The organism is Candidatus Rokuibacteriota bacterium, assembly GCA_030647435.1.
Classification (GTDB): Bacteria; Methylomirabilota; Methylomirabilia; order Rokubacteriales; family CSP1-6; genus AR37.
Map to the genome: position 1 here is coordinate 1 of JAUSJX010000155.1, position 56,161 is coordinate 56,161.

The 56,161-nt window shown below is 68.8% G+C and carries 59 protein-coding genes (1 of these 59 cut by a window edge); 36 read left to right on the forward strand and 23 right to left on the reverse strand.

All coding sequences use genetic code 11. The features are described from left to right. From Q7W02_26665 to alaC, 12 genes are all read right to left on the reverse strand, one after another. Positions 1–182 (reverse strand): hypothetical protein (locus tag Q7W02_26665; protein ID MDO8479714.1); only part of this gene is annotated, 182 nt, incomplete at its 3' end. A gap of 62 nt (positions 183–244) precedes the next feature. Then, positions 245–751, reverse strand: a complete 507-nt coding sequence (locus Q7W02_26670; GenBank protein ID MDO8479715.1) for a zinc-binding dehydrogenase — start codon at positions 749–751, stop codon at positions 245–247. Further along, positions 667–1,299, reverse strand: a complete 633-nt coding sequence (locus tag Q7W02_26675; GenBank protein ID MDO8479716.1) for an alcohol dehydrogenase catalytic domain-containing protein — start codon at positions 1,297–1,299, stop codon at positions 667–669. The genes Q7W02_26670 and Q7W02_26675 overlap by 85 nt, the downstream gene beginning before the upstream one ends. 72 nt (positions 1,300–1,371) lie before the next feature. Continuing rightward, on the reverse strand, positions 1,372–2,601 hold the full coding sequence (locus Q7W02_26680) for an aspartate kinase (GenBank protein MDO8479717.1): 1,230 nt from the start codon (positions 2,599–2,601) through the stop codon (positions 1,372–1,374). Between the two features lie 172 nt (positions 2,602–2,773). Further along, positions 2,774–3,466 (reverse strand): DUF3106 domain-containing protein, encoded by a 693-nt coding sequence (locus tag Q7W02_26685; protein ID MDO8479718.1) that lies wholly within the window; start codon positions 3,464–3,466, stop codon positions 2,774–2,776. Between the two features lies 1 nt (position 3,467). Beyond that, positions 3,468–3,788, reverse strand: a complete 321-nt coding sequence (locus tag Q7W02_26690; GenBank protein ID MDO8479719.1) for a hypothetical protein — start codon at positions 3,786–3,788, stop codon at positions 3,468–3,470. Between the two features lie 9 nt (positions 3,789–3,797). Then, positions 3,798–4,232: a hypothetical protein gene (locus tag Q7W02_26695; protein MDO8479720.1), complete on the reverse strand. Its 435-nt coding sequence runs from the start codon at positions 4,230–4,232 to the stop codon at positions 3,798–3,800. Then, positions 4,229–4,813: a sigma-70 family RNA polymerase sigma factor gene (locus Q7W02_26700; GenBank protein MDO8479721.1), complete on the reverse strand. Its 585-nt coding sequence runs from the start codon at positions 4,811–4,813 to the stop codon at positions 4,229–4,231. The genes Q7W02_26695 and Q7W02_26700 overlap by 4 nt, the downstream gene beginning before the upstream one ends. 291 nt (positions 4,814–5,104) lie before the next feature. Next, on the reverse strand, positions 5,105–6,103 hold the full coding sequence (locus tag Q7W02_26705; GenBank protein MDO8479722.1) for a lysylphosphatidylglycerol synthase transmembrane domain-containing protein: 999 nt from the start codon (positions 6,101–6,103) through the stop codon (positions 5,105–5,107). A gap of 6 nt (positions 6,104–6,109) precedes the next feature. Further along, the gene (thrC, locus tag Q7W02_26710) at positions 6,110–7,168 is read right to left on the reverse strand and encodes a threonine synthase (GenBank protein ID MDO8479723.1); all 1,059 of its coding nucleotides are present in this window, start codon (positions 7,166–7,168) and stop codon (positions 6,110–6,112) included. Further along, entirely contained in the window at positions 7,165–8,466 is a 1,302-nt protein-coding gene (locus Q7W02_26715; protein ID MDO8479724.1) for a homoserine dehydrogenase, read from the reverse strand. Before Q7W02_26715 ends, thrC begins: the two co-directional genes overlap by 4 nt. Before the next feature lie 40 nt (positions 8,467–8,506). Further along, complete coding sequence (gene alaC / locus Q7W02_26720; protein ID MDO8479725.1) at positions 8,507–9,679, reverse strand: alanine transaminase; 1,173 nt, start codon at positions 9,677–9,679, stop codon at positions 8,507–8,509. Between the two features lie 285 nt (positions 9,680–9,964). Here alaC and Q7W02_26725 point away from each other — a divergent pair, with 285 nt between their 5' ends. From Q7W02_26725 to Q7W02_26740, 4 genes are read left to right on the forward strand one after another with little or no spacing between them, the layout of a single operon-like run. Further along, positions 9,965–10,435: a polymer-forming cytoskeletal protein gene (locus tag Q7W02_26725; GenBank protein MDO8479726.1), complete on the forward strand. Its 471-nt coding sequence runs from the start codon at positions 9,965–9,967 to the stop codon at positions 10,433–10,435. A gap of 30 nt (positions 10,436–10,465) precedes the next feature. Next, complete coding sequence (locus tag Q7W02_26730; GenBank protein ID MDO8479727.1) at positions 10,466–10,876, forward strand: polymer-forming cytoskeletal protein; 411 nt, start codon at positions 10,466–10,468, stop codon at positions 10,874–10,876. Positions 10,877–10,881: 5 nt separating this feature from the next. Next, positions 10,882–11,769, forward strand: coding sequence for a M23 family metallopeptidase (locus Q7W02_26735; protein ID MDO8479728.1), 888 nt, complete (start codon positions 10,882–10,884; stop codon positions 11,767–11,769). Beyond that, positions 11,766–12,179 carry a hypothetical protein gene (locus Q7W02_26740; GenBank protein MDO8479729.1) on the forward strand — a complete coding sequence of 138 codons (414 nt, stop codon included), beginning with the start codon at positions 11,766–11,768 and terminating at the stop codon, positions 12,177–12,179. The genes Q7W02_26735 and Q7W02_26740 overlap by 4 nt, the downstream gene beginning before the upstream one ends. 220 nt (positions 12,180–12,399) lie before the next feature. On the opposite strand, the gene Q7W02_26745 is transcribed toward Q7W02_26740, so the two are convergent. From Q7W02_26745 to Q7W02_26770, 6 genes are all read right to left on the reverse strand, one after another. Beyond that, positions 12,400–13,179 carry an alpha/beta fold hydrolase gene (locus Q7W02_26745; protein ID MDO8479730.1) on the reverse strand — a complete coding sequence of 260 codons (780 nt, stop codon included), beginning with the start codon at positions 13,177–13,179 and terminating at the stop codon, positions 12,400–12,402. Positions 13,180–13,212: 33 nt separating this feature from the next. Next, positions 13,213–14,109, reverse strand: coding sequence for a dihydrodipicolinate synthase family protein (locus Q7W02_26750; GenBank protein MDO8479731.1), 897 nt, complete (start codon positions 14,107–14,109; stop codon positions 13,213–13,215). A gap of 268 nt (positions 14,110–14,377) precedes the next feature. Continuing rightward, positions 14,378–15,352 (reverse strand): dipeptide ABC transporter ATP-binding protein, encoded by a 975-nt coding sequence (locus Q7W02_26755; GenBank protein ID MDO8479732.1) that lies wholly within the window; start codon positions 15,350–15,352, stop codon positions 14,378–14,380. Positions 15,353–15,361: 9 nt separating this feature from the next. Continuing rightward, entirely contained in the window at positions 15,362–16,339 is a 978-nt protein-coding gene (locus tag Q7W02_26760; GenBank protein ID MDO8479733.1) for an ABC transporter ATP-binding protein, read from the reverse strand. Positions 16,340–16,355: 16 nt separating this feature from the next. After that, entirely contained in the window at positions 16,356–17,393 is a 1,038-nt protein-coding gene (gene ltaE, locus Q7W02_26765) for a low-specificity L-threonine aldolase (protein ID MDO8479734.1), read from the reverse strand. Positions 17,394–17,395: 2 nt separating this feature from the next. After that, the gene (locus tag Q7W02_26770) at positions 17,396–18,187 is read right to left on the reverse strand and encodes an outer membrane protein assembly factor BamD (protein ID MDO8479735.1); all 792 of its coding nucleotides are present in this window, start codon (positions 18,185–18,187) and stop codon (positions 17,396–17,398) included. Positions 18,188–18,313: 126 nt separating this feature from the next. Between Q7W02_26770 and Q7W02_26775 the strand changes: the two genes are divergently transcribed. From Q7W02_26775 to Q7W02_26830, 12 genes are all read left to right on the forward strand, one after another. Further along, positions 18,314–19,549 (forward strand): [Fe-S]-binding protein, encoded by a 1,236-nt coding sequence (locus tag Q7W02_26775; protein ID MDO8479736.1) that lies wholly within the window; start codon positions 18,314–18,316, stop codon positions 19,547–19,549. A 28-nt stretch (positions 19,550–19,577) separates the two neighbouring features. Then, a complete protein-coding gene (locus Q7W02_26780) occupies positions 19,578–20,558 on the forward strand; it encodes a TAXI family TRAP transporter solute-binding subunit (GenBank protein ID MDO8479737.1) in 981 nt (326 codons plus the stop codon). Positions 20,559–20,566: 8 nt separating this feature from the next. Then, positions 20,567–22,456: a TRAP transporter permease gene (locus Q7W02_26785; protein MDO8479738.1), complete on the forward strand. Its 1,890-nt coding sequence runs from the start codon at positions 20,567–20,569 to the stop codon at positions 22,454–22,456. Positions 22,457–22,652: 196 nt separating this feature from the next. Next, complete coding sequence (locus tag Q7W02_26790) at positions 22,653–23,930, forward strand: extracellular solute-binding protein (protein MDO8479739.1); 1,278 nt, start codon at positions 22,653–22,655, stop codon at positions 23,928–23,930. 83 nt (positions 23,931–24,013) lie between these two features. Further along, positions 24,014–24,958, forward strand: a complete 945-nt coding sequence (locus tag Q7W02_26795; GenBank protein MDO8479740.1) for a sugar ABC transporter permease — start codon at positions 24,014–24,016, stop codon at positions 24,956–24,958. Further along, a complete protein-coding gene (locus Q7W02_26800; GenBank protein ID MDO8479741.1) occupies positions 24,958–25,803 on the forward strand; it encodes a carbohydrate ABC transporter permease in 846 nt (281 codons plus the stop codon). The genes Q7W02_26795 and Q7W02_26800 overlap by 1 nt, the downstream gene beginning before the upstream one ends. Before the next feature lie 882 nt (positions 25,804–26,685). Then, positions 26,686–26,832, forward strand: a complete 147-nt coding sequence (locus tag Q7W02_26805; protein ID MDO8479742.1) for a hypothetical protein — start codon at positions 26,686–26,688, stop codon at positions 26,830–26,832. Positions 26,833–26,950: 118 nt separating this feature from the next. Then, positions 26,951–27,682, forward strand: coding sequence for a hypothetical protein (locus Q7W02_26810; GenBank protein MDO8479743.1), 732 nt, complete (start codon positions 26,951–26,953; stop codon positions 27,680–27,682). 19 nt (positions 27,683–27,701) lie between these two features. Then, positions 27,702–27,905 (forward strand): TRAP transporter large permease subunit, encoded by a 204-nt coding sequence (locus Q7W02_26815; protein ID MDO8479744.1) that lies wholly within the window; start codon positions 27,702–27,704, stop codon positions 27,903–27,905. A 189-nt stretch (positions 27,906–28,094) separates the two neighbouring features. Continuing rightward, positions 28,095–29,114: a DctP family TRAP transporter solute-binding subunit gene (locus tag Q7W02_26820; protein MDO8479745.1), complete on the forward strand. Its 1,020-nt coding sequence runs from the start codon at positions 28,095–28,097 to the stop codon at positions 29,112–29,114. Next, entirely contained in the window at positions 29,114–29,575 is a 462-nt protein-coding gene (locus Q7W02_26825) for a TRAP transporter small permease (GenBank protein MDO8479746.1), read from the forward strand. The genes Q7W02_26820 and Q7W02_26825 overlap by 1 nt, the downstream gene beginning before the upstream one ends. Beyond that, complete coding sequence (locus tag Q7W02_26830; protein ID MDO8479747.1) at positions 29,575–30,864, forward strand: TRAP transporter large permease; 1,290 nt, start codon at positions 29,575–29,577, stop codon at positions 30,862–30,864. Before Q7W02_26825 ends, Q7W02_26830 begins: the two co-directional genes overlap by 1 nt. A 123-nt stretch (positions 30,865–30,987) precedes the next feature. Here the strand turns inward: Q7W02_26830 and Q7W02_26835 are convergent, their stop codons facing one another. Then, positions 30,988–34,056, reverse strand: coding sequence for a cation-transporting P-type ATPase (locus Q7W02_26835; protein MDO8479748.1), 3,069 nt, complete (start codon positions 34,054–34,056; stop codon positions 30,988–30,990). 21 nt (positions 34,057–34,077) lie between these two features. Beyond that, on the reverse strand, positions 34,078–34,527 hold the full coding sequence (locus tag Q7W02_26840; protein MDO8479749.1) for a universal stress protein: 450 nt from the start codon (positions 34,525–34,527) through the stop codon (positions 34,078–34,080). A gap of 570 nt (positions 34,528–35,097) precedes the next feature. On the opposite strand from Q7W02_26840, the gene pruA reads away from it, so the two are divergent. Further along, positions 35,098–36,732, forward strand: coding sequence for an L-glutamate gamma-semialdehyde dehydrogenase (gene pruA / locus Q7W02_26845; protein ID MDO8479750.1), 1,635 nt, complete (start codon positions 35,098–35,100; stop codon positions 36,730–36,732). A gap of 142 nt (positions 36,733–36,874) precedes the next feature. On the opposite strand, the gene Q7W02_26850 is transcribed toward pruA, so the two are convergent. Further along, a complete protein-coding gene (locus tag Q7W02_26850) occupies positions 36,875–37,372 on the reverse strand; it encodes an arsinothricin resistance N-acetyltransferase ArsN1 (GenBank protein ID MDO8479751.1) in 498 nt (165 codons plus the stop codon). After that, complete coding sequence (locus Q7W02_26855) at positions 37,369–37,722, reverse strand: NAD-dependent epimerase/dehydratase family protein (protein MDO8479752.1); 354 nt, start codon at positions 37,720–37,722, stop codon at positions 37,369–37,371. Before Q7W02_26855 ends, Q7W02_26850 begins: the two co-directional genes overlap by 4 nt. Positions 37,723–37,797: 75 nt before the next feature. On the opposite strand from Q7W02_26855, the gene Q7W02_26860 reads away from it, so the two are divergent. From Q7W02_26860 to Q7W02_26930, 15 genes are all read left to right on the forward strand, one after another. Then, on the forward strand, positions 37,798–38,523 hold the full coding sequence (locus tag Q7W02_26860; protein ID MDO8479753.1) for a class I SAM-dependent methyltransferase: 726 nt from the start codon (positions 37,798–37,800) through the stop codon (positions 38,521–38,523). A 27-nt stretch (positions 38,524–38,550) separates the two neighbouring features. Beyond that, a complete protein-coding gene (locus tag Q7W02_26865; GenBank protein ID MDO8479754.1) occupies positions 38,551–39,531 on the forward strand; it encodes a hydroxyacid dehydrogenase in 981 nt (326 codons plus the stop codon). Between the two features lie 30 nt (positions 39,532–39,561). Then, positions 39,562–40,350, forward strand: coding sequence for a putative hydro-lyase (locus tag Q7W02_26870; protein MDO8479755.1), 789 nt, complete (start codon positions 39,562–39,564; stop codon positions 40,348–40,350). A gap of 3 nt (positions 40,351–40,353) precedes the next feature. Next, the gene (gene pxpB / locus Q7W02_26875; protein ID MDO8479756.1) at positions 40,354–41,085 is read left to right on the forward strand and encodes a 5-oxoprolinase subunit PxpB; all 732 of its coding nucleotides are present in this window, start codon (positions 40,354–40,356) and stop codon (positions 41,083–41,085) included. Further along, the gene (locus tag Q7W02_26880; protein ID MDO8479757.1) at positions 41,085–42,026 is read left to right on the forward strand and encodes a biotin-dependent carboxyltransferase family protein; all 942 of its coding nucleotides are present in this window, start codon (positions 41,085–41,087) and stop codon (positions 42,024–42,026) included. Before pxpB ends, Q7W02_26880 begins: the two co-directional genes overlap by 1 nt. A 36-nt stretch (positions 42,027–42,062) precedes the next feature. After that, positions 42,063–43,391 (forward strand): aspartate aminotransferase family protein, encoded by a 1,329-nt coding sequence (locus tag Q7W02_26885; GenBank protein ID MDO8479758.1) that lies wholly within the window; start codon positions 42,063–42,065, stop codon positions 43,389–43,391. A 43-nt stretch (positions 43,392–43,434) separates the two neighbouring features. Continuing rightward, positions 43,435–43,869, forward strand: a complete 435-nt coding sequence (locus Q7W02_26890; GenBank protein ID MDO8479759.1) for a glycine zipper domain-containing protein — start codon at positions 43,435–43,437, stop codon at positions 43,867–43,869. 94 nt (positions 43,870–43,963) lie between these two features. Continuing rightward, the gene (gcvT, locus tag Q7W02_26895; protein MDO8479760.1) at positions 43,964–45,076 is read left to right on the forward strand and encodes a glycine cleavage system aminomethyltransferase GcvT; all 1,113 of its coding nucleotides are present in this window, start codon (positions 43,964–43,966) and stop codon (positions 45,074–45,076) included. Positions 45,077–45,085: 9 nt separating this feature from the next. Then, complete coding sequence (gene gcvH, locus Q7W02_26900; protein ID MDO8479761.1) at positions 45,086–45,478, forward strand: glycine cleavage system protein GcvH; 393 nt, start codon at positions 45,086–45,088, stop codon at positions 45,476–45,478. A gap of 4 nt (positions 45,479–45,482) precedes the next feature. Further along, the gene (gene gcvPA / locus Q7W02_26905) at positions 45,483–46,826 is read left to right on the forward strand and encodes an aminomethyl-transferring glycine dehydrogenase subunit GcvPA (GenBank protein MDO8479762.1); all 1,344 of its coding nucleotides are present in this window, start codon (positions 45,483–45,485) and stop codon (positions 46,824–46,826) included. A 7-nt stretch (positions 46,827–46,833) separates the two neighbouring features. Continuing rightward, the gene (gene gcvPB / locus Q7W02_26910; protein ID MDO8479763.1) at positions 46,834–48,306 is read left to right on the forward strand and encodes an aminomethyl-transferring glycine dehydrogenase subunit GcvPB; all 1,473 of its coding nucleotides are present in this window, start codon (positions 46,834–46,836) and stop codon (positions 48,304–48,306) included. Then, positions 48,303–49,133, forward strand: coding sequence for a biotin/lipoate A/B protein ligase family protein (locus Q7W02_26915; GenBank protein ID MDO8479764.1), 831 nt, complete (start codon positions 48,303–48,305; stop codon positions 49,131–49,133). The genes gcvPB and Q7W02_26915 overlap by 4 nt, the downstream gene beginning before the upstream one ends. Then, a complete protein-coding gene (locus Q7W02_26920) occupies positions 49,133–49,609 on the forward strand; it encodes an NUDIX hydrolase (GenBank protein MDO8479765.1) in 477 nt (158 codons plus the stop codon). The genes Q7W02_26915 and Q7W02_26920 overlap by 1 nt, the downstream gene beginning before the upstream one ends. Further along, the gene (locus tag Q7W02_26925; GenBank protein ID MDO8479766.1) at positions 49,606–51,105 is read left to right on the forward strand and encodes a leucyl aminopeptidase; all 1,500 of its coding nucleotides are present in this window, start codon (positions 49,606–49,608) and stop codon (positions 51,103–51,105) included. Before Q7W02_26920 ends, Q7W02_26925 begins: the two co-directional genes overlap by 4 nt. Next, the gene (locus tag Q7W02_26930) at positions 51,106–51,951 is read left to right on the forward strand and encodes a PHP domain-containing protein (GenBank protein ID MDO8479767.1); all 846 of its coding nucleotides are present in this window, start codon (positions 51,106–51,108) and stop codon (positions 51,949–51,951) included. Positions 51,952–52,388: 437 nt separating this feature from the next. On the opposite strand, the gene Q7W02_26935 is transcribed toward Q7W02_26930, so the two are convergent. Further along, positions 52,389–53,264, reverse strand: coding sequence for a hypothetical protein (locus Q7W02_26935; GenBank protein ID MDO8479768.1), 876 nt, complete (start codon positions 53,262–53,264; stop codon positions 52,389–52,391). An 83-nt stretch (positions 53,265–53,347) separates the two neighbouring features. On the opposite strand from Q7W02_26935, the gene Q7W02_26940 reads away from it, so the two are divergent. From Q7W02_26940 to Q7W02_26955, 4 genes are all read left to right on the forward strand, one after another. After that, on the forward strand, positions 53,348–54,553 hold the full coding sequence (locus tag Q7W02_26940) for an MFS transporter (protein MDO8479769.1): 1,206 nt from the start codon (positions 53,348–53,350) through the stop codon (positions 54,551–54,553). 67 nt (positions 54,554–54,620) lie between these two features. Then, positions 54,621–55,151, forward strand: coding sequence for a bifunctional nuclease family protein (locus Q7W02_26945; GenBank protein MDO8479770.1), 531 nt, complete (start codon positions 54,621–54,623; stop codon positions 55,149–55,151). A gap of 3 nt (positions 55,152–55,154) precedes the next feature. Next, entirely contained in the window at positions 55,155–56,132 is a 978-nt protein-coding gene (locus Q7W02_26950; GenBank protein MDO8479771.1) for an ATP-binding protein, read from the forward strand. A gap of 15 nt (positions 56,133–56,147) precedes the next feature. Continuing rightward, positions 56,148–56,161, forward strand: partial view of a hypothetical protein gene (locus tag Q7W02_26955; protein MDO8479772.1) — the beginning only. Its footprint extends 259 nt past the window's final position; only the first 14 of its 273 coding nucleotides appear in the window; it begins with the start codon at positions 56,148–56,150; its stop codon lies off the right edge, out of view.

The window sequence follows — 56,161 nt, forward strand, 5'->3', positions numbered from 1 at the left end:
CGCGGCGCCGCGCGGGCGCGGGGCGCGGGCGGGATGGGCGGCGGCGGGTCCTCGCGATCGAAGCGCTCCAGCCGCTCGGCCGCGTCGGGGAAGCCCGCGCGCCACTCGCGCGCGCCCAGGCCAGCGAGAAACACGGTGGCCAGCACGAGCAGGAGCTTCAGCTGCGGGCGCGAGTAGCTCATCTCGCGCCCAGCCTGCCACGTCCCCCCGCGCGCTTCTAGAGTGGCAGATCAGATACACCGCGCTACGGCGTCAGCGCCGCGCGCGTGATGCTCGTCGTCTCCTTGTTGTGCCACTCCGAGGCGGCGAAGGCCTCGTTGATCTTCTCGAGCGGGTACTTGTGCGAGAGGATCCGGTCCCACGGCCAGCGCGTCTTGGTGCGCACGAGGAAATCGAGCGCGCGCGGGATCACCCACGGGTCGTACTGGATCACGCCCACGATTTTCTTGGAGCCCCAGACGAGCAGGGAGGGCTCGAGCTCGATCGTGGCGCCGCGGCTGATCGTGCCGATCTCGAGGTAGGTGCCGCCCGAGCGCAGCATCTCGATGCCCTCGGGGATGACCGCCGGGAAGCCGACGAAGTCGCAGGCGACATCCGCGCCCACGCCGCCCGTCCACTGGCGGACGAGCTTCACGCGCTCCTTGCGGTCGGGCACGTCCTTGAAGTTCAGCGCGTGATCGGCGCCGAAGGCCTTCGCCAGCTCGAGGCGGCCGGGGATCTGGTCCACCACGATGACCGACGCGGCGCCCATGTCCTTGGCGACGGCCGCAGCATGGACACCGAGAGACCTCCCGCGCCCTGGATGACCACGCTGTCGCCCAGGCGCACGCCCGCCACGTGGAGACCGTAGATCACCTGGGAGAGCACGCAATTGACGCCCGCCACCGCCTCGTCGGGGAGCGCGTCGGGAACCGTGAAGATGGCGCCGCCGGGGCGGAGGTGGTAGTGGTCCGCGAAGGCGCCGTGCAGATGCGGGAAGGCGCCGGGCCCGAGCGGCCGCTCGATCTTGTTCGGGCAGGCGGCCGGTTCCTTGTTGAGGCAGGCGTAGCAGCGGCCGCACGGGTAGAAGTACGTATAGGCGACCCGGTCGCCCTCCTTGAGCGGGCGGCCGAGCGAGTCCGTCTTGACCTTCGACCCGAGCTTCGCCACGCGGCCCGTCATCTCGTGGCCGAAGATCCAGCCGTCGTCGGGGAGGCGGAGCGCCGCGTCCCCGCGCCAGAAGTGGAGATCCGAGCCGCAGACGTTGGCGTGGGTGACGCGGATCAGGACGCCCTCGGGCTCCACCTCGGGGATGGGCACCTCGCGGATCTCGAAGGGCTTGCCCGGCCGAAGAAGACCGCGGCTTTGGCGGTGGCCGGCACGGACGGCCTCCTAGGCCGCGGGTTCTTTTCCGAGCTCGAAGGCGTCGTGGAGCGCGCGCACCGCGAGCTCGGTGTACTTGTCCTCGATGACGCAGGAGATGGCGATCTCGGACGTCGAGATCATCTGGATGTTGATGTTCTCCTTCGACAGCGTCGAGAACACGCGCGCGGCGACACCCGAGTGGCTGCGCATGCCGACGCCGACGATGGAAACCTTGGCGATGCGGTCGTCGGCGGTCACGCCGCCGGCGCCGATCTCCTTGGCGACGGCTTCCAGCACGGTCTCCGCCCGCTGGCGGTCGTCGCGGGGCAGGGTGAACGAGATGTCCGTGGAGCCGTCGCGCCCGACGTTCTGGACGATCATGTCCACGACGATGTTCTGCTTGGCGAGCCCTCCGAAGACCTGGCTGGCGATGCCCGGGCGGTCGGGCACGCGCAGGATGGAGAGCTTCGCCTGACCCCGGTCGTGTGTGATGCCCGTGACCACCACGTCTTCCATGCTGTGATCCTCCCTGGTCACGAGCGTGCCCGGGTCCGGCTTGAAGCTGGAGCGGACGTGCACCGGGACGGCGAACTTCTTGGCGAACTCGACGGAGCGGGCCTGGAGCACCTTGGCGCCGAGGGCGGCCATCTCGAGCATCTCGTCGTAGGAGACGCGCGCGAGCTTGCGCGCCTCCGGCACGACGTTGGGATCGGCGGTGTAGACGCCGTCGACGTCGGTGAAGATCTCGCAGACGTCGGCCTTGAGCGCCGCCGCCAGCGCGACGCTCGTGAGATCCGAGCCGCCGCGCCCGAGCGTCGTGATGTCCCCCGATTCGGTCATGCCCTGGAAGCCCGCCACGACGACGATCTTGCCGGCGTCGAGGGCGGCGTGGATGCGCTCGGCCGTGATGCGCCGGATACGCGCCCGCGTGTGGACGCCGTCGGTGACCATGCCGACCTGCGGTCCAGTGAAGGAGCAGGCGGGGCGGCCCATCGCCTGGAGCGCCATGGCGAGGAGACCGATCGTGACCTGCTCGCCCGTGGCCAGGACCATGTCGATCTCCCGCGGGTCGGGGGCGGGCGTGATGGCGTCCACCAGGGCGACCAGCGCGTCGGTCGTTTTGCCCATGGCGGAGACCACCACGACCATCCGGTGGCCTTTCGCCGCGGATTCGGCCACGCGGCGGGCGACGCTCTTGATCTTCTCGGGGTCGGCGACGGACGAGCCGCCGTATTTTTGGACGATCAGCTGGCCCATGAGGGGGTCATGCTACACGACCCCGTCATCGAGTGTAAAGCCGCTGGGGGTGTAAAGCCGCTGGGGGTGTAAAGCCGCTGGGGGGTGTAAAGCCGCTGGGGGGTGTAAAGCCGCTGGGGGGTGTAAAGCCGCCAGGCCAATTGGCTTCGCCATGCTTTGGGCCGAGCCGTTGCTATCGAGGCAGGTGGCGGCTGCGCGGACCTCCGGGCCCTACGTGACCGCCGGGCCGCCCATCGCCTCCCGGACGGTCCTCGCCGTCCGGACGCGGTTGGCCGGGGCCCGGCTGGCGCTGACGGTACTGCTCGCGGGCCTGTTGGCGCTGCTCGGGTGTCATCTGGCGCCAGCGTTCCGCATTCCGCTCAATGGGCTGGCGCTGCTCGGGCGGCATCTGGCGCCAGCGCTCCGCATTCCGCTCAATGCGCTGACGCTGCTCGGGCGGCAGCCTCTGGAAGCGCTCGTGCGCCGCCTCGAGCTGGCGCCTCCGGTCCTCCGGCAGCGATTGCCAGCGGCGGAAGTCCTCCGTGACGCGAGCCCGGTCCGCCGGCGACATGTTGCGCAGCCGCTGCTGATTCTGCCGGGCGGTCTGTCGCTCCTCAGGCGAAAGGCTCTGCCAGTGGCGGTAGTTCTCTATCGCTCCCTGCCGCTGCTCGGGCGTCATCTCCTTCCACTTCTGGAGATTGCGCTCAGCCTGCGCGCGCTCTTCGGGCGACAGGCGCTCGAGCCCGCGGACGGGAGAATTGCCGGGCTGGGCCGGCGCTGTCGAGGGAGGTGAAGCGGGCGCCTGAGCCCGAGCGACCGTCGGGACGGCCAGACAGGCCGCCAGCGCCAGGGCAGGAAGCCAACCGTACGAGCGATCCGTCAGCATGTCACCTCACCGCCCTTTTGGCCGGCTCGGCAGGGGTCGTGGCCCCCGCCCGAGCCGGCCGGTTGCTCGTCATCCGATCCAACAGGCGCATACGCTCGAAAAAGCTCAGGCGCTTCGCGATCTCGCGGTCGCGAGCGTAATTCGGGTTGTTCAGGACCTCGAGGTCGCGGAGCATCTCGGCGTCGATTTCGTCACTCTTGGCCTGTGGGGTCCGTGGTGCCGCCGGCGCTTCGGCGGCGCGCGCGGCCGCAGGCACCAGGCTCAGCAGCGCCGCAAGAGACAGCCTGGCCAGGTCGCGACGCCCGGAGCGATCGAGGGGCATGGGTGCCGATCATCCCTCGCCGCGCGTCGGCAAGCTGTCGAGCCGCTCGATGACATCGAAGTCCTCGAGGAGGTCGAGCTTCTGGACCACGTCGAGGTGGGCGATCACGTCGAGGCGGCTCGCCAGGATGGCGTTCTCCATCACGGCCGGGTCATTCGGGATCTGGCCGTGGCCCGGCAGGCCGATATAGACCAGCACCGCGACGAAACTCGCCGCCACGGCCATCTGGAACGGGCGGAGCGGCCAGCTCCACCCGGCCCAGCCGCGGCTCCCGCCACGCTCGAGCTTCTCGCGCAGCTCGGCGCGGTAGGCGCCCCAGTGCACGGGCGGCGGCTCGGGCGCAGTGCGCCTGAGCTCCGCGATCACATCCTTGAACTCGTCTTCTGGGAACTCGTCTTCCGGGAACTCGTCTTCCGGGAACTCATCTTCCGGCAGCCTACTCATCCCTCGTCTCCCACGCGGCGCTTGAGCGCCGAGTACGCGCGGTGCAGGTGCACCCGCACCGTCGCCTCCGACAACTGCAGTACCGCGGCGATCTCCTTGGTGGACAGCTCCTCGCGGCATTGGAGCAGCACCGCCGCCCTCTGCTGCGGCGAAAGCTCGTCCACGGCCTCCCACACGCGGCTCATGCGGTGATCCGTGACCATGGCGTCCGTCGGGTCGGTGAAGGGAGCCGCGAGGCGCTCCACGGGGTCGCCCGCATCGCGCCCCTCGTCCCTGCCGCCCCAGCCGACCAGCCGCCGCCAGCCGCGCCGCTTCCGTTGGTGATCGAGACAGCAGTTGACCAGGATCCGGTAGAACCAGGTCGAGAACTTGGCCTGACCGGCGAAGGATCCGGCCGACTCGTGGAGCCGGATGAAGGCTTCCTGTGAGCAGTCCTTGGCATCCTCCCCGTCCCGTACCACGGACCACGCGATGCGGTACGCCCGCTCCTGGTAACGCTCGACCAGCAGGTCAAAGGCTCCCCCGTCCCGTTGGGCGATTCGCCGGCATAGGTCTTCATCGGACGGCTCGAGCGTCTCCACTACAGGCGATCTTCGCATACGCTCGCCGAGCCGGCCAAACCCCCAGAATACCGCGCGCGTCGGGGCGTTTGCCCGACCCTGCCGCTGGTTCTCCACCCATGGCCATCTCCCGGTTCCCGAGCCCACCCGAGAACGCTCCTGTCAATTTGACGCAGCCGGGGACCATTGCGTTTACACCGGAAGCCACCGGGAGTGCTTGGACTCCCCGTTGTCCCGCCCAGGTTTCAACCCCGATGGAGATTCATCACCTAGGACGGCTGGCGGGAGGGCAGCGTTTACGGCGGGGAAGGACTAGTCTTGACGCACGTTTACGGACAGCCCTGCGCCCCGGCCGGCCTCGGCGAGGCTCACGTGCTCTACGACCAGGAGCAGGAGGCCCCAGACCGTAACGGGCACGAACTGCGAGGCGTGTAGCAGGAGCGAGAAGCCGAGGGCATCCGCTTTCCCAACGCCGAAAAAGGACAGCGCCAGGACGGTTGCCGCCTGGATGACGCCGATGAAGCCCGGGCTGGACGGCAGGCTCACGCCGAGGCCGATGAAGGCGATGACACAGAGGGCGGCTGTCATCGGCAGCTCCAGGCTCGCCGCCCGAAAGCCGGTCCACACGGACAGCACGATGACCACCCAGATCACGACCGACCAGACGGCGGTCGGCAGCAGCTGGCTGGGCCGCCGCATCCCCTGGAGCCCGTCGCTCATGGTGTCGTAGACGACGACCAGGCGGCGCTCGATGCCCGGCCAGCGGTAGGTGAGCGAGTGGATCAGGATGCGGCAGGGCAGGGGCGCCGCCGCGATCGCGACCAAGACGACCATCATCGCCAAGACCAGTCCAAGGAAGACCTCCGACGCCCAGGCCACCTCGCGCGGCGTCGGGATCTGGAAGAAGACGAAGGACAGCACGATGCCGACCGCCAGCCCGTCGAGCGCGCGCTCCACGACCAGCGTCGTCACCGTCGTCCAGAAGCGCTGGCCCCGCCGCGCTACGACGTAGACGCGCAGGACCTCGCCGGCTCTCAACGGCAGCAGGTTGTTGCCCATGTAACCGATCATCACGGCGTTGAAAAGGTGGGTCGGCCTGGCTTTCTGGGGGAAGAGGTAGCGCCAGCGCACGGCGCGGGCCCAGAGGGAGGCCAGGTTCAGCGCGATGCTGACCGTGAGCCAGCCCCACCGCGTGTCGGCGAGGCGCGCAGTGACGGCGCGCAGATCCACGTTCCAGAAGAGCCAGACCAGGAGGGCCGCGCTGATCGCGATCCCGAGGAGGATCTTGACCAGCCGCCCGGCGGAGGGCACGAGCGGCTAGAGCCCGAGCTGGGCGAGGACGGCGTCGAGCCGCGCGGGAACGCTCACAGGCCGGGTCGCGGACTCGAGCGCCGTGTCCGGGTCCTTGAGCCCATGCCCCGTGAGCGTAAGCACGATCGTGGAGCCGGGTTCGAAGCGCCCGGCCTTGACCATCTTGGCCAGGCCGGCCACCGTCGCGCACGAGGCGGGCTCCATGAAGATGCCTTCTTCGCGGGCCAGCAGGCGATACCCGCGGATGATTTCCTCGTCGGTGACGGCGTCGATCCATCCCTGCGAGTCCTGGAGCGCTTCCTTGGCGAGCCCCCAGGAAGCGGGGTTGCCGATGCGGATGGCGGTGGCGAGCGTCTTGGGCTCGAGGATGACCCGGTTTTCCACGATGGGCGCGGCGCCCGCGGCCTGGAAGCCGACCATCTTCGGCAACTCCTTGGCGATGCCCGCCCGGTGGTACTCCCGGTAGCCCCGCCAGTAGGCCGAGATGTTGCCCGCGTTGCCCACGGGGATCAGGTGGTAGTCGGGCGCGCGCCCGAGCTGGTCCACGACCTCGAACGCGCCCGTCTTCTGCCCCTCGAGGCGGAAGGGATTCAGGCTGTTGACGAGCGTGACCGGGTGGCGCTCGGCTATCTGGGTGACGATCGACAGCGCCTGGTCGAAGTTGCCGTCCATCACGAGCACCGTCGCGCCGTGGATGGCGGCCTGCGAGAGCTTGCCGATGGCGACCGCGCCCTTGGGCACCATGACGAAGGCGCGAATGCCGGCCCGCGCCGCGTAGGCCGCGGCCGAGGCCGAGGTGTTGCCGGTCGAGGCGCAGATGACCGCCCGCGAGCCGGATTCCACGGCCTTGGAGATGGCCACGGTCATCCCGCGGTCCTTGAAGGAGCCCGTCGGGTTGAAGCCCTCGCACTTGAGGAAGATCCGCAGGCTCGGGTCGGTGGCTTCCGCGAGCCGCGGGGCGGGGATGAGCGGCGTGTTGCCTTCGTGGAGCGTGACCACCGGGGTGCTCGGCGACACCGGCAGGAACTGCCGGTAGCGCTCGATGACACCGGGCCACGCGTTCATGCCGGCTCCACGCGGATCATGGTGGTGCGCGCCGCCACCACCGGCAGCTTGTCGATGGCCTGGAGCGCCGCGCGCATGTCCCGCTCCCGCGCCTCGTGGGTCATCATCACCACCGGCACCGCCTCGCCGTGGGCGCGCTCCTTCTGGAGCACCGAGACGAGCGAGATGTCGTGCTGCCCCAGGATGCCGGCGACCTGCGCGAGGACACCGGGCCGGTCCATCGCCATGACGCGCAGATAGTAGGACGACCGGATGTCCTCCATCCGCCGGAGCGGCAGCGGCCGCTCGCTGATCGAGGGCAGGTCGCCCTCCATGGCCGGGATGCCGTGGGCGACGCGCCGGGCGATCTCGAGCGTGTCCGACCAGACCGCCGACGCGGTGGGCAGCTGCCCCGCGCCCCGGCCGTAGAACATCAGGTTGCCGACATTGTCGCCGGTGATGAAGACGGCGTTGAAGACGCCCGACACCGCGGCCATCGGCGACCCGGCCGGGATCATGGTCGGGTGCACGCGGGCCTCGAGCGCGCCGTCGGCGGCTTTGGCGATGGCCAGGAGCTTGATCCGATAGCCGAGCTCGGCCGCGTTTAGGACGTCCTGCTGGGTGATCGCCGTGATGCCTTCCGTGTGGATGTCTTTGAGGTCCACGGCGGTGCGGAACGCGATCGTCGCCAGGATCTGGAGCTTGTGGGCCGAGTCCATGCCCTCGAGGTCGAGCGTGGGGTCGGACTCGGCGTAGCCGTGCGCCTGCGCCTCCTTGAGAACGACCGAGAAGTCGAGCCCCTCGTCGGCCATCTTCGAAAGGATGTAGTTGCAGGTGCCGTTGACGATGCCGAAGGCCGACAGCACGCGGTTCGCCGTCAGCCCGTCCTTGACGGCGCGGATGAGCGGGACACCCCCCGCCACGGCCGCCTCGAAGCCCAGCATGACGCGGTTGCGGCGCGCCGCCTCGAAGATCTCGGGGCCGTGGTGGGCCAGCAGCGCCTTGTTGGCGGTGACCACGTGCTTGCCCGCGTTGAGGGCCTTGAGGATGAAGGTGCGCGCCGGCTCGAGCCCGCCCACGAGCTCGATGACGACTTGGACCGCGGGGTCGTCGAGCACCCGCCCGGCGTCCGGGACGAGCGGGAGGCGCTTGAGATCGAGGCCTTCTCTCGGCCGCGTGGTGTCGGCGTCCGCGATGGCGTGCAAGGTCAGCCGGCACCCGGCGCGCTCCTGCATCTCGGCGCCGTGGGTCTGGAAGACTTTGACGACGCCGCTGCCGACCGTGCCGAGGCCGAGGAGGCCGATCTTGATCTCGTTCATGAGGGAGCCGTGAGCCGAGGCCCGCTGCGCGCCGGCGCCGTCAGCGGGCCGAGAGGGTCTTAAGGCCGCGGAGGGCCTGCTTGATGCGCTGCTCGTTTTCGACGAGGGCGAAACGGACATAGCCCTCTCCGTACTCGCCGAAGCCGATGCCCGGGGAGACCGCCACCTTGCACTCCTGGATGAGCATCTTGGAGAACTCGAGCGAGCCCATGGACCGGAACGACTCCGGGATGGGCGCCCAGACGAACATGGTCGCTTGCGGCTTCGGCACAGACCAGCCGAGCTTGTTGAGCCCGTCCACCAGGACGTCGCGGCGCTTGCGGTGGACCTCGACGATGTCCGCCACGCACTTCTGGTCTCCCTCGAGGGCGATGATGGCGGCGATCTGGATGGGCTGGAAGGCGCCGTAGTCGAGATACGACTTGATCCTGGCCAGCGCCTGGACCATGCGCGGGTTCCCGCACACGAAGCCCATCCGCCACCCCGGCATGTTGTACGACTTCGACAGCGAGAAGATCTCGACCCCGACCTCTTTGGCTCCCGGGACCTCGAGGAAGGAGGGGGGTCTGTAGCCGTCGAAGGCGAAGTCGGCGTAGGCGAAGTCGTGGACGACCATGAGCTCGTGCTCCTTGGCGAAGTCCACCACCCTGGCGAAGAAGTCGCGGTCCACGCACATCGTGGTCGGATTATGCGGGAAGGAGAGGATGAGGAGCTTGGCCTTGGGCCAGGACAGGCGCGCGGCCTCCTGCAGGCGCGCAACGAAGTCCTCGCCCGGCACCAGCGGCACGGAGCGCAGGTCCCCGTCGGCGATCACCACCGAGTACGAGTGGATGGGGTAGGTCGGGTTCGGCACCAGCACCCCGTCGCCCGGCTGGAGGACGGCGAGCGCGAGGTGGGCCATGCCCTCCTTGGCCCCTATCGTGGCGATGGCCTCGGTCTCGGGGTCGATCTCCACTCCGTAATGGTCCCGGTACCAGGTGGTGATGGCCTTCCGGAGCCGTGTGATGCCGCGGGAAGCCGAGTAGCGGTGATTCTTGGGGTTCTGGGCCGCCTCGATCAGCTTGTCAACGATGTGCTTGGGCGTGCCCAGGTCGGGGTTGCCCATGCCGAGATCGATGATGTCCTGCCCCTTCGCCCGAGCCTTGGTCTTGAGGTCGTTGACGATGGCGAAGACGTAGGGCGGAAGGCGCTTTATCCGGTAGAAGTCGTCCATGGCGGGTGTCGGAATGGCCAAATGATACTTCCGAGGCTCGCGGAGTGTCAAGAAACGGCCTGCTGGCGAGCACATAGCTCGCATTTGGCGCGTCGGGAAATCCGGGGTTGACACCCCCAAAGAGCGCGTGCTACAACCCCCGTGACCCGGCAGGGCCGGGAGCGTCTAACATCCTTCCCGTCGCGCCCGATCGAGAACGTGTTCCGCCTCTCCGAGTCTGGCCGCCGAGGCCACCGGGGGGACAGGGCCGGGCAGCGGCAGCCGCAGCACGTTGAGGAGGCAGTGATGCTTGGACGGAACAGCAGCAAGCCGCAGACGACGACGTCGTTGTCCCAGGAGATCGCGGCCGGTCCCAAGGCCAACACCGGGCCGCTGCTGACCATCGTCGGCGCCTCGGCGAAGCTCGAGGGCAAGTTCGAGATCACCGACTCGATCCAGATCGAGTGCGAGGTGGGTGGCGAGCTGTCGGTGGGCGGGAAGCTGGTCATCGGCGAGAAGGGAGTCGTCAACGCCAACGTCCTCACCGTGGATGCCGTCATCATGGGCGTCTACGAGGGCAACATGGTCGCCACGGGCAACGTCGAGATCGCCGAGACGGGCCGAGTCACCGGGAACATCGAGACGGACTCGCTCGTGATCTCCAAGGGCGGCTTCTTCAACGGCAACGTCGTCAAGAGCAAGGGCGACGACGCCGCGATGGGGCCGCGGCCCGTCCATTTGGTGGATGGGGCTCGCGCTGTCACGACGCAGCGGTAAGGGGGCGGATTCCCCCCACGGGGGCCGACCATGTTCAAGCGCAGGCGAAAGCCGGCGGGCAGCAACGGTCTCACGGCCTTCATCGACGAGGGCTCGGAGATCGAGGGGCGGTACACGTTCAGTGGGACGGTCATGCTGAACGGGCGGTTCAAGGGTGAAATCTCGACCACCGACACGCTGATCATCGGCGACAAGGGGGTCATCAACGGTGACATCCGCGCCGGGCAGGTGCTGGTGAGCGGCGAGGTGGTGGGCAATATTCTGGGGACAGAGCGCGTGGAGCTCAAGCGCACCGCCCGCGTCTTCGGTGACGTCGAGGCGCCGGTGGTGGTCGTGGAGGAGGGCGTGCTGTTCGAGGGCCACTGCCGCATGACGAAGACCAATCCCAACGCCGAGACCGTGCCGACGCGGGACTTCTCGGTCGTGCCGATCAAGCGCTGAGGGTTATGCCGGCGCGGCGCGAGTTCAACCTCCTGGTGGTCCACGGCGACGGGCGACGCATCGCCCGGCTGACCCTTCCGAGGTGGCTGATTCTGACGGTCTTGGCCCTCGTCCTGGCCGTACCCGCCTCCGTCACCGTCATCTACAAGGACTACCTCACGCTGCGCAGCCAGCGCGCGTCGTTGAACGAGCTCAGTGCGCGCGTCGTGGTGCAGCAGGAGGTGATCGACGCCTCGCAGACGAAGATGCGGCAGATCCGCGCCGAGATCGACGGCTGGCGCGAGCTGCACGCCAAGATCTGGGAGCCCTTCGGTCCCGAGGACGGCGCCAGCAAGCGAAGCGCCGGCATCGGGGGCGGCACGGGCCCGTCGCGCGCCGCCGAGACTCCCGAGCGCGCCGCCATCGGCGACGAGCTCGAGCGCCTGACGGGCATCGTCAAGGAAGAGGGGGACAACCTCCGCGCCCTCGAGCGCTTCCTCGGCCGCGCCACACGCGTGCTGGCGGCGCTGCCGTCACGGTGGCCCGTGCGCGGCCCCGTCAACTCGGGTTTTGGCGGCCGCACCTCGCCCTGGTCGGCCAAGTCGGAGTTCCACAGCGGGCTCGACATCGGCGCTCCGATCGGCGCGCTGGTTAAGTCGCCGGCGCCCGGCACCGTGGTCTTCGCGGGCGTGAATGCCGAATACGGCCAGACGCTGATCATCGAGCACGGCAACGAGACGAAGTCGCTCTACGGCCACCTCTCCAAGCTCAGCGTCGCCGTGAACCAGAAGGTGCAGCGCGGAGATGTTATCGCGATGACCGGCAATACCGGGCGCTCCTCGGGCCCGCACCTGCACTACGAGATCCAGGTCAAGGGCCAGTCGGTCAACCCCACCAGCTACCTCTGGGAGTGATCCGGCCCAGGTTCGTCCTTCTGGGGGCGCTGCTCGCCCTCGCGGCCGCGGGCCCGGCCGCCGCACAGGCGCTCGACCCCTCCTCGCAGGACGCGCTCAACAAGACGCTCCAGATCCTCCTCGATCCCAACGCGCGCGCGGGCGAGCTCGCGAAGAATTCCCAGGGGACCGCGGTAGACCAGCAGGTGCGCGCGCTCGCGGGCTCGGACGCGCTGACGCAGGAGTTCTACGCGGTGGCCGGCCAGGTCCTGACGGAGCTCGCCCAGAGCACCGGCGGCGACCCGCAGAACATGCTCCAGGCCGTCGAGCGCGCCAAGACCGACCCCGCCGGCTTCGCCGCCATGCTGAGCCCCGCGACACAACAGCGGCTTCGCGACCTGTCCGTCAAGCTCTCCGACCGAAAGCGCTGAGCCGGGAGGCGGCTCAAAAAGGTCCAGATGCGAGGCGGCGCCCCGCTGTTCGAGTTGAGCGACGGCCTGTGCCGTCGCGAGACGAGGGCTGGGTTGATTCCGCACGCGAGGCGTCCGACTGTCTCAGCCCTCGCCTCGGGGCTCCGCCCCTCAGCTCGAACGGCCACGAGCGTGCGGCCGAGGGCGTCAACGAAGCAGATGGGCCTTTTTCAGCCGCCGATCAGGAGCTGTGGTTGCGGAGGAAGTTCAGGCAGATCTCGTTGAACGCGGCGGCCTGCTCGATGAAGTGCATGTGGCCCGCGTCCGGGATCTTGGCGAGCTCTGAGCCCGGGATCAGGGCGTGGAGGTCTTCCGACGCCGACGGGGGCACGAGGATGTCCTCCGTGCCCGTCGTGATCAGGGTCGGCACGCGAAGGGAGGCCAGCCGGTCGCGCGTGTCGTGGGCGCGGATGGCCTCACCCTGGCGGCTGAGCCCGGTGAGACTCGTGGAGAAGGGGTACTCGAGGGCCCGCAGGATCCACGTCTCCACGAAGTCGGGCCGCTCGACGAACGTCTTCCGGCTCAGCAGCCAGGGCAGGGAGAAGTGGGCGAACTCTTCCGCGTCGCCGCGGGCCTTCACGCGCAGGAAGTTGTCGATGACGAGCCGGCCGTAGCGGTCCACGCCGGAAGTGGTGCAATGGAGCTGGAGCGAGAGGACGCGCTCGGGGTGCCGGAGCGCCAGCTCCTGGGCGATCATCCCGCCCATCGACGCGCCGCAGATGTGCGCGTTTCGCACGCCGAGCTGGTCCATCAGGCCCACCACGTCGTCGGCCATTCCCGGGATCGTGTAGCGCGCATCCGGGGCGTCGCTCTGTCCGGCGCCGCGGTTGTCGAGTGCGATCACGTCGAACTCGGCGGCGAGCGCGGGCACCTGGAAGGCCCAGGCGGTGTGATCGCCGCCCCAGCCCATAAGGAGGACGAGCGACGGCGGGCGTGTCGGCCCGACGCGCTGGTAGAAGATCCCGACGTCACCGACCTGGAGCTTTGGGATGGCTCAGGCTCCGACGGCGCGGAGGATCTCGCCGAGCTCGTCCAGTGTGCCCGCGTCCAGGGCCGGCGCCGGCGGGCGGACGCGCGCCGCGTCGATCCAGCCGCGGCGGCGGAGGATCTCCTTCCTGATGCCGACGGCCGTGCCGGGCGTCGAGCCCGGCTGGCTCTCGTAGCGGATGAGCGGCAGCCAGCGGTAGAAGAGAGCCCGGGCCTCGTCGCGGCGGCCGGCGACGAAGTGATCGCGGATTGCCTTGAGCGCCTCCGGGTAGGGGAAGCCGGTCATGGCGCCGTCGGCCCCGCGCGATAGCTCCTCGAAGAAGTAGACGCCCCCGAGCCCCCCGAATATCGCCACGCGCCGCGAGAGCAGCTCGCGCAGCCGCGTGATCTTGGGCAAGGTCGGCGCCTCCTCGAGCTTGACCGCCTCGATCGCGGGGATTTCTTCGCACAGGCGGGCCATGAAAGCCGCTGGCATCGTCACCTGGGTCGTGACGGGCTCGTCCTGGAGCACGAGCGGGACTGCGGCCGCGTCCGCCACCGTCCGGTAGTACTCGGCCACCGCGTCGAGGTTCTTGAGGCCCGCCGGCGGGGCGACCATGAGCCCGTCGGCCCCGTGCTCCTGGGCCATGCGGGTGAAGGACGTCGCGAGATGCGTGCCCGAGGCGGAGACGCCCACCACGACCGGCACGCGGCCGCGCACCTCCTTGACGACGCCCTCGACCACGCGCCGCCGCTCCTCATCGGTGAGGCGGTGGGCCTCGCCGGCGATACCGAGCAGGGTGACGCCGGTGATGCCCGTGGCGAGGGCGGCTTCGACGAGACGCGGCAGTCCTCTAGCGTCGAGCTCGCCGCCGTCCGTGAACGGCGTCGCCATGATATGGAAGACGCCCGACCACTCGATCATCGGGAGGCCAGACTCCTCATTGTCGACAGTTGGCAGGCGGCTCAAAAAGGTCCAGATGCGAGGCGGCACCCCGCTGTTCGAGTTGAGCGACGGCCTGTGCCGTCGCGAGACGAGGGCTGGGTTGATTCCGCACGCGAGGCGTACGAACCAACATCTCAGCCCTCGCCTCGGGGCTCCGCCCCTCAGCTCGAACGGCCACGAGCGTGCGGCCGAGGGCGCCCCAACAGTCTTTGCTAAATGGCGCAGATGGGCCTTTTTCAGCCGCCTGTTACGCGCGGACCTGGCACGCGACCCAGTGACCGGGCGAGATCTGCTTCAGCACCTGCTCGTGCTCGGAGCAGGCCGGCACACGGACGGGGCAGCGCGTGTGGAAGCGGCAGCCGGAAGGAGGATTGATCGGGCTCGGTACGTCGCCTTCGAGCAGGATGCGCTTGCGCTTGACCGCCGGATCGGGGATCGGCACCGCGGAGAGGAGCGCCTCGGTGTAGGGGTGCTTCGGGTTGTTGTACAGCTCCTTGGCCGGCGCGATCTCGACGATCTTGCCGAGGTACATGACGGCCACGCGCGTCGAGATGTGCTCGACCACGGAGAGGTCATGGGCGATGAAGAGGTACGTCAGGTTGAACTGCTTTTGGAGATCCTCGAGCAGGTTGATGACCTGCGCCTGGATCGACACGTCGAGCGCCGAGACCGGCTCGTCCGCGACGATGAGCTTGGGGCTGACGGCCAGGGCCCGGGCGATGCCGATGCGTTGGCGCTGGCCGCCCGAGAACTCGTGCGGGTAGCGGCGCAGGTGGTCGGAGCTCAAACCGACCGTCTCGAGGAGGTGGATGACGCGCTCCTCCCGCTCCTTACGCGTCTTGGCGAGCTTGTGGATCACGATCGCCTCGCCGACGATCGACCCCACCGTCATGCGCGGATTGAGCGAGGCGTACGGGTCCTGGAAGATGATCTGCATGTCGCGCCGCAGATGGCGGAGCGACCGCTTGTCGAGCGCCGTGACGTTCTGTCCCTCGAAGGTGACCTCGCCCGACGTGGGCTCGATCAGGCGCAGGATGCAGCGCCCCGTCGTGGACTTGCCGCAGCCGGACTCGCCCACGAGGCCCAGCGTCTCGCCCTTCTGGATCGTGAACGAGATGTCGTCCACGGCGTGGACGCGCGCGACCTCGCGGGAGAAGAGCCCGCCGCGGATCGGGAAGTACTTCTTGAGGTTCTTGACCTCGAGGAGCGGAGTCTCAGCCATGGGTTCCCTCTAGTAAAGCCAGCAGGCGACCTTGTGCCCGGGCTTCACTTCCTTGATGACGGGATCCTTCTCGGTGCACACCGACTTCACGAAGGGGCAGCGCGGCGCGAAGCGGCAGCCCGGGGCGATCTCACCTCGGAGCGTGGGCACCGTCCCCGGAATCGTCTCCAGCCGGCGCCGCTCCGTCGCGGCCAGGTCGATCCGCGGGATGGAGCGGAGCAGCCCCTGCGTGTAGGGGTGCAGCGGCTCCTTGAAGAGGTCCGCGACCGAGGCCTCCTCGGCCACCTTGGCCGCGTACATGACCACGACGCGCTGGGCGGTCTCGGCGATGACGCCCATGTCGTGGGTGATCAGCATGACCGCCATCTTGAGCTTGCTCTTGAGCTCGTTCAGTAGCTCGAGGATTTGAGCCTGGATCGTGACGTCCAGCGCCGTCGTGGGCTCGTCGGCGATGAGGAGCTTGGGGTTGCACGAGAGCGCCATGGCGATCATGATGCGCTGGCGCATGCCGCCCGAGAGCTGGTGCGGGTATTCCTTCACGCGGCGCTCGGCGTTGGGGATGTGCACGAGCTTCAGCATCTCGACCGTCTTGTCCATGGCCGCCCGCCTGCCCAGCCCCTCGTGGAGCCTCAAGGCCTCGGCGATCTGCTCGCCGCAGGTGAACACGGGATTGAGGGACGTCATGGGCTCCTGGAAGATCATCGAGATTTCTTTGCCGCGGATCTTCCGCATCTGGCGGGCGGGCAGGTCCACGAGGTTCGTGCCGTTGTAGAGGATCTCGCCCTCGATGATCTTGCCCGGGGGCGACGGGATCAGCTTCATGATGCTGAGCGCGGTCACGGACTTTCCGCAGCCGGACTCGCCCACGACCCCGAGGGTCTCTCCCTTCTCGATGTACAGGTCCACGCCGTCCACGGCGCGGACGATGCCCTCGTCGGTGAAGAAGTACGTCTTGAGGTTCTTGACGTCCAGCAGGCGCTCGGCCATATCGTGTGGGCTCCCGTTACCAGGGCTTCGTGATCTCGCGGAACGCGTCGAGGGCGCGGTCGATGTCCTCCCGGTCCACGTCCTTGTGGGTCACGCATCGGATGGCGCCGGGCCCGATCTGGTGGATCTTGACCTTGCGGGCCAGGCAGCCGGCGGCGAGCTCGGCCGACCCGCCCTCTCGGTCCACCTGGAAGATGACGATGTTGGTCTGAACCTTGCCGGGGTCGAGCCGCACCCGCGGCATCCGGGCGAGGCCGCCTGCCAGCGCTCTCGCGTTGGCGTGGTCCTCAGCGAGCCGGTCCACCATGCTCTCGAGCGCGACTAATCCGGCCGCGGCGAGCACGCCCACCTGGCGCATCCCGCCGCCCAGCATCTTCCTCACACGGCGCGCGCGCGTCACGAACTCGCGCGAGCCGCAGACGAGAGAGCCGACCGGCGCCGCCAGGCCCTTGGACAGGCAGAAGGTGATCGAGTCGACGGGCCGCGCGAAGTCGGCGACCGGCCGGCCGAGCGCCACCGCGGCGTTGAAGATGCGCGCGCCGTCGAGATGCACCGGGACACCGTGGGCACGCGCCGCCGCCGCGACGTCGGCGATCTCCTCGGGCGTGCAGCAGGTGCCGCCGTGACGGTTGTGCGTGTTCTCGAGGCAGACGAGCCCGGTCGCCGGGATATGGATGTTGCTCGGCCGCACGCTGTCGCGGACCTGGACGGCGGTGAGGAAGCCTCGCTCGGTCGCGATCGGCAGGGTCTGCACGCCGCCGAACACTGCGGCGCTCGCTCCCTCGTAGTTGAAGATGTGCGAAGCGCGGTCGAGGACGATCTCCTGGCCGTGGCGCGTCTGCGCGAGCACGGAGACCAGGTTGCCCTGGGTGCCGGAAGAGACGAAGAGCGCCGCCTCCTTGCCGGTGAGGCGAGCGGCCATCTCCTCGAGGCGCTGGACGGTCGGGTCCTCCTCCCACACGTCGTCGCCGACCTCGGCGCGCGCCATGGCCTCGCGCATGGCCGGCGTCGGCAGCGTCAGCGTGTCGGAGCGGAGATCCACGATGTCGTGCATGGCTAGTTCGAGGCCGCCGTCCGCAGCCGCTGGCTCGCCCGGCGTCCCCACTCGGTGTAGCCGTACTCGTCGGCCAGCTTCCTGAACATCTGCTGCGCCTCCTCGGTCCGGCCCTCGCGCGCGTTGATGTCGGCCAGCCGGTAGAGCGCCTCCGGGACGATCAGGCTGCGCGGATAGTCCTTGAGGACGCCCTCGAGCCGCTGGCGCGCGGCGACGGGGTTGTTCTCGTTCTCGAGGTAGTACGCCGCCACCCAGAGCTCCTTCTGGGCGATGCGGCCGCGGCAGATGTCGATCTTGGCCAGGGCATCGGAGGCGTAGCGGCTGTCGGGGTACTCGCGCACCAGCTTCCTGAACTGCTCCATCGCCCTGACCGTCAGGCCCTGGTCCTGCTCGACGGGCTTCATCTGGTCGTAGTAGCTCATCGCCAGGCGGAACTGGACGAGGTCGGAGATCTCGTGGCGCGGGTAGAACGACATGAAGCTCTCGAACTCCTTGATCGCCTTGTCGAACGTGCCCTCGCGAAAGTAGGTTTCGCCGATGAGGAAGCGCGCCCGCGCAGCGTAGTTCGACTGCGGATGGCGCTCGACGATCTTCTGGAAATTGGCCCGCGCCGCCACGTAGTTTTTCTTGTTCATCTCCTGCTCGCCCGCCTGGTAGAGGTCGCCGGCGGGCAGGAGCGCCTGGGGCTTCTGGCGGAACATGTCCTCGATCGTCGCGCAGCCGCCCAGGCCCACCGCGAGGGCGAGCGCGCAGGGCACCGCGGCACGGCGGATCGATCCAGAAATGCGCGTCAAGAGGGGGTTCTGTGCCAAGAGATTCAGTCCAATTGGGCCCCAGTTTTACGGGCAGAGTCCGCCAAAGTCAAGGACGTTGACAGGGTCCGGGGCCGCCGGTATCATCCCGCCATGCCGCTGCCCAGGATGTACAGGGTGAGGCAGTCCTTCCACCGCCAGCGCTTGGCCGACATCCCCGCCGGGGTGCGGACTGCCATGGCCGAGGCCCGGCTGCCCGTCAAGCGCGGAGACACCGTGGCTGTCGGTGCCGGCAGCCGCGGCATCGCCAACATCGCGGTCATCGTCCGGGCCGTGGTGGACCATCTGAAGGGGCTCGGCGCGAAGCCTTTCGTCTTCCCCGCCATGGGCAGCCACGGCGGCGCCACGGCGGAGGGGCAGCTCGAGATCCTGGCGCACTACGGCATCACGGAGGCGACCATGGGCTGCCCGCTCAGGGCCAGCATGGACGTCGTCCAGGCCGGCCTGGCCCTCGGCCTGCCCGTCTGGTGCGACAGGATCGCCTCCGAGGCCGATTGGATCGGCGTCGTCAACCGCGTCAAGCCGCACACGGACTTCAAGGGCTCAATCGAGTCGGGGCTCTTCAAGATGATGACGATCGGGCTCGGCAAGTACCACGGCGCGACCCAGTACCATCGGGCCAACGTCAACCACGGCTACGAGACGGTCATCACCGCCGTGGGGCGCGAAATGCTCGCCAAGGCGCGGATCGGTTTCGGTCTGGGCATCGTCGAGAACGGCTACGACGAGACGGCCAAGGTCGAGGCCTTCAACGCCGAAGACCTCGAGGCGGGCGAGCGGCGCCTGCTCAAGGAAGCCCGCGAGTGGATGGCGCGGCTGCCGTTCTCGCCGATCGACGTGCTCGTGGTGGAGGAGATCGGCAAGAATATCTCCGGCGCCGGTATGGACACCAACATCATCGGGCGCCCGTCGAACCCCCACGAGCCTTTCCCGAACGACCCGAAGATCCTCTGGATCGTCGCGCTCGATCTGACGGAAGACAGCGGCGGCAACGCCACCGGCATCGGCAACGCGGACTTCACCACGCGGCGGCTGGCGGACAAGATCGACTGGAAGAAGACCGCCATCAACTGCCTGACGGCCTGCGCCCCCAACGGCGCCAAGCTCCCGCTCACGTTCGACTCGGACCTCCAAGCCGTGGACAGCGCGCTCAACTGCATCGGCCTGACCAAGCCCGAGCAGGCGCGGGTCATTCGGATCAAAAACACGCTCATGATCGGGGAGATCGAGTGCTCCGAGGCCTACCTCCCCGACATCAAGAAGCGCCCCGACCTCGAGGTCGTGGGCGAGGCGGGCCCGCTCGGCTTCGACGCCGCGGGTCGAATCATTCCGCTCGGTCACTGAAAATCAAACCCTTGGGGAGGTCCAGGACATGACACCATTTCTCGCTCGCAGTGTGGTGATGGTAGCGGCGGCGCTCCTCGCGGGCGCCTGCATCGCGGCCCCCGCCGCCGCCCAGCAGAAGGCGAGCCTCGTCTTCTCGGCCGGCCCCACGGGCGGCAGCTGGACCCCGATGGCCGCGGCCACAGCCGACGTGATCAAGAGGAAGTTCCCCGAGCTGGACGTGCAGGTCGAGCCGGGCGCGGCCCTGGTCAACATGGAGAAGATCCGCAACGACAAGGCCGACCTCGGCTGGTCCATGACGACCGTGCTGGCCGACGCGCGGGCAGGCACCAACACCTGGAAGGGCAAGCAGACCGACAAGCCTCTCCTTGTAGCGAACTACTACCCGAACGTCTGGCAGCTCGTGGTGCCCCAGGACTCCGACGTCAGGAAGCTTGCCGATCTCAAGGGCAAGGCCGTGGCGCTGCCCCCGCGGGGTAACACCAGCCTGGCCGAGGGCTGGGAGCTGCTGCTCAAGGTGAGCGGCATGAAGCTCGACGATCTGGGCACGAAGAGCTTCGGGTCCATCTCGGAGAACGTCGAGCTCATCAAGAACCGCCAGGCCGTGGCCATGGGGTGGTACACCGTGGTGCCCGCCAGCTTCGTCCTGGACCTGGGTTCGTCGCGCAAGCTCCGCATGGTGCCGGTGTCCGAGGACGTCATCGCCAAGATGCGCCAGTTGAATTCCGGGTTCGTCCGGCACGTGGTCCCGAAGGGGGTGTACGCGGCCTACGGGATCGACGAGGACGTGGTCACCATCCAGGCCCCCACGATCCTCATCGCCTCGTCCAAGACGCCGGCCGACGTGATCTACAAGGTCACCAAGGCCATCGTCGAAGGGCGGGAGAGCTTCGGCAACGTGGCCGCGGCGATGAAGGGCGTGACGGCCAAGGACATGGCGCAGAACTTCGGTCTGCCCCATCACCCGGGCGCGGAGAAGTATTACAAGGAGGCGGGTCTCCTGAAGTAGTCGCGGCCGTGCGCAAGCTCGTCGGCTACAGCGGGCTGGTCGTAGGCGTGGTGGCGGTCGTCATGTCCGTCTACCACGTCTACGCCCGCCTCACGACCGCGGCGCCCGACAGCCTGGTCCTCCGCATCATCACGCTGGCCTTCAGCCTGGTCCTGGCTTTCCTGCTCTTCCCGAGGCGGAGCGGCGCGACGCGGGACCGGATCCCGTGGACCGACCTCGCGCTCGCCGCGGCCTCGCTGGCCAGCGTCGGCTACCTGTTAGTCCGCTACGACTACATCACGATGCGCATGCCCACCGCCGACTCCCTCAGCGCGGCCGACATGGAGGTCGCCGGGCTCGGCACGCTGCTGGTCCTCGAAGCGACCCGGCGGGCCATCGGGGCCGCCCTGCCCATCGTGGCCCTCTGCTTCATCGCCTACGGCCTGGGCGGTCCCTGGTTCCCCGGCGGCCTGCGCCACCGCGGGCTCTCGCTCGAGATCCTGCTCGACCAGACCTACTTCACGACCGAGGGGATCTTCGGGATCGCCCTCGGCGTCGCCGGCTCCTACGTCATTCTCTTCGTCATCTTCGGCGCCTTCCTGGAGAAGTCGGGCGCCGGCCAGTTCTTCATGAACTTCGCCAACGCAATCGCCGGCGGCCAGCGCGGGGGGCCGGGGAAGGTCTCGGTCGTGTCCTCCAGCCTCTTCGGGACCATCTCGGGCTCCGCCGTGGCCAACGTGATGGTCGACGGCTGGCTGACCATCCCGATGATGAAGCGGACCGGGTTCAAGCCCGAGGCGGCGGCGGCGATCGAAGCGGTCGCCTCGACGGGCGGCCAGATCATGCCGCCGATCATGGGCGCGGCCTCCTTCGTCATGGCCGAGTTCATGGGCGTGCCGTACTCGCACGTGATGCTGGCGGCGCTCATCCCGGCACTGTTCTACTACGGCGCGCTCTTCGCCGCGATCCACTTCAACGCCATCCGCGGCGGCCTGCGGGGCATCCCCAAGGCGGAACTGCCCGATCTCCGCCAGATCATGTGGCGGCAGGGCCACCTCTTCCTCCCGCTCCTGGTCATCTTCTTCCTGCTGGTGCAGGGCTACACGGCGACCTACGCGGCCATCATGTCCACGGCAGTGGTCTGGGCGCTGTCCTGGCTGCGGCGGGAGACCCGCGTGGGGCTGCGGGGGGCGGTGGAGGCGCTGCGGGACGGCGCCCTACAGACCGTGCCCGTGGCCATGGCCACGGCCTCCGCCGGCATCGTCATCGGCGTGATCCTCCAGACCGGGCTGGCCATCCGCTTCACGAGCTTCCTGGTGGCGGTGGCGGGTGAGGCGCTGATCGTCGCGCTCGTGATCACGATGCTGGCCGCCATCACCCTCGGCATGGGGATGCCCACCACGCCCGCCTACATCATGCTGGCCGCGCTCCTGATCCCCGCAGTCATCAAGCTCGGGGTCGCCCCCATGGCCGCCCACATGTTCGCGTTCTACTTCGCGTGCCTGTCGGCCGTCACCCCGCCCGTCGCCCTCGCCGTCTACGCGGCGGCGTCGATCAGCAAGGGCAGTCTGTGGGGCGCGGGGCTCCAGGCGGTCAAGTTCGCTGCGGCCGGCTTCATCGTGCCGTTTTTCTTCGTGTACTCGCCGGCGCTGCTCTTCGAGGGGCCGTGGACCGGCATCGCGGTAGCCGTGGCCACGGGGACCATCGGCGTGGTGGCGCTTGCCGCCGGACTAGAAGGCTACTTCATCCGACCGGCGACCTGGGTCGAGCGCGCGCTCTTCGTCGGAGCTGCGCTCCTGCTCATCTACCCGGGGGTCCTGACCGACGGTGGCGGCCTGGTTCTGCTGGGGGTGGGCCTGGGCCTCCAGAAATTGCGGCCCCCGGTGGTCATCCCGGTGCGAGTGGTCGCGCCCTCGTGAGCCGCGCCGCCCTGGCCGCACTGACGCTGATCGCCCTCGCGCTGATCGCTGGGACGATCGCCTACGGGGTCTTCCGGCTCTACGCCTAATGCCGCGGGGCGTCTTGACAGCCCCCCGCTCCCCGGCATAGAGTCCCCCACCATTTCCTGACCGGGTCCCTGTTCCGACGGCTTTCAACCATGAGGAGGAGGAACCTATGGGTTCTGTCAACCGCCGCGAGTTCCTGACCGCTACGGGCGCCGGCCTGGCCGGCATCCTTGCCGCTGGGGTGCCGCCCGCGCGCGCCCAGCAGCGGGAGATTTCCTATCTCTGCTGGAACAACTTCGCCCCGGCGTCCGACAAGAAGCTGGCCGAGATCGGCCAGCGCTTCACCAAGGACACGGGCGTCAAGCTGAAGATCGACCATGTCTCGCACATGGGTCCGCAGCAGTCCAAGTACGCCTCGGAGGTGCAGACCCAGGCCGGCCACGACCTCGTCGAGATGCGGATGCATTTCCCGTGGCTCTACGAGCCCCAGCTGGTCGATGTCTCGGACGTCGTGGCGGAGCTCGAGAAGAAGTACGGCAAGGCGCTCTCCTCCGCGTACGAGGGGGGCCATGTGAAGGGCGTCTGGCGCGCCGTGCCCCAGTATCACACCATGTTCGTCCCCACCTACCGGGAGGACCTCTTCAAGAAGGCGAGCCTCAAGGTGCCGGACACCTGGGAGGAGCTCTATACCGTCGGCAAGGAGCTCAAGAAGATGGGGAACCCGGTCGGCATCCCCATCAGCCAGAACTACGATTCCATTTCTACTGCCAGCCCGGTCCTCTGGTCCTTCGGGGGCATGGAGGTAGACAAGGACGGCAAGACGGTTCGCATCAACTCGCCGGCCACGGTGCAGACGATCGAGTGGTACAAGAAGATGTACCGCGACTGCATGGAGCCCGAAGTGCTCTCGTGGTCGGACTCCAGCAACAACGAGTCGATCCAGCAGGGCAAGGCGGGCTGGGTCCACAATCCGCTCAGCGCCTACATCGTGGCGCGAAACCGCAAGCTCGTCACGACCGATGGAATGAACCACCACCGGAGCCTCACCGGCCCGCACGGTCGCCACGAGACCGACGTCCCGCGCCACATCGCCATCTGGAAATTCTCCAAGAACATCGAGCCGGCCAAGGAGTGGATCCGTTACCTGCTCGGCAAGCGTGAAGTCTACGACGAGTACATCATGTCCGGGGACGCGTTCAACTTGCCCGTCTACGACAAGCTCCAGGACCACCCGGTGCTCAAGACCGACCCCAAGTATGCCGCCCTCAAGGGCGAGGGGATCCAGTACCACACCTACGGCTGGCCCGCGCCGCCTTCGGACAAGGTCCAGCTCATCACCAACACCTACTTGCTGCCCAACATGATCGCCAAGGCGGTGACGGGCACGTCGACGAAGGACTCGATCGCCTGGGCCGAGACCGAGATGAAGAAGATTCTTGCCGGGTGAGCCGCAGCCCGTTGGGGGAACCGCAGCCGCAGGCGAGGCGACCACGAGAACAACGAGGCGAACAAATATGGTAATCGGCTAGCATGGCTGCCGTCAGAGCCGACGAGATTCTGGTTCCGCGCGGGCGGCCGCGCGGAACCGCGCGCCTGAGCGTGTGGCTCGATCGAGAGCGGATCCTGGGGCCGGTGTTCGTGACACCGGCCCTGCTCCTGCTGCTGCTCCTGGTCGCCTATCCATTCGTGATGGCGGTGTATTTCTCCCTCTCCAACGCCTTCATCGGCCGGCCGAGCGAGTTCATCGGCATCAGGAACTTCGTGCAGCTGTGGGACAGCGACGCCTTCCGCCAGACTTTCCAGAATGCCTTCGTGTTCACCGGCATCGCGGTCGTCTTCAAGGTCGTGCTGGGCATCGTCCTGGCGCTCCTGCTCAACGAGCAGCTCTGGTTCAAGCGGATGATCCGCGGCGCGGTGCTCCTGCCCTGGGTCATCCCGACCGCGCTGTCGACGCTGGGCTGGTGGTGGATGTTCAACTCGCTCTACAGTGTGGTCAACTGGACCGGCATCGCGCTGGGGGTCATGGACCCGCCGGGGCCCAACTGGCTCGGCCAGAGGTACTACGCCATGGCCGCGGTGATCACGGTCAACATCTGGCGCGGCCTGCCCTTCTTCGCCCTCTGCATCCTGGCCGCGCTCGTGGCCATCCCGAAGGAGCTCTACGAGGCGGCCGAGGCCGACGGTGCCGGCGCCAACTCCCGCTTCTGGCACATCACACTGCCCTTGCTCAAGCCGGTGCTCGCCGTCGTCGTGCTCTTCTCCACCATCTTCACCTTCAGCGACTTCAACATCGTCTACGTACTGACCCGCGGCGGGCCCATCAACTCAACCCACCTTTTCGCGACGCTCTCGCGCGTGCTGGGGATCGACACCGGGCGCATCGGCGAAGGCGCGGCGGTCTCGCTGTACCTCTTCCCGCTGCTGGTGTTCGTCGTCTGGGCGCAGCTGCGGTTCGTGCGGAAGCAGGCCTACTGATGGCGGTGGCGAAGCGCCCTCTGCTCCGGAAGACGATGCGGCATCTGGCGCTCCTGCCCTTCCTCGTGTTCGCGCTGTTCCCCTTCTACCACATGGCTCTGACCTCGCTGAAGCAGGACAAGGAGCTCTACGACCGGCACGCGGTGCCGCTCATCATCCGCCAGGCGCCGACCCTCGAGCACTACAGCAAGCTGATCTGGGAGACCGAGTTTCTCACCTGGACCAAGAACAGCCTGCTCGTGACCGCGCTTGCCACGACCGCGTCCGTGGCCATCGGGACCGTCGCGGCCTATGCGCTGGCCCGGCTCAAGTTCTTCGGCGTGAGCACCTTTGGCACGGGCATCTTCGTGACCTACCTCGTGCCCACGACGCTCCTGTTCCTGCCGCTGGCGCAGGTCGTGAACTGGCTCGGGCTGGGCGATTCGAAGTGGGCGCTCGTGCTGACGTACCCGACGTTCCTCGTGCCGTTCTGCACCTGGCTCCTCATGGGCTACTTCCGCACCGTCCCGAAGGAGGTCGAGGAATGCGCCATGGTCGACGGGGCCACGCGCATCCAGGCGCTTTGGCGCATCGTGCTGCCCATCGCCGTCCCGGGACTCGTCTGCGCGGTGCTCTTCGCCTTCACCCTGTCGTGGAATGAGTTCATCTACGCGCTGACCTTCACCTCCTCGTCAGACCAGATCACCGCCAGCGTGGGGGTCACGAGCGAGCTGATCCGGGGAGACATCTACTTCTGGGGCGAGCTGATGGCGGGCGCCATCCTGGGCTCCGTGCCCATCGTCATCCTCTACGTCTTCTTCCTCGACTACTACGTCTCCGGCCTCACGGCCGGGGCCATCAAGTAGCCGCCTCCGCATTAGCCCGCATCTGACGAGCCACGCCTGGTCGCGCTCTACGACCGCCTCTCGCGCCACACGGCGTACCAGCGCTTCTCCACGGTGAGGCGGCGCCTGCCGCCCGACTAGCTCCATTACTGCGCGTAAGTAGCATAAAGCCTGTTCTCGGACGCGGCGGCCCTGGGGGCCGTGTCACAGCCTGGCACGACGGGACCACGCACTTCCTCTTCGAGCCGGTGGAGTTTCTCGAGAAGCTCGCGGCCTTGACGCCGCGACCTGAGATCAATCTGGCGCTCTATCACGGCGTGCTGGCACCACACACGCGCGCTGGCGGCCCGAGGTCGTCGCCCATCACCGCGCGGAGAGTGGCGCAGCGACAGATCCGGGAGCCGTATCGGGAAACCTCGGGCCAGGGCGCGGGAGCGCACCCAGGCCCGCTACTGGACGTGGGCCTTGCTGGATGCGCCGGCCGGATGCAGCTGATCGCCACGATCGACGACCCGGCCGTGATTCAGCGGATCCTTGCCCATCTCGGGCTGCCCGGTGCGCGCAGGATCCCCGGCCCCCGTTGCCCCTGACCGCGGCAGGAGCCGAGCAGCCGACACTTCCCGGCGTGACGGTCTAGGCGGTGTCGGGGGTCCGGGCAGCCGCGGACGTCTGCCCTGCCGGTGCCTGATGGTCCCCTGGACGGCTCCCACCCTGTGATTCAAGACCCCGATTTGATCTCGGATCCCCGCTCTGGCAGGATCGGCGCGAGGTGGGAGCGGGTTTATCCGCGCTGTGACAAGGCAGACTCCGGGGGAAGACCCTCGGGCGCGGCGGGCCCTGACTGAGAACGGGTTTTATGTTATCTACGCTCAGGCCGACGGGTGGACCCGGAGCCAGCCGATCATGATGCAGGTCGGGGAGTGCGCGGGCGCGGCGGCGGCGGGCGCCGCCCTGGACGGCGTGGTGCCGCGCCGCGTGGACATGAAGAAGGTTCACGACGCGCTGAGGCGCGGTGGCGCCCATTTCCTGTTGCCGGTTGGCGGAGGGTAGTCAAGGCGAGCGGCGGCGGAGCATAGTGGGCGGCGTGTCCGGTGGGACCAAACCGCCCGCAACGGGTCATCGTGTACGCGCTGCGCTCCACGAGAAGTCAACGGCAGAGGGAGAGACCATGAACAAGATCATTGCGGTACTGGCGGCGGCCGCAGCAGTGTGGATGATCCCGGGAATGACTCGGGCGGAGACGTTTCGGTTGATCATCGGCGCGGGGCACCCGGTCCCTGCGGCGTCCTGGGTTGCTCCGATGCAGACCTTTCTCCAGGTCGAGGTCAAGAAGCGAGTCGAGCAGAAGACCGGGCACAAGATCGAATGGGTCGAAGCCTACGGCGGCTCAGTCGCCAAGCTGGGCGAGGTCCTGGAAGCCGTGGAGAACGGCCTCATGGACATCGGCGACGTGCACGTGCCCTTCGAGCCATCGAAGCTGCTGGCCTACAACTTCGGATATTTCGTTCCCTTTGGCACCGAGAACGTGGTGCTGGCGGGAAAGGCAGCCCGTAAGGTCTTCGATACCTTTCCCCAGCTTCCGGCAAACCTGGAGAACAAGTTCAACCAAGTCTACATCGCGACGGGTGCGGTCACCAACTACAACCTGGTGACGACCTTCCCCTGGACCAAGGTCGAACAGTTGAGGGGCCGCAAGATCGCGGCAGCGGGACCGAATATTCCCTGGCTGCAGGCGGTGAAGGCGGTGCCCGTCCAGTCCAACTTGAACGAAGCCTACACCTCCCTCCAGACCGGGGTCTATGACGGGTGGATCATGATCCCGGACGCCACCTATTCCTTCAAGCTCCACGAGGTGGCTAGCAATTACACGATCACCAGCTTTGGCGCGATCCCCAACTGACCCGCTCTGGTTTGCGATCGTGTCCATCGTAGCGATCGAGATCGGTCTCCTGACCCCTCCATTCGGCATGGTGGTCTTCGCCATGAGATCGGCCATCGGAGAGGAGGTGCAAGTCGAGGAGATCTTCGCGGGCGCCGTCCCGTTCATCCTGATGCTGGGTGTGGCTCTCGCCATCATCATCGCCTTCCCCAGATTGAGCACCTGGCTCCCCTCGCTGATGTAGGGACGTATTCAAGCTGACCTTCAGCGAGTGACGCCGGCGTCCTCCGCCAGCCCGTCCGTGACACCCTTGTCGAACCGTGTCTCGAGCTCGTCCATCGCGATTGCGCCGGGGCGTCGTGTTGACACATTTTCCGAGCCCGTGCTATACGTGTCGCACCTCCCCAACCTTTCCAATCAAGGAGATACCTTTATGAAGCGCCTCCTCCTCGTGATCCTCGCGCTCGCGTGCGTCGTGGTCTCTGCGGCGGCCCCGGCGGCAGCCCAGTACAAAGCCGAGTTCAAGAACAGCCTGGTGGTGGGGCCTGCCGGGCCATGGGGCGAGGCGGCGATCAAGTTCGCCGATCTGCTCAAGGAGCGGACCCAGGGGCGGATCAACGTGAAGAACTACTTCGCCGGCCAGCTCTTCGCCGGCAAGCAGACCAACGAGTTCCTGCTCCTCAACCAGGGCGTGGCCGACTTCGCCCTGGGCTCGACGATCAACTGGTCGCCCCAGGTCAAGGAGCTCAACCTCTTCGCCATGCCCTTCATGTATCCCTCCTACAAGTCGCTCGACGCCGTGGAGAACGGTGGGCCGGGGCAGCATTTGTGGAAGCTCATCGAGGCCAAGGGCGTGATTCCGCTGGCCTGGGGCGAGAACGGCTTCCGCGAGATCACCAATTCCAAGCGGCCCGTGCGCAAGCCCGAAGACCTCGAAGGCTTGAAGGTGCGGGTCGTCGGCTCTCCGATCTTCATCGACACCTTCCGCGCGCTGGGCGCCAACCCGGTGAACATGAACTGGGGCGAGGCCCTGACCGCGTTCCAGACGGGCACGGTGGACGGGCAGGAGAACCCGGTGGTGTCGGTCATCCAGCCCTACAAGCTCTGGACCGTGCACAAGAACATCACGCTCTGGCGCTACGCCATCGACCCGCTGATCCTGGGCGTGTCGAAGATCACCTGGGACAGCCTCAGCCCCGCCGATCGCGAGATCGTGAAGAAGACGGCGGTGGAAGTGATGGTGGCGCAGAAGGCCGGCGCGCGCGCCGGGCTCGACGGCTCGCTCGAGGCTGTCGAGATGCTGAAGAAGAACGGCATGGAGGTGGTGATGCTCTCGCCGGCCGAGGTGGCCCCCTTCAAAGCCAAGACCAAGCCGGTCTATGACAAGTGGGTCCAGGAAGTCGGCGCCGACCTCGTCAAGTCGGCCGAGAGGATCATCGCGGAGACCAAGTAGTGCGGCGCCTCGCCCACCACTTCGAGGAGGCCCTGGCCGGGGGCCTCCTCGTCGTGATGGCGGTGCTGGCCTTTCTCAACATCCTGGCCCGCTATCTCACGCGCTATTCCTTCGCCTTCACCGAGGAGATCGAAGTCGCCGCCCTGGTCTGGATCACCATGCTGGGTGCGGCCATCGCGTTCCGTGAAGCGCTCCATCTGGGCTTCGGCATCCTGCGCGACCAGCTTCCGCGGCCCATCCGGCGGGGGCTGGCGGCCCTGACCGGCGTGACGGCGGTCGCCACCATGGCCATGCTCACCTGGGCGGGATGGTGGCAGATCCAGAGCCAGATCGCGCTCGGCACGACGTCGGAAGCCTTGGGCATCCCCGAGTGGATCTACACGGCGGCGCTGCCCGTCGGGGCGCTCCTCGTCATCATCCGGGTGCTGCAAGCGCTCCGGACGGAGATCGCCCGCGCCTGATGGACTGGCTCGGGGTCGTCTGGTTCTTCGGCCTCTTCATTCTCCTGCTGGCGATCGGCGCGCCCATCGCCGTGGGGCTCGGGGCGACCGGCGTGTTTCTGATCTGGAAGTTCAGCCTGGGCATGGCCGCCATCGGCCCGACCTTCTATTCGAACTTAGCCAAGTTCCAGCTCCTGGCCATCCCGTTCTTCATCATGGCGGGGCTCATCCTCGAGCGCGTGGGGATTTCGGAGCGACTCGTCCGTCTTGCGAGCCTCCTCATCGGTCCGGTCCACGGCGGGCTGGCGTTGGTGGCCATCGTCTGCTGCGTGTTCTTCGCCGGCATCTCGGGCTCGGGGCCGGCGGACACGGCGGCGCTGGGAACCATTCTGATCCCGGCCATGGCGGCGCGAGGGTACGCGAAACCCTTCGCCTCGGCGCTGGTCGCTTCCGGCGGCTCCATCGCCATCATCATTCCGCCCTCCATCGCCTTCATCATCTACGGCGTCATCACCAATACGTCCATCCCGGCGCTGTTCGCCGCGGGCGTCATCCCGGGCCTGGTCGTCGGCGCCTGCCTGGCGATACCGGCCTACGTGATCTCGCGCCGTCACGGCTGGCGGGGCGACCGCTACGGCACCCGCGCGGAGATCCTGCGCGCGCTGCGCGACTCCGTCTGGGGACTGCTGGCGCCCGTGATCATCCTGGGCGGCATCTACGGCGGCGTCTTCACCCCCACCGAGGCCGCGGTGGTGGCCGTCTTCTACGGGCTCTTCGTGGGCATCGTCGTCTACCGCTCGCTCAGTCTGGTATCGCTGTGGGGCATCATCCGGGACACGGTGGTGTCCTCGGCGGTGGTCATGCTGATCGTGGGCTTCGCGGGACTCTACGCCTGGGCCGGCTCCACCATGGGTGTCATCGACCAGATCACCCAGGCCCTGCTGGGGCTGTCGAAGACCCCCTGGGTCGTGCTCTGGACGATCAACCTCCTGGTGTTCCTGGCGGGCTACATCCTGGACGCCGTCTCGATCTACTACATCTTCGTGCCCATCATCATGCCGATCATGGCGGCCTTTGGCTGGAATCCCGTCTGGATCGGCGTGATGCTCACCGTGAATATCGCCATCGGCCAGGTGACGCCGCCCGTGGCGGTGAACCTCTACGTGGCCGCCAACATCGCCAAGCTGTCCTTCGACGAGATTTCCCGGGCCGTCTGGCCATTCGTGCTGGCTATGCTGCTCTCGTTGTTCATCGTTACCCAGTGGCCGGGCCTCTCGACGTTCCTCCCCGCGTTGTTCGGCCTCAAGTAGAAGAGAAGACCCTTTCGCTTTCGTCAACGGCGGGCACGTCCTGAAGGACGGCGAGCACACCGGGTCATCCGCCTGTGGTGGGGGCCTGGCGCTCTCCGGCTGGGCGTCGGGGCGACGCTCGGTTCACGCCCCGTGCCTCTTTCGCACCAGCCACTTCCGTCCCTCCTCGAGTGTGAGCATGGCGGGCGGGAGGGCGAGCAGGACGGACCACTCGGCGAACGCGAGCGGCGCCAGGCCGAAGATGTCGCGAAGGGGAGGGACGAGCACGAGGGCGAGCAGGAGGGCCAGTTCGGCCGCGATCCCCAGCCAGACATGCGGATTGCTGAACAGACCGGCGCGGAAGACGGACTCGCGGTCCGTGCGGCAAGCGAAGATATTCCCCACCTGGGCGGCGACGATGGCTGCGAAGGTCATCGTGGTGGCGCGGCGGTAGAGCGGACCCGTGGCCGCCATGGGCAGGCCCGGTCGCCAGCCCGCCAGCCAGTACGTCCAGAAGAAGGCGGAGAGCGCCAGGGCCGCCTCGGCGGCGCCGAGGAAGGCGTAGGCGCGCAGGAGCCGGCGTCCCCCGAGCAGCCGCGCATCGCGAGGACGCGGCGGCCTGTCCATCACGTCCTTCTCTGGCGGCTCGGCGCCGAGCGCGAGGGCGGGGAGCAGATCGGTCCCGAGGTCCACGGCGAGGATCTGCATCACGGTGAGCGCCAGCGGGATGCGGAAGAACACGAGGGCGAGGAAGGGCACCAGCTCGGGCACGTTCGACGCGAAGATGTAGGTCACGAACTTCCCCATGTTCGCGTAGATCGCCCGCCCCTGGCGCACCGCCGCCACGATGGAGGCGAAGTTGTCGTCGGTGATCACCATCACCGCCGCTTCCTTCGCGACCTCGCTGCCCCGCTTGCCCATGGCCACGCCGATGTCGGCGGCCTTGAGCGCGGGCGCATCGTTGACGCCGTCCCCGGTGACCGCCACCACCTCGCCCGACGCGCGCAGCGCCGAGACGATCGCGAGCTTGTGGGCCGGCGAGGTGCGCGCGAAGAGGACGCCCGGCTCGCCCAGGAGCTGCCGGAGCGCGTCCGGCGGCAGCCGGTCGAGCTCCTCTCCGCTGATCACCTTGTTGACGGGCAGGCCGATCTGCGCGGCGATGGCCTTGGCGGTCAACCCGTAGTCGCCGGTGATCATCATCACCCGGATCCCCGCCCGCCGGCAAAGCGCCACCGCGTCCTTCACCTCGGGTCGCGGCGGATCCCAGAGCGCGACCAGGCCGAGGAGGGTGAGCTGCCGCTCCACCGCCGAGGCCCCGGCGCCCACGAGACCATCGGCGAGGGGACGCCGGGCGACGGCGAGGATGCGCAGGCCCTCAGCGGCCAGCCGGTCATGATCCGCGAGGACGCTTCGGCGGACGTGGTCGCTCAGCGGCACCGTCCGGCCCTCCCAGCGGATCGTGTCGCAGAGGGCCAGCGTCTCCTTCGGCGCTCCCTTGACATACGCGGTGGCGCCTCGGTCCGTCGCGCGCACGAGGGTCATCCGCTTGCGAAAGGAGTCGAACGGGTACGGGGCGAGGAGCTCATGGGCTTGCCTGAGCTTGTCGGGATCCACGCCGAGTCGAGCGCCGGCGGCCACCAGCGCCACTTCGGTAGGATCGCCGCGCTCCGGCGTGGCCTGCGAGGCGAGCGCTGCCGCCTCGAAGAGCTCGCGGAGATCGGGCGCGCTCTCGCCATCCAGGGCATCGGTCGTGAGGGTGCGTCCCTCGATCCACACGCACCGGGCGGCCATGCGGTTCTGGGTGAGCGTGCCGGTCTTGTCCGTGCAGATGACCGTGATGGCCCCGAGAGTCTCCACCGCCGAGAGCCGCTTCACGAGGCTCTTCTGGCGGACCATGCGCTGGACGCCGAGCGCCAGCGCGAGCGTGAGCGTCGGCAGCAAGCCCTCCGGGACATTGGCGACGATGACGCCGAGAGCGAAGAGGAATCCCTCCCCTATGGGGAGGACGCCCGTCGACACGCCGAGGGCGAAGAATCCTGTGCCGAGAGCGGCGGAGAGGAAGGAGACGAGCCGGGTGACCCGCGCCATCTCGCGCTGGAGCGGGCTCGGCGCCTCGGGCACCGACTGGGTGAGCTCGGCGATGACGCCGATCTCCGTCTGCATGCCGGTGGCGCGCACGACGAAGCGGCCAGCGCCGGCGACCACCGCGGTTCCCGCGAAGACCAGCTCCGGCCGCTCCCGGACAGGCACGCTGGCCCGGTTGTTTCCGACCGCCGGGAGCTTGAACACCGGATGCGACTCGCCGGTGAGCGCGCTCTGATCGACCCTCAGTCCCGCCGCCGAGAGGAGCTGGCCGTCGGCCGGCACCTGGTCACCCTCGCCGACCTCGACGACGTCGCCGGGCACGAGCTCGGCGGCGGCGAGGCGCAGCGCCTGACCCGAGCGGAGCGCGGTGATCGCCGCGGGAAGCATTTCCTGTAGCGCTTCAACGGCTCGTTCGGCGCGGTATTCCTGCAAGAAACCGAAGACACCGTTGACGACGATCACGGCGAAGATTGCCCAGCCCAGCTCGGCCATTCCGGCCAGCACGGCGAAGACCCCGGCGACCCAGAGGAGCACGGCGAAGAAACTCCAGAACTGCTCGAGGAGGTGCATGAGGAGCGGCCGGCGCCGCAGGCGCTCGAGCCGATTCGGGCCGCATGCGAGGCGCCGCCTGGCGGCCTCGGCCGCGCTGAGCCCGGTAAGCCTCGAGCCGAGCAGGCTGAGCAGCTCGGCGGTGCCCAACGACACCTCGCCGGCAGAGCGCTCGGCGGGCGACAGCGCCTCGACCAGCGCCTCGCGTGTCGTGGCCGCGCGGGCGCGATCCGCGATCCCCGGCTCGGCCAGGCAAGCCATGAGCCGGCCGACCAGACGGAGGGCGCGGGCGCTGTCACCGACGGCCGCGATGAGGACCACGGCCGCTTCCACGGGCGGCAGGCCGGCCGTGAGCCGCGGTCGGTGGGCGAGGTTCACCCAGCGGAGCGTCACGCTCCCGGCATCGCGGGTGAGCGAGTGGATCAGGGCGACACCCGGAGCGATGAGAAGGCAGCCTGGCCCCTCCACCGGCAGAAGGTCGAGCCGCAAGAGGACGTCGCCGGGCGAGGCGATCTCGGGGCCGAGACACACAGGATCGCCGCCCAGGAAGGGGGAGATGGCCAGCGACGCGTCAGCCATCACGCAGTGGGCCGTGGGTGATCAGAGCCCGTGGCGGCCCGGCCGGATCAGCATGAGCTGCGCATCGGCCTTCCTGACCACCTGCTCGGCGACGCTGCCGAGCACGGTGCGTCCGACCGCGCTCCGTCTCTCCGTCGTGACGGCGATCAGATCGGCCCCGAACGCGTCGGCTTCCAGGAGGATCTCGGCGGCCGGATCGCCGAAGCGCACCACACACTCGACGTCCGCGGCGCCATCGAACTGCATCTCGACCGTCCGCAGATAGTCGAGCCCTTCCGCTTCCAGGCGCGCCATCTCCTCGTCAGCGTACGCCAGCATTCGGCCTTGCTCGCTCACGCGATTCTGGGGCACGGGCGCCACCTGGAGCAGCCGCACGGTGGCCCCGCTTCCGCGAGCGATGTCGGCCACGAGCGGCACGACGACCTCCGCCACGGGCGATTCATCGAGCGGCACCAGAATTCTCTTCGCCATGGTCAGATCCTCCTTTTACAGCGCCGCGACGGTATCGCCGACGCCTGACACGGTGAGCCCGGCGCACTCGGCGTGGAGGAAGACGCGCTTTCCACGCAGGTCGAGTTGGGTGACGCTGAGTCTCATGGCTGACTCCAACAAAGCTTGTCGTCCGCAAGCCGCATGCCATGCAGCCGAGCGTGGAGCAGCGCGAGACAAGGCAGAGTAATCGAGCGGATCGGACAGGCCCGGCCCGCCTTGCCGGCGGCTGAGCGCGAGAGCCGCTGCGGCGAAGCTGCCTCATTGCGGAGCCTGCGCCCCAATCGCCTCAAGCCTTTGCCGCTGGCGGAGGAGCGGAATCGGAGGGGGGTCAAGCCTTTTTGGAATCGAGCGGTATGGCTCGCGCTATGCATCAGCTCCTGGGGGGAGTCGCGTCTGGCCGCGCTCCGACCTGCCCAGGAAGCTCGCAGGGCTGTGACAAGGCAGGCCCCACGGTTAGGGTTTTTGGCCGCTGGTCGTGGTCGACGCGGCGATCTTCGTGCCGCGATTGCTGGTCAAGTCCGTCGGAAGACGTCTCAGGAGGACACGTCCATGAGCAACGGAATCTTCAGCGTGCCCGATCCACGGAACGAGCCCATCCTCGCCTACGCCCCCGGCAGCCCCGAGCGCCGGGCGCTCCGCGCCCAGATGGACAAGATGTCGAAGGAGGTCATCGAGATCGCCCCGCGCATCGGCGGCCGCACGGTCCAGACGGGCGTCACGGCCGAGGCCGTGACGCCGCACAACCACCGCCACGTGCTGGCCGTCTGGCACAAGGCCGGGCCCAAGGAGGTCGAGCAGGCCATCGGCGCCGCGCTCGAGGCCCACCGGACATGGTCGCGCATCCCGTGGGAGCACAGGGCGGCCGTCTTCCTCAAGGCGGCAGACCTGCTGGCCGGCCCCTACCGGATGGTGCTCAACGCGGCGACCATGCTCGGGCAGTCGAAGACGGCGCACCAGGCCGAGATCGACTCGGCGTGCGAGCTGATCGACTTCTGGCGCTTCAACGTGGCCTACGCCGAGGAGATCTACCGGCAGCAGCCCCGGTCCTCGCCCGGCTGCTGGAACTACGTGGACTACCGGCCACTCGAGGGGTTCGTCTTCGCGATCACGCCGTTCAACTTCACCTCTATCGCCGGCAACCTCCCGACGGCCCCGGCGATCATGGGCAACACGGTGCTCTGGAAGCCGGCGGCGTCGGCCATGTACGCCGCGCACTTCATCATGGAGGTGCTGGAGACGGCCGGGCTGCCGCCCGGGGTCGTCAACATGTTGCCCGGCATGGGGGCCGACGTGGGCGACCCGGTGCTCGCCTCCCCGGACCTGGCCGGCGTCCACTTCACAGGCTCGACGGCGACCTTCCAAGGGATTTGGGAGACAGCTGGGAGGAACATCCGCCGCTATAAGGCCTACCCACGGATCGTCGGCGAGACCGGTGGCAAGGACTTCGTCTTCGCCCATCCCTCGGCCGAGGTGCCGGCGCTCGCGACGGCGCTCGTCCGTGGGGCGTTCGAGTTCCAGGGGCAGAAGTGCTCGGCGGCCTCGCGGGCCTTCGTTCCGGTCTCGCTGTGGCCTGCCCTGGAGAAGGCGCTGAGCGAGCAGATCGCGGAGATCCGCGTGGGGGATGTGGCCGACTTCGGCAACTTCATGGGAGCGGTGATCGACCGGGCCGCCTTCGCCAAGATCAGGGGATACATCGACTTCGCGCGGAACTCACCGGATGCCGAGATCCTCGTGGGCGGCGCCTGCGACGACGCCAAGGGCTACTTCATCGAACCCACGCTGGTGCTGGCGAAGCGGCCCGACTTGAGACTCATGCGGGAAGAGATCTTCGGCCCCGTGCTGACGGTCTATGTGTACAAGGATCAGGAGATGGACGAGACCCTCCGGATCTGCGACCAGGGCTCGCAGTACGGCCTGACGGGCGCCGTCTTCGCCCGCGACCGCGGGGCCATCGCCACGATCGCCGCGGCGCTTCGCCATGCGGCCGGGAACTTCTACATCAACGACAAGCCGACGGGGGCCGTGGTCGGCCAGCAGCCCTTCGGCGGCGACCGGGCGTCGGGAACCAACGACAAAGCGGGCAGCGCGCTGAACCTGCTGCGCTGGGTGAGCCCGCGCACGATCAAGGAGACCTTCGTGCCGCCGACCGACTTCCGCTATGCCTTCATGCAGCCGGGCGACTGAGCGAGATCGGGGTCAGGTCTTGCAATCCGACATGAGGGCCCCGCAGCTGCTCGTTCGCCGCGGCTGGGTCTGGCGGGCAATGTGTGATTGCAAGACCTGACCCCGATTTCGCGGGGGAAGACCCTCGAACCGGATAGCTCGCCTAGAGGAGCTTCTCCATGATGAGCGTGTCCACCCACCGGCCGTCGAGCGTGCCCTGCTCGTGGTAAACGCCGACGCGGCTGAAGCCCAGGCGCTCGTAGAGGCGCACGCCCCCCGCGTTGGTGGGGAAGGTGGACAGCACCATCTTGTGGTAGCCGATCTCGCGCGCCAGCTCGATGAGGCGCTCGAGCAGGCGGTGGCCCACGCCCTTGCCGCGCCACGCGCGCTCGACGTAGACGGAGAAGTCGGCGACGTGCCGGTAGGCGGGGCGCGCGTTGAAGACGTTTAGACTTCCCCATCCGACGAGGACCCCGCCGGACTCCGCCACGATCACCGGGTGGCGGGGGCCGCGCGCCGCCATCCACTCGCGGCGCTCTTCAGGCGTGCGCAGCTCGGTCTCGAGCGTCGCCACGCGGTCTTCGATCCCCTGGTTGTAGATCAGGCAGACCGCTTCGGCGTCGCCCGCGCGCGCGGGCCGGAGCGTGACCGCTGCCCTCACTTCGCCGGCTCCAGCTCGCGCGCGTCGAGCCGTCCCGCCTTCTTGAGCACGGCGAATTCGTCGAGCGTCATCCGAATGCCATCCTTGAGCCCTGTGCGCGGCGTAGGGCCGAGATCCTGCTGGTAACCCGGGTCGGCCAGCTCGCCTACGACGCGGGTCACGCCGTCGCGGTCGGCGATGTCGCCCTTGACCATGACGACGTCGCGCAGGCGCTCCGGCCCCAGGATCATGCGCATGCGCCACGGGTCGTCGCCGAGGTCGAAGGCCACCGGCTTCTCGCCGGCCTCCAGCAGCCGCTTGCACACCCACGCCCCGATGCAGCCGAACGCTCCCGTCACCAGCGTCGCCATGGTGTTCAGGATCTCCTCGCCGCGCGGTCTGTACGCCGCCGACTTTTATTCACCACTTTGGGTATAATGCGGCCCGTGTTCGACAGCAAATTCTTCGAGGAGTCGTGGCCCACCATCTCCCGCGGCCTCGAGTCCGAGGCGGACGCCGAGACCGAGGTCGGCTGGATCCTCGGCCACGTGCGGCCGCCGGCCGGCGGGCGCGTCCTCGACGCGCCGTGCGGCTTCGGCCGCCACTCGCTCGCACTCGCGCGGCGCGGCTTCGGGGTCACGGGCGTGGACCTCTCCGAAACCGAGCTCGGCCGCGCCAAGGAGCGCGCCCAGGCCGCCGGGCTGCCGCTCCAGCTGGTCAAGCAGGACATGCGCGACATGGAGTTCTCGGGCGAGTTCGATCTGGCCTTGAACCTCTTCTCGAGCATCGGCTTCTTCACCGACGACGAGGACCGCCTCCTCCTCGACCGCTTCTGCACCGGGCTCAAGCCGGGCGGCGCCTTCGTCCTCGATACGCGCAACCGCGACTTCGTCATCCACGACGTGACGCCCGAGGAGACGGTGCAGCTGCCGGAGGGCACGGTCCGCGTCAAGAACCGCTTCGACGTGCGCACGAGCCGGATCCAGCAGGACTGGTGGCTCGAGGACCAGCACCGCCTGCTGGGCCAGACCGAGATCCGCCTCTACTCCGCCCACGAGCTCCTGCGCATGCTGCGCCCGGAGCGCTGGTCCCAGGTCGAGCTCTTCGGCGGCCTCGACGGACGCCCGTTCGCCCTCGAGTCCCCCCGCATCGTCCTCGTGGCGACCAAGTAACCCAGTCATAGGAGACCCGCTACCGTCATGAAGCCCCTCGTGATCCTTGCCGGCCCCATCCATCCGGACGGCGTCAAACAGCTCGAAACGGAAGCGCGTGTGGTCGTTTCTAACGAAGAGACGGAAGCGGGGATGATCAAGGCCGCGCAGGAGGCCTCGGGCATCCTCTTCCGCACCAAGCCCAACTGCACGCGGTCGCTGATGGCGGCCTGCAAGCAGCTCAAGGTCATCGGCCGTCACGGCGCCGGGCTCGATATCGTGGACCTCGAGGCCGCGACGGATCTCGGCGTGGCGGTCGTCCACGCCCCGGGCTCCAACTCCAACTCCGTCGCCGAGCACGCGATCATGCTCATGCTGGCCTGCGCCAAGCAGGCGGTGGTCGTGGACAAACGCACGCGGCTGGCCGACTGGAGCAAGGGTCGCTGGCAGGGCCTGCTCGAGATGAACGGCCGGACGCTCGGCATCATCGGCGTCGGCAACATCGGGCGTCGGGTGGCGAAGATCGCGGGCGCCATGGGCATGCGCGTGATCGGCTACGACAAGTACGTGGCGGCCGACGAGCTCCGGAACCGCGGCGTCGAGCCCATGCCGGACATGGCCTCCGTCCTCCGGCAGGCCGACGTCGTCACGTGCCACACGCCCCTCACGCGGGAAACGCGCCACATGATCGACGCCGTGGCGATCGCCCTGATGAAGCCCGGCGTGATCTTCATCAACACCTCTCGCGGCAAGGTCCAGGACGAGGAGGCGCTGCGCGTGGCGCTCGAGGGCGGCAAGATCCGAGCGGCGGGCATCGACGTGTTCGAGGAGGAGCCCGTCTCCTCGGACAGCCGGCTCCTCCAGCTCGACAACGTGATCGTGAGTCCGCACATCGCCGGCGTGACCGAGGAGACGACCCGCGGCATGGCGATCCAGGTCACAGCCGAGATGCTGCGCGTGCTCCGCGGCGAGAAGCCGCACGTGCTCGGCAACCCCGACCTCTGGCCCAAGCTCGGCCACCTGAAGTAGATTCAGAGGCACACACACCCGGAGGACGAGATGCCTATCGACACGCGCCACCCGAGAGAGATTCGCGCCGACATCCGAAGCGGCAAGCTCCACGGCGTCACCGCGGGGCTGGGGCCTGGGTTCGTCCAGGCCAATATGGCCGTGCTGCCCAAAGAGGACGCCTACGATTTTCTCCTCTTCTGCCAGCGCAACCCGCGCCCGTGCCCGCTGATCGAGGTGACGGAGGTCGGCTCGCCCGAGCCCGTCGGCGTGGCGCCGGGCGCCGACCTCCGTACCGACCTGCCGCGCTACCGGATTTACAAGGACGGCGTGCTCGCGGATGAGGTGACGGACGTCAAGGCCTTCTGGCGCGACGACCTCGTCGCCTTCCTCCTCGGCTGCTCCTTCACCTTCGAGTGGGCGCTGATGGACGCGGGCATCCCTTTGCGGCACGTGGATCGCGGCTGCAACGTCTCCATGTGGAAGACCAACGTCGCCTGCCGCCCGGCGGGCCGCTTCCACGGCCCCATGGTCGTCTCGATGCGGCCCATCCCGTACCAGATGGTCGCCAAGGCTGTGACGGCCTCGGCGCGCTTCCCCGGCGCCCACGGCGCGCCCGTGCACGTGGGCGATCCCGCGCACCTCGGCATCAAGGACATCTCGAAGCCCGACTGGGGCGACTTCGTCGGCATCGAGCCGGGGGAAGTCCCGATGTTCTGGGCGTGCGGCGTGACGCCGCAAGCGGTGGCGCTGGCGTCGAAGCCCTCGTTCATGATCACCCACAGCCCGGGCCACATGTTCATCACCGACGTGCCGAACTCCACCCTCGCCGCGTTCTAGCCGGTGGGCATCTACGCCGAGCCCCGCTTCCTGCCCTGCGGGGACCTCGCGCTGTCGGTCGAGCTGGGTGACGACATCAATCGCGAGGTCAACGCGCGGGTTCTCGCGCTCGAGTACCTGATCCAGCAGAAGGCGCTGGGCGGCGTCACTGAGACCCTGCCGAGTTACCGCTCGCTCCTCGTCTACTACGACCCCTTCACGGTTGGTTGGGACGAGCTGACCAAATCCCTTCGCGCGCTGTGCCGGGAGGCCCGGCCCGAGGTGCTGCCGCCGGCACGCACGGTCGAAATCCCGTGCTGCTACGGTGAAGACCTGGGCTTCGAGCTCGCGGCGGCGGCCAAGAAGATCGGCTTGCCGCCGGACGACGTCGCGCGGCTCCACGCCTCGACCGACTACTACGTCTACTTCGTCGGCTTCACGCCGGGGCTGCCCTACATGACGGGCATGCCCGACCGCCTCGAGATCCCGCGACTGGATCAGCCGCGGACCAAGACGCCGCCCGGCAGCGTCGCCATCGGCGGCATCCAGTGCTGCATCTACTCTGTCGAGAGCCCCGGCGGCTTCTGGGTGCTCGGCCGCACTCCGCTGCGCCTGTACGACCCGTCGGCCGCCGATCCGATCCTCCTCCGCGCCGGCGACCACGTCCGCTTCCGCATGATCTCCCGCGCCGAGTACGACACCATCGCCGGCGCCGTGGCGGAGGGTACCTATACCCCGCGCATGGAGCGCGCCTGATGCCGAGCGTCCTCATCCACGACGCGGGACCGCAGACCACGGTCCAGGACCTCGGCCGGCGCGGATCGCTGCGGGTGGGCATCCCGCCGTCGGGCCCCATGGACCGCGAGGCCTTTCTCCTCGCCAACCGCCTCGTGGGCAACGCCGATGACGCGGCGGGGCTCGAGTGCACGCTCATCGGGCCGCGCATCGAGTTCGCCGACGAGCGCTGGGTCGCGGTCACGGGCGCCGACATGCCCGTCACGCTCAATGGCGCGGCCATGCCGCGCTGGGCGGCTTTCGAGGTCGAAGCGGGTGAAGTCCTGCGGTTGGGACCGGCGGCCTCGGGAGTGCGCGGGTATCTCGCCGTTTCCGGCGGCATCGACACGCCGCCCGCGTTGGGCTCGCGCGCCACCTATCTCCGCGGCCAGCTCGGAGGCCTCGAGGGAAGGGCCCTCCGCAAGGGCGACTGCCTGCCGCTCGGCCCCGCCTCGGGCGGCGCGCCCGCCGAGGTCCACGAGGAGATCATCCCCGACTACACGGTCGAGCCCACAGTGCGCGTGGTGCTCGGGCCCCAGGACGACCGCTTCACCAAGCGCGGCATCGCGGCGCTCTTCGACGCGCCGTACGAGATGACGTCGCAGAGCGACCGCATGGGCGCCCGCCTCCGCGGGGAGCGCATCGAGCACACGCGCGGCCACGACATCATCTCCGACGGCGTGGCGCTTGGCGGCATCCAGGTCGTCGGCGACGGTCAGCCCATCGTGCTCCTGGCCGACCGGCAGTCCACGGGCGGCTACACGAAGATCGGCACGGTATGCTCCTTCGACATCGGGCGGGTGGCCCAGGTCAAGCCGGGGCAGCGGCTGCGCTTCCGCCGCGTGACCGTGGCCGAGGCCCACGAGTTCCTGCGCGCCTACCGCCGCGAGCTCGACGACGCGATCCCATTCCCCTCAGCCTAGGAGAGGGGCGACGGAAGCCAGGAAGGAGTCACCAACATGACCCTCGAGACTCTCGTCAACGACTACAAGGCCAAGACCTCCCGCTCGCGCCAGATGTACGAGGAGGCGCTCCGGGTCATGCCGGGCGGCAACAGCCGCACGACGACCTTCTTCGACCCGTACCCCTTCTACATCACGCGCGGCGCTGGCGCCCGCATCTGGGACGCCGACGGCGCCGAGCGCCTCGACTTCAACGGCAACTACACGAGCCTGATCCTGGGCCACGCGCACCCGTCGGTCGTCGAGGCCGTCGCCGAGCAGGCGACGCGCGGCATGTCCTTCCCCGGGCCGAGCGAGCACGAGGTCAAGCTGGCGGGGCTGCTGACCCAGCGCATACCGAGCATGGAGGTGGTCCGCTTCGCCAACTCGGGCACCGAGGCGACGATGAACGCCGTGCGCGCCGCGCGCGCCTTCACGGGACGGAGCAAGCTCGCCAAGTTCGAGGGCGCCTACCACGGCACGCACGACTGGGTGCTGGTGAGCGTCTCGCCCGACCCGGCCAAGTCGGGCTCGCGCAAGCGGCCGAAGCCTGTCGCATACTCGGCCGGCGTGCCGGACACCGTGCTCAAGCTTTCCGTAATCCTGCCGTGGAACGACGCCGACGCGTGCGTAAAGATCCTCGAGAAGCAGGGGCGCGACATCGCCGCGCTCATCGTGGATCCGCTCATGGCCAATGCCGGCCTGCTCGTGCCCCAGCCGGGCTTCCTCGAGCGCCTGCGAGAGGTGACGGAGCGTCTCGGGATCGTCTTGATCTTCGACGAGGTCATCTCATTTCGCGTAGCGCCGGGCGGGGCGCAGCAGCGCTTCGGCGTCCGGCCGGACCTGACCACGCTCGGCAAGATCATCGGCGGCGGGCTCGCCGTCGGCGCCTTCGGCGGGCGCGCGGAGGTGATGAACTACTACGACCCGCGCGGCGGCAAGGGACGGATCAGCCACGGCGGCACCTTCAACGCCAACCCGGTGACCATGGCCGGCGGTGTCGCGACGATGCAGGAGCTGACGCCCGACGCCTACGCGAAACTCGATGCCCTCGGCGATCGCCTGCGCGCCGGCGTCAAGCGCGTCCTGTCCAAGAACAAACAGCCCGCGCAGGTGACGGGGCTCGGCTCGCTCTTCTGGATCCACTGGACGAAGAAGCGCCTGAGCGACTACCGCTCGAGCCGCCCCGCGGATGCCGAGCGGCCGCTCCGCACCTTCATGGCGCTCCTCAACGACGGCGTGCTCCTGACCCAGCGAGGGCTCGGCTGCTGCTCGCTGGCCATGGTCGACGCGGACGTTGACCGCTTCCTCGAGGCGTTCGGCCGCGTGGTCGAGAAAGAGGCGTAGTCTTCGCCGGGCGAGGCATAATGGGCGGCGAGGGAGGTTTCCCATGACCACAACGCATCGCATCGTCTCAGGGATGACAGCCATCGTGTTCGCCGCGGCGCTCTCTGGCTGCGCGTCCGCGCCGGCCACGCCCACTATCTACGCCTATCCGGCCCAGGGCCAGACGCCCCAGAAGCAGGCACAGGACGGGAGCGAGTGCCAGACCTGGGCCAAGCAGCAGAGCGGGTGGGATCCGGCGACGAGCACGGCGAAGGGCGCCGGCATCGGGCTGGCCATCGGCGCGCTGACCGGCGCGGCGGCAGGAGCCGCCATCGGTGCGGCCACCGGACATGCGGGCACGGGCGCGGCGATCGGCGCCGCGGCCGGCGGCGTCGGTGGCGCGGCCTACGGCGGGACCAGCCAGTATGGGAAGGGCCAGGCGGGCTACGACCAGGCCTTCGGCGCCTGCATGAGCGCCAGAGGCTACACGACGAAGTAGCAGCGCCGTCGCCCCGACGCGGTTACGAATCCCGCGTCGGGGCGTAGTTCCCATTGCGGCCCCGGAGCCCATCCATTAAGATGATGGGGCTGCCATGACGGACACCCCGGTTCCCCTCAAGCGGACTCCATTGCGCGATGTCCACGCTGCGGCCGGCGCCAAGATGGTCCCCTTCGGCGGCTGGGACATGCCCGTCCAGTACACCGGCATCATCGAGGAGCACCGCTGCGTCCGCTCGGCCGTCGGGCTCTTCGACATCAGCCACATGGGCGAGTTCGAGGTGCGCGGGCCCGGCGCGCTGGCCGCCGTCCAGACGCTCACCACGAATGACGCCTCCACGCTCGCCATAGGCCAGGTCCAGTACTCGCTGCTCTGCTATCCGGAGGGCGGCATCGTGGACGACCTGACGCTGTACCGCCTGGCCGAAGACCACTACATGCTGACGGTCAACGCCTCCAATATCGACAAAGACTGGGCCTGGGTGACCGAGGGCGGCAGAGGCGGCGGCTGGACGAACGTGAGTGCCGAAACGGGGCTCCTGGCGGTGCAGGGGCCCAAGGCCGAGGCCCTGGTACAGAGGCTGGCCGACAGGGACGTGACGCGCGTCCTCTACTATCAGTTCGCGCAGGGCGCCGTCGCGGGCGTGCCGTGTCTCATCTCGCGCACGGGCTATACGGGCGAAGACGGCTTCGAGCTGTATGCGCCCGCGGCGCAGCTCGAGACGCTCTGGCACGCGCTGATGGGGGCGGGCAAGGGCGACGGGATACAGCCCATCGGGCTCGGCGCGCGGGACACGCTGAGGCTCGAGATGAAGTTCGCGCTCTACGGCAATGACATCGACGAGACGACGAACCCGCTCGAAGCGGGGCTCGGCTGGGTGGTCAAGCCGGCCAAAGGCGAGTTCATCGGGCGTGCCGCCATCGAGGCGATGAGGGCCGCGGGAGTCACGCGCAAGCTCGTGGGCTTCGAGATGGCCGAGCGCGCCGTGGCGCGCCACGGCTACCGCCTGCTCAAGGCCGGCGACCCCGTGGGCGTCGTCACCTCGGGCTCCTTCTCGCCGAGCCTCGAACGCTGCATCGGCATGGGATATGTCCGGGCCGACCTTGCACCGGTCGGCGCCGAGCTCGACGTGGACATCCGCGGCCAGGCCCACCGGGCGCGGGTCGCCAAGACTCCGTTCGTCCCCTCACACGCCAAGAAGACCTAGGAGAGCACGATGGCGAATGTTCCGGGAGAGCTTCGATACACGAAAGAACACGAGTGGGCCAAGCTCGAGGGGGACAAGGCCCGCGTCGGCATCACGGCTTTCGCGCAGGAGCAGCTGGGCGACGTGGTCTTCGTCGAGCTGCCCAAGGTCGGCGCCAAGATCACCGCCATGAAGACCTTCGGAGTGGTCGAGTCGGTCAAGGCCGTCTCGGACCTCTTCGCGCCGCTCAGCGGCGAGGTGGTCGAGATCAACGCCGAGCTGCCCAAGAAGCCCGAGGTGGTGAATGCCGATCCCTACGGCCAGGGCTGGATGATCGTGATCAAGCTCTCCAACGCCAAGGAGTGGGACGGGCTCATGCCGGCCGGCGACTACGGAAAGCTCATCGCCGCGGCGGGGCACTGAGACCATGCGCTACATCTCCAATACGCCGGCCCAGCAGCGGGAGATGCTGGCGCAGATCGGCGTGGGATCGATCGAGGACCTCCTCGCGCGGATTCCAACGAAGGCCCGGCTGTCCCGCCCGCTCAACGTGCCGGCGGCCATGGCCGAGACCGACCTCGTCCGCCACCTGCGGGCCCTCTCGGCGCTGAACGCCAACGCCGACGACTACGCCTGCTTCCTGGGCGCGGGCTCCTACGACCACAGCGTGCCGAGCCCGATCAATCACCTGATCTCGCGCGGCGAGTTCTTCACGGCCTACACGCCCTACCAGCCCGAGGCGAGCCAGGGGACGCTCCGCTCCATCTTCGAGTACCAGAGCATGATGGCGGAACTCACCGGGATGGACGTCGCCAACGCGTCGCTCTACGACGGCGCCTCCTCGGTGGCCGAAGCGGCGCTGATGGCCCACGCGGTGACGGAGCTGAACGCGATCGTCCTCTCGAAGGGCCTCAACCCGCTCTATCGCCAGGTCGTCGAGACGTACTGCGAGGGGCCGGGCATCCGTCTCAAGTCGGCGCCGATCGGCGACGGGGCGACGGACCTCGACGCCCTCCGGAAGGCCGTCTCGGGCCAGACAGCGGCCGTCGTCATCCAGCACCCGAACTTCTTCGGCTGCCTCGAGGACGTCAAGGCGGCGGCCGACATCGCGCACGCGGCCGGCGCGCTTCTGATCGTCGTGGCCGACCCGGTCAACCTGGGACTGCTCACGCCGCCCGGCGCGCTCGGCGCGGACCTGGTTGTAGGCGAGGGGCAAGGGCTCGGCGTGCCGATGAGCTTCGGAGGCCCGAACCTGGGCGTGTTCGCGGCGAAGCAAGAGCTGGTGCGGCGGATGCCCGGCAGGCTCGTCGGGGCCACGGTGGACCTCGACGGCCAGCGCGGCTTCGTGCTCACGCTCCAGACCCGCGAGCAGCACATCAGGCGCGAGAAGGCGACCTCGAACATCTGCACCAACGTGGCCCTCTGCGCGCTGATGGCGACGATCTACGTTGCCATCATGGGCAAGGTCGGGATCCGCAAGGTCGGAGAGCTGTCCACGGCCAAGGCGCACTACGCCGCCGAGACGTTCGCGAAGATCCCGGGGGTGCGGCTCCGCTTCACGGCGCCTTTCTTCAAGGAGTTCACCCTCGAGCTTCCGAAATCCCCGGAGCGAGTGGCGAAGCGGTTGATGAAGGAGAAGATCCTGGCCGGCGTGCCGTTGAAGGCCTTCGACCGCGCCCAGAAGGACTGCCTGCTCGTGGCCGTGACAGAGAAGCGCACGCGCGGCGAGATCGACGCCTACGCGGCCGCGCTCGCAGCCGCGGTGGCCTGAGGCGCCCATGCACACCGCCAAGCCCGGTTACGACAAGCTGATCTTCGAGCTGTCCTGTCCCGGCCGCCACGCCCACTCGCTGCCGGAGTGCGACGTGCCCGTGAGCGACCCGGCCCAGCTTCTGCCGAAAGAGCACCTCCGCGCGGCGCCGCCAGAGCTTCCGGAGGTATCGGAGGTGGACGTCGTCCGCCACTACTCGCGCTTGAGCCAGATGAACTACGGCGTGGACACGCACTTCTACCCGCTCGGCTCCTGCACCATGAAGTACAACCCGAAGATCAACGAGGACATGGCGCGGCTGCCGGGCTTCGCCCGCCTGCACCCGCTCACGCCCGAGGTCGCCGCACAAGGGGCGCTCCGGCTCATGGACGAGCTGTCGCGGGACCTGGCGGAAGTCTCGGGGATGGACCACGTCTCGCTCCAGCCCGCCGCGGGCGCCCAGGGCGAGCTGGCCGGCGTGCTGATGATCCGCGCCTATCACCTCGCGCGAGGCGAGCGGCGCACCAAGGTCCTCATCCCCGACTCGGCTCACGGGACCAACCCAGCCTCGACGGCGCTGGCGGGCTACTCGGTGGTGGAGCTCAAGAGCGAGCAGAACGGCGACGTGGACCTGCTCGACCTCGAGCGGCACCTGGGAGACGACGTCGCAGCCTTCATGATCACCCAGCCCAACACGCTCGGGCTCTTCGAGTCCAGGATCCACCAGATCACCGAGATGTGCCACGCCAAGGGCGTGCAGGTCTACATGGACGGCGCCAACTTCAACGCCATCCTCGGCATCACGCGCCCCGGCGACCTGGGCTTCGACGTCTGCCACTTCAACCTGCACAAGACTTTCACGACACCGCATGGCGGCGGCGGTCCCGGCGCGGGGCCCGTCGGCATCAAGGACCATCTCGCGCCGTTCCTGCCCACGCCGGTCCTCGTCAAGGACGGCGACGAGTACGCCTTCGACTGGAACCGGCCGCAGTCCATCGGCAAGCTCCAGGCGTTCTGGGGCAACTTCGGCATGCTGGTGCGCGCGTGGACCTACATCCGCACCATGGGCCCCGACGGCCTGCGCGCCGTCTCCGACAACGCCGTGCTCAACGCCAACTACATCCTGAGCCGCCTCGAGGGGGAGTACGACCGCTCCGCGCCCGGGCCCTGCATGCACGAGTGCGTGCTCTCGGCGCGGCGGCAGAAGAAGCTCGGCGTCACGGCCACCGACATCGCCAAGCGCCTTCTCGATCTGGGCTTCTACGCGCCGACGACGTATTTCCCGCTCATCGTGGAAGAGGCGCTGATGATCGAGCCGACCGAGACCGAGTCCAAGGAGACGCTCGACGAGTTCTGCGACGCCATGATCCAGATCGCCCGCGAGGCGCGGGACAATCCCCAGCTGATCCACGACGCCCCGGTAACGACGCCGGTGCGCCGTCTCGACCAGACGGGCGCCGCGCGCCAGCCGCGCCTCAAGTGGACGCCCCAGGCCAAGTGACGCTCCCCAGTTTCCGGCTCCTCGTCACCGAGCCGCTGGACGGCGCCGCCAACATGGCGCTCGACGAGGCCCTCCTGCTCTCGCGCCTGCGTCACGGCTCGCCGCCCACGCTCCGCTTCTTCGGCTGGGCGCCGCCCACGATCTCGCTGGGCTACGGCCAGCGGCTCGACGGCCGCATCGACCTGGAGACCGCGCGCGCGATGGGCCTCGGCCTCGTGAGGCGGGCCACCGGAGGCAGCGCCATCCTCCACGAGGGCCCCGACTTCGAGATCACCTACAGCGTCGCGGCGGCGGTGGGCGACTTCGACGGCGCAGCCGACCTCCTCGAGACCTACCGCTGGATCGGCGAAGGGCTCCTGGCCGGCCTGCGTGCGCTGGGTGCGCCCGTCGAGATGGTGCCCGTCCAGCCCTCGGATCCGGCGGCGATGCCCGTCTTCTGCTTCGCGCGGACCGGGTCCTTCGAGCTGGAGGTGGCCGGCCGCAAGCTCGTGGGCAGCGCCCAGCGACGGCAGGGCGCGGCCTTTCTCCAGCACGGCGCCATCATGCTGGGGACCGAGCCCGGGCGGCTGCGTCGCGTCTTCCCCGGCGGCCGCGACCCGCTGGCGGACATGACGACGCTCGAGGCCGTGCTGGGCCGGCGCCCGTCCTTTGACGAAACCGCCGAGGCGCTCGCCGAGGGCTTCCGGGCGGCGCATGGGCTCACGCTCGAGCCGGGCGGCTTGTCGGAGGAAGAAGCGGCGCTGGCCGGGATGCTCGAGCGCGAGAAGTACGCGACCGACGATTGGACGCGGGCCGGTCGGGCTCCGCGCGCGCTCACCATCGTCTGATGGCGGCAGCCGCGCGCGAGTTTCCCGACGCGCCGCGGGTCGGCGTGGGCGCCGTGGTCCTCGACGGCGAGCGCGTGCTGCTCGCGCGGCGCGGCCGCCCGCCGGGGCAGGGCAAGTGGAGCATCCCGGGCGGCCTCGTGCATCTCGGCGAGCGCATCGAGGACGCGGTCGTGCGCGAGATCGAGGAAGAGTCGGGGCTGCGCGTGCGGGTCCTCGGCTTCTGCGGGGTCATCGACCGCGTCGTGCGCGAGCAGGACGCCGTCCGCTACCACTACGTGATCATCGACTACGTCGCCGAATCCGTGGGCGGCCGGCTCCAGGCGGGCAGCGACGCCGCCGAGGTCCGCTGGGTCGCCGTGGACGACCTCGGCCAATACGACACCACCGACGGGCTCGCGGACATGATCCAGCGGGCCCGCGCCATCCAACGAGCCGTATCAGCCCAAAGCAACCAATCAGGAGGCCCGATTCGATGAAGCTCTCCCTCGACACCAGCGGCCTCACCGAGGTCCGCGCCGATGCGCTCATCGTAGGCCGTCACTCGGACGACGCGAAGGTCACCGGAGCGCTGGCTGCGGTGGACAAAAAGCTCGGCGGCCTGCTCTCCAAGGTCATGGCGGCCGAGAAGTTCGAGGGAAAGATCGGGCAGGTGAGCCACGTCCACACGGACGGCCGCCTGCGCGCTGCGCGCGTGCTCGTGGCGGGACTCGGCCCGAAGAAGGATAGCGGCGCCGAGGCCGTGCGCCGGGCCGCGTCGGCCGCCGCGCGCCGCGCCCGCGATCTCGGCGCGCGGAGCGCCGCGGCGTACCTCGCCGCCGACGGGGTGCCGGCGCGGGCCCGCGCCCAGGCGACTGCGGAAGGCGCGGTGCTCGGCACGTACCGCTTCGACAAGTACCTCAAGGAGAAGAGCCCAAAGAGACTCGACTCGCTGGCGGTGAGCGAGCCGGAGCGGCGGAGCCACGCCGCCGCCGAGGACGGGATGCGGGCGGGGGAGACCTGGGCCGCGGCCACCTGTCTCGCGCGCGACCTCGTCAACGAGCCCGCCAACGTGGTGACGCCCGCCTACCTCGCCCGGCGCGCGCAAGAGATCGCCCGGGCGGGGCGCCTCGGGCTCAAGGTGCTCGAGCGCGCGGACTGCGCCAGGCTCGGCATGGGCGCCTACGTCGGCGTCGCCCAGGGCAGCCACGAGCCGCCGAAGTTCATCCACCTGACGTACAAGCCGAAGGGACGAGCGCGCAAGCGCGTGGTCGTCATCGGCAAGGGCATCACCTTCGACTCGGGCGGCCTCGACCTCAAGCCGGCCGACGGCATGTACCGGATGAAGGACGACATGTCGGGCGCGGCCGCGGTGCTGGGGCTCTTTCAGGCGCTGCCCAAGCTCGCGCTGCCGGTCGAGGTCCACGGCCTCATCGCCGCCACCGAGAACATGCCCTCAGGCACCGCGCAGCGTCCGGGGGACGTGGTGTGCGCCATGAACGGGCTCACGATCGAGATCGGCAACACCGACGCGGAGGGGCGGCTCACGCTCGCGGACGCGCTGGCGTACGCGGCGAAGGAGATCAAGCCGGACGAGATGCTCGACCTCGCGACGCTGACGGGCGCGGTCGTTGTCGCGCTCGGCATGGGTCTCTCCGGCGTGTTCGCGACCGACGACGGTCTCGCGGATCGCGTGCTGGGCGCCGCCGAGGCCGCCGGAGAGAAAATGTGGCGGCTTCCGCTGCACGACGAGTACAAGGAAGGGCTCAAGAGCGACATCGCCGACCTCAACAACATCTCGAGCCAGCGCGGAGGCGGCGCCATCGTGGCCGGCCTCTTCATGCGCGACTTCACCGACGGCCGCCCGTGGGCGCACCTCGACATCGCCGGCACGGCCTTCACCGAGCGCGAGCTGCCGCTCGGGCCCAAGGGCGGCACGGGCGTCGGTGTGCGCACGCTGCTGGCGTACCTCTCAGCGCTCGCCGGCAAGCGGTAGATGCCCGGCGGCGTAGACCTCCACACCCACACGACCGCGTCCGACGGCACCTACACGCCGTCCGAGCTCGTGGCGGAAGCGTCCAGGCGCGGCGTGCGCGTTCTCGCCGTCACCGACCACGACTCGACCGAGGGGCTGGCCGAGGCCATGGAGGCCGCCGCGCGGAGCCGTCCGCTCGAAATCCTCCCGGGCATCGAGATTAACTGCGACGTCGAGGGCGCCGAGATCCACGTCCTGGGCTACCTCATGGACTGGCAGGCGCCGTGGTTCCAGGAGTTCTGCCGCGAGCAGCGGCGGGAGCGGCGCGAGCGCGTCCACCGGATGGTCGAGCGGCTGGCCGCCCTCGGCATGCCGCTCGAGGCCGACGAGGTGTTCGCGATCGTCAAGGAGGGCTCGGCGGGGCGCCCGCACGTGGCGCAGGTCATGGTCGCGCGCGGCTACGTCAAGACGGTGCGCGAGGCCTTCGACAAGTACCTGGGCTCGGGCAAGCCCGGGCACGTCCAGAGGAAGAAGCTCACGCCGGAGGACGCCGTGCGGCTGATCCGGAAAGCGGGCGGCGTGCCGGTCTTCGCGCACCCGGGGCTCGCCGACCGCGACGAGCTCATCCCGGGGCTCATCGCCGCCGGCCTCATGGGTATCGAGTGCTACTACGCCGAGCACTCGGCCGCCCAGCGCGCGGCGTATCTGCAGATCTGCAAGGACCACGACCTGGTCGCCACGGGCGGCTCGGATTTCCACGGCCCCAAGGTGCGCGCCGCCAGCCTGGGCTCGCCCGCCGTGCCGATGTCCGCGGTCGAAGCCCTCCGCACCAAGGCCGCCGCCTCGCGCGCCTCGCTCGTATCCTGAACCACGAAGTGCTGGCAATCTGCCGAGCGGGGCTGGGGGGTACCCTCCCGGGACCACGCTGACCCGCAGCGCGTTGTGTTCTCTCGGTTGGGGCCACGAGAAATCGGTCTCCTGCTTCGGCGGCGCGCAGAAGATACGGGTCCCGGGAGGGTACCCCCCAGCCCCGCCCTCCCCGCTACGTCGACGACCTGCTATCTCACTCGCCCGGGATTGCCCGGGTTGTGTCCTGCGATTCTCCTCACGCGAGCCGGCCGGGGGCGGGGGCAGCCTCCGTGGACCCGTATCTTCTGCGCGTGGTCGAAGCCAGACACCTCCGTCCCGTGGCGCCATAGAGAGGGCGCAAAGGGCCGCGGGTCAGCGTGGTCCGCGGAGGCTGCCCCCGCCCCCGGCCGGCGTATTGTCGGCACACTTCCGGCTCGGGACATCAGGCGCGGTGATCAGGCGTAGTTGGGGAACATTCTCCGGAAGACTTTGGGGGGTGTGCGGGGCTTGAAGTAGGCCATCTGCCGCTCCGAGTAGTCGGTGCCGCCGCGGAAGACGATGGACGCGGTGGCGATGAGCGTGCCGGACGATGTGCTCAGCGTGCTCTCCGTGCGCCAGAAGGTCCGCTTGCGGTCTATCGGCGTCACGTCGGCGAAGCGCCCGGACGCGACGAGCGTGCCGTCGAATGACGCGTCGGGCTCGTGGAGGCTGACGGCGAGACGGTTGGTCAGGCCGCCTTCCTTCATCACGAGCGCTCCCAGCCACCACGCGACTTCATCGAGTAGCACCGGTGCTAGACCCGGGTGGAGGCGGTCGCCGCCCGCGCGCCACGGCGCGCGCGGAGTCAGTCGCGCCCAGACGCCTTCCTCGTCGAAGGACAGCGCCACCTGGAGGCCGAGCGGATTGCCAGCGCCGCAGGCCAGGCAGTAGTCCGACATGGGCAGGGGAGAGCCGTCGTCGCCGCCGATCCACGCGCCCGCCGTCGCGGGCGCCGCCGGCAGGTCGGCGACGCTGCCGCTCGTCAGGGTATGGCCGTCCTGGAGAATGGTGAAGCCGACGGCGTCGGCACCACGGTCGACCTGGAGGTCGAGCGCGGTCTCGATCGGGACGGACGAGGTCAGGCGCCCGTCGACGCGGCGCGGGCCCGGGGCGCGGCCGAGCCGTATCGCGGCGGCGTCTACTAGTCCAACGAGGCAGCCGCCGTGCACGATGCCGGGCCAGCTTTGAAGGGACTTCGGCGCCTCGAGCCTGCCGCGTCCCGTCTCGGACAAGCCCAGCGCGTGCTCGAACGCCTGCGCGATGGTGTCCAGCGGCAGGCCTACTCTCCGCACGTGCTACATTTGATAGGAGTCATGGCAACGCAAACCATAATCGCGGCCATTCTACGCCTCGGGGAAAGCGGGCCGCAACGCTCGTGATCCGCGGGCTCGAGCTCATCGTCGGCGGGCCCTTCGCGCGGGCGACGCTCACGAACTTCTTCTTCATGTCGAGCCTCAGCTGTTTCATCCTCCTGCCGCTGTACGTCCACCGGCTGGGCGGGACTGAGGCCGAGATCGGCCTGGTCCAGGGCGTGTACAGCGCCGCCGGCATCGTCTGCCAGCCCGTGATCGGCCTCTGGCTCGATCGTGTCGGTCGTCGTTTCTTCATGGCGCTCGGCGTGTTTCTGCTCATCGTCTCCTCCGCCGCCTTCCTCGTCAGCCACTCGCTGGCGCTGCTGGCCGCGCTCCGCGTCGTCCAGGGGCTGGGCTTCTCGGCCTTCTTCGTCGCGAACTACCTGCACGTGGTGGACCTCGTGCCCGTGGAGCGCCGAGGCTGGGCGCTCGGCATCTACGGCGTCTCCGGCTTCCTCGGCACCGCGCTCGTTCCCGTCGCGGGGGAGATCATCGTGAACCGCCTGAGTTTCCACTGGCTCTTCGCGCTGTCAGTGCTGCTGGGCGGCGTTTCGGCCTGGCTCGTGGTCACGACACGCGGCATCCGCCCGCCGACCTTGGGCGATGGACCGGGGATCGGCTCGCTGCGCGCGGGGCTGGCCGAGGTGCTTCGGCTCCACATGGCGCTGACCTTCTTCTTCGGGCTCGGGACGGGCGTCATGTTCACCTTCCTGCCGACCTTCGGCGAGGGCTTGGGCGTCCACAGCGTCAGCCTCTTCTACACCGCCTACGCCATCGCGGCGGTGGGAGTGCGCGTGGGCGGCGGGAACCTCATCGACACGCGCGGGCGGCGCGCGACCATCATCCCCTCCATGTTCGTGCAAGCTGCCTCCGCGGGGCTGCTGACCGCGATGGCGCTCCTGGTGCAGCCGCACATGACCGTGCCCGTCGTGCCGTTTCTGTTCCTGGCTGGGCTCTTGGCGGGCGGCGCCCACGGCTTCCTCTACCCGGCGCTCGCGGCGCTCCTGATGGACGTGACCCCGGAGGCCCGGCGGGGAGGCGTGGTCGGCATCTTCAGCGCGGTCTTTCTCGTTGGCAACGCGCTGGGGTCCATCGCCTTCGGCTACGTCGCTCACGGCCTTGGATACGGCGTCATGTGGAGCACGCTGACGCTCCTGCTGGCGGCCGGTTTCCTCCTTTCCTTCCGGCTTCGAGTTGGTTACGCCGTGAAAGCTCCCCACGCGATTTGACTTGGCTCGACCCGGGCCCGATACTGCTGGCGCGCGCGGGGCGCAGGCGCGCCGGAGGAGGGTGAAGATGGCGAGACTCGCACTGGTGCCGCACGTCGGACTGCCGCTCCTCATTGCCGCGGCGCTCGCCGCCGCGCCCGCGCGTCTGCCCGCGCAGACGCCCGCGCCCGCCGGCCCGCAGGAGGCCGGCGTGGTCGGGCTCTTCCTCGATTCCGCGAGCCTCCAGCCCACCGTGGTCCTGCAGGGCAAGCGTGACCGCCGGAGCTTCGGCATGGCGATCGGCGCGGCGGAGGCGACCGGCATCGTCTACCCGCTCGAGCATCGCGTCCCGCCGCGACCGCTGACCCACGATCTCTTCCTGACGCTCTTCGGCCGGCTCAAGGTCACGGTCACCCGCGTGGTCATCACGGATCTCAAGGACGGGATCTACTACGCCACGGTCTTCCTCGACGCGGGCGGCAAGGAGATGCAGCTCGACGCGCGCCCGTCGGATGCCATCGCGCTCGCGATCCGCGCCAAGGCGCCGGTGCTCGTCGAGGACCGCGTGTTCGACAAGTCTGAGCTCCTGCCGGGTCCGCTCCCGGCGCCGCTCATCTAGCCGATGGCTCCCGACGAGCCCGCGGGCGCCGGCGCGGCGGCGGAAGGCGGGGATCTCGACAGCCAACAGTGGGCGATCCAGCGCCGCATCGACGACGTCTTCGCCAAGCTCGGGGAAAAGTTCGGGGATCTCTCCGGGCGCGTGGTGGTGCGGATCAAGCCCGAGACGACGTTCGCCCAGATCGGAGGCCTGCGCGAGGCCAAGAGCATCGTGCGGAGCTTCGCGACGGCCCTCACGGACCCCGAGCTCTACCGCAAGTGGGGCATCACGCCGCCCAAGGGCGTGCTGCTCTACGGCCCGCCCGGCACGGGCAAGTCGCTGCTGGCCCGCGCGCTCGCCACCGAGACGGGCTCGGTCTTCTACCACCTCAAGCTGATGAACCTGACTTCCAAGTTCGGCCCGAACACGGGCGAGCTTCTGCAGGAGATCCTGGCCGTCGCGAAGGAGCAGGGCAAGGGCGTGCTCTTCCTCGACGAGGCCAACGCGCTGTCGCTCGAGCATCTGCTCCCGCCCGCGCAGGCGCGGGAGGCCTCCGCGCGGCTGGTGGCGGCGCTCTGCGAGAGGCTCGACGGCCTTGACGACTTCTCACGGATGATCGCGATCGGCTCCACAAGCCGCACCGACTCTGTCGACTCTTCGCTGGTCGCCCCGGGTCGTCTAGACCGCCTGGTGGAAGTGACGCTTCCCGACGGTCCCGAGCAGCAGGAGATCCTTGAGCTGGCCCGCAAGCGCGCCGAAGCCGCCGCGGGGCGCACGCTCTTCAGCGACCTCGACTACCGCTCCGTGCTGCCGCCCATGGGCGGCATGAGCGGGGCGGAGATCTCCGAGATCACCCGGCGCGCGCTCGAGCAGAAGGTCCACGCGGCGGGGCAGGGGCAGGAAAAGGGGCTCGTCACGACGCAGGATCTCCTCCAGCAGATCGACCGCTACCGCCGCACGCGGGAGATGGTCGAGAAGATCCGCTACGGACAGTACCTCTAACAGACGGGGGCCGACATGAGCGAGAAGGT

Bases quoted from the DNA above. Each gene is read 5' to 3' on its own strand.
- Q7W02_26670 (MDO8479715.1), bottom strand. From the start codon at position 751: ATGGGCGCCGCGTCGGTCATCGTGGTGGACCAGATCCCCGGCCGCCTC.
- Q7W02_26680 (MDO8479717.1), bottom strand. From the start codon at position 2,601: ATGGGCCAGCTGATCGTCCAAAAATACGGCGGCTCGTCCGTCGCCGAC.
- Q7W02_26685 (MDO8479718.1), bottom strand. From the start codon at position 3,466: ATGCTGACGGATCGCTCGTACGGTTGGCTTCCTGCCCTGGCGCTGGCG.
- Q7W02_26690 (MDO8479719.1), bottom strand. From the start codon at position 3,788: ATGCCCCTCGATCGCTCCGGGCGTCGCGACCTGGCCAGGCTGTCTCTT.
- Q7W02_26695 (MDO8479720.1), bottom strand. From the start codon at position 4,232: ATGAGTAGGCTGCCGGAAGATGAGTTCCCGGAAGACGAGTTCCCGGAA.
- thrC (MDO8479723.1), bottom strand. From the start codon at position 7,168: ATGAACGCGTGGCCCGGTGTCATCGAGCGCTACCGGCAGTTCCTGCCG.
- Q7W02_26715 (MDO8479724.1), bottom strand. From the start codon at position 8,466: ATGAACGAGATCAAGATCGGCCTCCTCGGCCTCGGCACGGTCGGCAGC.
- alaC (MDO8479725.1), bottom strand. From the start codon at position 9,679: ATGGACGACTTCTACCGGATAAAGCGCCTTCCGCCCTACGTCTTCGCC.
- Q7W02_26725 (MDO8479726.1), top strand. From the start codon at position 9,965: ATGCTTGGACGGAACAGCAGCAAGCCGCAGACGACGACGTCGTTGTCC.
- Q7W02_26730 (MDO8479727.1), top strand. From the start codon at position 10,466: ATGTTCAAGCGCAGGCGAAAGCCGGCGGGCAGCAACGGTCTCACGGCC.
- Q7W02_26735 (MDO8479728.1), top strand. From the start codon at position 10,882: ATGCCGGCGCGGCGCGAGTTCAACCTCCTGGTGGTCCACGGCGACGGG.
- Q7W02_26750 (MDO8479731.1), bottom strand. From the start codon at position 14,109: ATGATCGAGTGGTCGGGCGTCTTCCATATCATGGCGACGCCGTTCACG.
- Q7W02_26755 (MDO8479732.1), bottom strand. From the start codon at position 15,352: ATGGCTGAGACTCCGCTCCTCGAGGTCAAGAACCTCAAGAAGTACTTC.
- Q7W02_26760 (MDO8479733.1), bottom strand. From the start codon at position 16,339: ATGGCCGAGCGCCTGCTGGACGTCAAGAACCTCAAGACGTACTTCTTC.
- ltaE (MDO8479734.1), bottom strand. From the start codon at position 17,393: ATGCACGACATCGTGGATCTCCGCTCCGACACGCTGACGCTGCCGACG.
- Q7W02_26775 (MDO8479736.1), top strand. From the start codon at position 18,314: ATGTACAGGGTGAGGCAGTCCTTCCACCGCCAGCGCTTGGCCGACATC.
- Q7W02_26780 (MDO8479737.1), top strand. From the start codon at position 19,578: ATGACACCATTTCTCGCTCGCAGTGTGGTGATGGTAGCGGCGGCGCTC.
- Q7W02_26790 (MDO8479739.1), top strand. From the start codon at position 22,653: ATGGGTTCTGTCAACCGCCGCGAGTTCCTGACCGCTACGGGCGCCGGC.
- Q7W02_26795 (MDO8479740.1), top strand. From the start codon at position 24,014: ATGGCTGCCGTCAGAGCCGACGAGATTCTGGTTCCGCGCGGGCGGCCG.
- Q7W02_26800 (MDO8479741.1), top strand. From the start codon at position 24,958: ATGGCGGTGGCGAAGCGCCCTCTGCTCCGGAAGACGATGCGGCATCTG.
- Q7W02_26805 (MDO8479742.1), top strand. From the start codon at position 26,686: ATGATGCAGGTCGGGGAGTGCGCGGGCGCGGCGGCGGCGGGCGCCGCC.
- Q7W02_26810 (MDO8479743.1), top strand. From the start codon at position 26,951: ATGAACAAGATCATTGCGGTACTGGCGGCGGCCGCAGCAGTGTGGATG.
- Q7W02_26820 (MDO8479745.1), top strand. From the start codon at position 28,095: ATGAAGCGCCTCCTCCTCGTGATCCTCGCGCTCGCGTGCGTCGTGGTC.
- Q7W02_26830 (MDO8479747.1), top strand. From the start codon at position 29,575: ATGGACTGGCTCGGGGTCGTCTGGTTCTTCGGCCTCTTCATTCTCCTG.
- Q7W02_26835 (MDO8479748.1), bottom strand. From the start codon at position 34,056: ATGGCTGACGCGTCGCTGGCCATCTCCCCCTTCCTGGGCGGCGATCCT.
- Q7W02_26840 (MDO8479749.1), bottom strand. From the start codon at position 34,527: ATGGCGAAGAGAATTCTGGTGCCGCTCGATGAATCGCCCGTGGCGGAG.
- pruA (MDO8479750.1), top strand. From the start codon at position 35,098: ATGAGCAACGGAATCTTCAGCGTGCCCGATCCACGGAACGAGCCCATC.
- Q7W02_26855 (MDO8479752.1), bottom strand. From the start codon at position 37,722: ATGGCGACGCTGGTGACGGGAGCGTTCGGCTGCATCGGGGCGTGGGTG.
- Q7W02_26865 (MDO8479754.1), top strand. From the start codon at position 38,551: ATGAAGCCCCTCGTGATCCTTGCCGGCCCCATCCATCCGGACGGCGTC.
- Q7W02_26870 (MDO8479755.1), top strand. From the start codon at position 39,562: ATGCCTATCGACACGCGCCACCCGAGAGAGATTCGCGCCGACATCCGA.
- Q7W02_26880 (MDO8479757.1), top strand. From the start codon at position 41,085: ATGCCGAGCGTCCTCATCCACGACGCGGGACCGCAGACCACGGTCCAG.
- Q7W02_26885 (MDO8479758.1), top strand. From the start codon at position 42,063: ATGACCCTCGAGACTCTCGTCAACGACTACAAGGCCAAGACCTCCCGC.
- Q7W02_26890 (MDO8479759.1), top strand. From the start codon at position 43,435: ATGACCACAACGCATCGCATCGTCTCAGGGATGACAGCCATCGTGTTC.
- gcvT (MDO8479760.1), top strand. From the start codon at position 43,964: ATGACGGACACCCCGGTTCCCCTCAAGCGGACTCCATTGCGCGATGTC.
- gcvH (MDO8479761.1), top strand. From the start codon at position 45,086: ATGGCGAATGTTCCGGGAGAGCTTCGATACACGAAAGAACACGAGTGG.
- gcvPA (MDO8479762.1), top strand. From the start codon at position 45,483: ATGCGCTACATCTCCAATACGCCGGCCCAGCAGCGGGAGATGCTGGCG.
- gcvPB (MDO8479763.1), top strand. From the start codon at position 46,834: ATGCACACCGCCAAGCCCGGTTACGACAAGCTGATCTTCGAGCTGTCC.
- Q7W02_26920 (MDO8479765.1), top strand. From the start codon at position 49,133: ATGGCGGCAGCCGCGCGCGAGTTTCCCGACGCGCCGCGGGTCGGCGTG.
- Q7W02_26925 (MDO8479766.1), top strand. From the start codon at position 49,606: ATGAAGCTCTCCCTCGACACCAGCGGCCTCACCGAGGTCCGCGCCGAT.
- Q7W02_26930 (MDO8479767.1), top strand. From the start codon at position 51,106: ATGCCCGGCGGCGTAGACCTCCACACCCACACGACCGCGTCCGACGGC.
- Q7W02_26945 (MDO8479770.1), top strand. From the start codon at position 54,621: ATGGCGAGACTCGCACTGGTGCCGCACGTCGGACTGCCGCTCCTCATT.
- Q7W02_26950 (MDO8479771.1), top strand. From the start codon at position 55,155: ATGGCTCCCGACGAGCCCGCGGGCGCCGGCGCGGCGGCGGAAGGCGGG.